The organism is Marinomonas sp. G8-14 (assembly GCF_055808935.1).
The window spans coordinates 3,032,461-3,090,131 of the sequence record NZ_CM147891.1 but is presented as its reverse complement, the minus strand read 5'-3'; the positions used below and the strand labels follow the sequence as shown (position 1 = coordinate 3,090,131).

Sequence of the window (57,671 nt, the reverse complement as noted above, 5' to 3'; positions counted from 1 at the left end):
GTGCCCGAGGAATTCAAGAGGATATTAAGAAAGCCAAGTAGTATTAGCGATTTGCGTTTTTTTTATTGAGAATTCCGCATTTTCTTCTGATGACAGGACAGAAAACCTCATCAATCCTCCTTTTTGTGAGGCTTTTGTATAGTAACCCCCTTAATTTAGTAAAAATCACTGTAATTCTCTGAAAAACATCAATGAACAGTGGAATTTTCTGTTTGGAAAAACTCCAGCCATAGATAATTCTCTAAGTCCGCATTATTTGCCGCTAAACACCCTATAAAAAACGCCAAAATAACATAAAGCAGGCTTGTGCTCGTTTGAGTAGTGCTCGGTGTCAGGGTAGTATGATCGTCCATTTGGGTGGTATTTTGGGTAGATGATAGTCATTCTCGACGTGAGTGAGTTTATACTTGCGATTTTTAACCCAGCCATCTGATCGTCGAATTTATCTAATAATTATTTTTACGTTTTAACTGTGGGAGTTGGTGTATGAATGCAGGCCTTTATCGTCCTGGCGAGTTCAAAGACAACTGTGGCTTTGGCTTAATTGCGCATATGGAAGGCAATACTAGCCACGAATTGCTCAAGACCGCTATTGAGTCTTTGACATGTATGACACACCGTGGCGGCATTGCTGCCGATGGCAAAACGGGTGATGGTTGTGGTCTTCTTATCCAAAAGCCTGATCTATTTTTACGTGGTGAAGCACAGGCTTTATTCAATCACACCTTGTCGGATCTTTACGGTATCGGCATGGTGTTTCTTGACCAAGATGAGGCGCTTGCGAGTGAGCAACGTGAAACGTTAACGAAGAAGCTTACCGATGAAGGTTTGAACGTCGTCGGTTGGCGTGAAGTGCCGATCGATGCGTCTTGTCTTGGTGTTATCGCGATGGATTGCTTGCCGCGTATCGAGCAAGTATTTGTTGATAGCAACCGTATGGATGCTCGTACCTTCGCAACCCGTTTGTTTGTGGCTCGTCGTCAAACTGAGATTGCTTTAGCGCAATACGAAAACTTCTACATCTGTTCTTTGTCCGACAAAGTGTTGGCGTACAAAGGCTTGATGATGCCAGTGGATTTGCCTTTCTTTTATAAAGATTTGGGCAACGAAAAAATGCAAACCGCGATTTGTGTTTTCCACCAACGTTTCTCTACTAATACCTTACCTAAGTGGCCATTGGCGCAACCTTTCCGTATGTTGGCGCACAACGGTGAGATCAATACTATTGAAGGTAACCGTAATTGGGCTTTGGCTCGTAGCAGCAAGCTACGCACGCCGCTGATCCCTGAATTACAAGATCTTCAACCGATTGTGAACTTAACCGGTTCTGACTCGTCTTCCATGGATAACATGTTGGAAGTCTTGGTGACTGGTGGCGTAGATATTTTCCGTGCGGCACGTTTGATCATTCCACCGGCGTGGCAGAACGTAGAAAACATGGATCCAGAGTTGCGTGCTTTTTATCAGTACAACTCTATGCACATGGATCCGTGGGACGGCCCAGCGGGCTTAGTAATGACCGATGGTCGTCACGCTATTTGTATGCTTGACCGTAATGGTCTGCGTCCTGCTCGTTGGGTAGTGACGAAAAACGGCTTTATTACACTGGCTTCTGAAGTGGGCACATATGGCTACAAATCAGAAGATGTTGTGTCGAAAGGCCGTGTAGGTCCTGGCCAAATGCTGGTGATCGATACACAAAATGGCAAAGTATTGCACACGGATGACATCGACAATCGTCTTAAGTCTATGCACCCATATAAAAAATGGTTGAAGCAGGAAGCCATTCGTATCGAATCTTTGTTGGAAGAATCGTCTCTTGAGTTCGTTCCTTTTACCAAAGAAGAAATGCTGACGTATCAGAAAATGTTCCAAGTATCTTATGAAGAGCGTGAGCAAATTTTCCGTCCATTAGCAGAAAGCGGTCATGAAGCCGTTGGCTCTATGGGTGATGACACGCCAATGGCGGTGATGTCCAGTCAGACGCGTCCAGTGACAGATTACTTCCGTCAGAAGTTTGCCCAAGTGACGAACCCACCTATCGATCCGCTGCGTGAATCTGTGGTGATGTCGCTAGAAACGTGTATTGGTGTAGAGCGTAACCTGTTTGAAGAAACACCAAAACACGCAAACCGTATTATCTTGTCTTCGCCTATCTTATCGGCTCGTAAATACAGCCGTTTGTTGGCATTAGATGACCACCGTTTCCGTTTGGTTCGTTTAAACACCAATTACAATCCAGAAGAAGTGTCTCTTGAGCAAGCGATTAAAGACTTGCAATTGAAGGCGGCAGACGTGGTCCGTAATGGCGCTGTGATTGTGGTATTGACCGACCGTGAGATCGTGAAAGGCCATCTACCTATTCCTTCGCCTATGGCCGTTGGTGCGGTGCATCATTATTTGTCTAAGCAAGGTCTACGCTGCGATTCTAACATTATTGCCGACACAGGCTTTGCTCGTGACCCTCATCAATTTGCCGTGTTGTTGGGCTTTGGTGCGACAGCGGTTTATCCGTATCTTTCTTATCGTTTGATTAACGACATGATTGATAAAGGCGAAGTCTTGGGTGACCCAATTGCTTGCCACGTGAAATACCGTAAAGGCATTAACAAAGGTTTGATGAAGATTATCTCTAAAATGGGGATTTCTACCATTGCCTCTTACCGTGGCGCGCAGTTGTTTGAAGCTGTTGGTTTGGACACGAAAGTGGTCGATCTTTGTTTCAAAGGCGTTGCCAGCCGGATTAAAGGCGCTCGCTTTGAAGATTTCCAACAAGATCAACAAACGATTGCCAATAACGCTTGGAAATTGCGCAAACCGATTCAGCAAGGTGGTTATTTAAAATACGTACATGATGCGGAATACCATGCCTTTAACCCTGATGTGGTGCGTAACTTGCAAACGGCGGTGGGTAGTGGTCGTTTCGAGGATTTCACTAAGTACACTGAGCTGGTGAATAATCGTCCTGCCTCTATGTTACGTGATTTGTTTACGTTATCGGATAAAGCAAAGGCGATTCCATTAGACAGCGTTGAGTCCATCGAAGAGATTTTACCTCGCTTCGATTCCGCGGGTATGTCTTTAGGTGCTTTGTCACCAGAAGCCCATGAAGCCCTAGCGCAAGCAATGAATGAATTGGGCTGTCGTTCTAACTCTGGTGAGGGTGGTGAAGATCCAGCTCGTCACGGTACAGAGCGTCGCTCTAAGATCAAGCAAATCGCCTCAGGTCGTTTTGGTGTAACACCAGAATATTTGGTCAACGCAGAAGTGCTACAAATTAAAGTGGCACAAGGGGCGAAACCAGGTGAAGGTGGTCAGTTACCAGGCGGAAAAGTGAACGGCTTAATTGCTCGTCTACGTTATGCCGTACCGGGTGTGACCTTGATTTCACCACCGCCACATCACGATATTTATTCTATCGAGGATTTGGCTCAGCTGATTTTCGACTTGAAACAAGTGAATCCAGATGCGCTAATCTCTGTGAAATTGGTTTCTGAACCGGGTGTGGGTACGATTGCCGCTGGTGTCGCGAAAGCTTACGCGGATTTGATCACCATTTCTGGTTACGACGGTGGTACGGCGGCATCGCCCATTACCTCTATTCGTCATGCGGGCTTCACCATGGGAACTAGGTTTAGCAGAAGCGCAACAAGCGCTTCGTTCTAACGACCTACGTGGCAAAATTCGCCTGCAAACAGACGGTGGTTTGAAAACGGGTCTAGACGTCGTTAAAGCCGCCATTTTGGGTGCAGAAAGCTTTGGTTTTGGTACCACGCCAATGGTGGCGATGGGCTGTAAATTCCTGCGTATCTGTCACTTGAACAACTGTGCGACGGGTGTGGCAACACAGGACCAAGGTTTGCGTGATGATCATTTTATCGGCACGGTCGAGATGATTAAAAACTTCTTCCGCTTTATGGCTGAAGATACACGCTTATGGTTGGCGAAGCTGGGTGTGGCAAGTCTGCAAGACTTGATTGGCCGCACTGATCTGTTAACCATCCTACCTGGCGAAACAGATAAGCAACGCAATTTAGACTTATCACCTATTTTGAAAAACGATGCGATTCCAGCGGACAAAGCGCAATATTGTGTGACGCCTTTTAACCCACCACACGACAAAGGCCTATTGGCGTTAAAAATGTGGGATACGGTGAAAGACGTCGTTGAAGAAAAAGAAGGCGGTGAGTTCTCTTTTGATGTTACTAACTGTGACCGTTCTATTGGCGCTCGTTTGTCTGGTGAGATTGCGAAACGTTATGGCAACCAAGGTATGTCTGATACGCCTATTACCTTGAAATTGAAAGGCACAGCCGGTCAAAGTTTTGGGGTATGGAACGCGGGTGGTTTGCATATGTACCTAGAAGGTGATGCTAACGATTACGTGGGTAAAGGTATGACGGGCGGCAAGTTGGTGATTCGTTCTCCGAAAGGCTCGATTTTCAAATCGCAACATTCCGCCATTATTGGTAACACTTGTTTGTATGGCGCGACGGGCGGTAAATTGTTTGCCGCGGGTACGGCGGGTGAGCGTTTCGCTGTGCGTAACTCCGGTGCTTATACTGTCATTGAAGGCGCAGGCGATCACTGCTGTGAATACATGACTGGCGGTATGGTAACGGTTCTTGGCAATACAGGTTATAACTTTGGTGCGGGTATGACAGGCGGTTTCGCTTATGTACTCGATTTAGATCGTACCTTCGTAGATAAATACAATCACGAATTGGTGGAAATTCACCGCATTGGTACGGAATTGACGGAAGAGTATCGTTCACACCTTCGTTCTGTGATCGAAGAATACGTCCGAGAAACTGACAGCGAATGGGGCCATGAGATCTTAGAAAACTTCTATGACTACATTGGTAAGTTCTGGCTAGTCAAACCAAAAGCCGCCAGCTTAGGTGCGCTGTTGGCAAACACTCGTCAACGTCCGGAATAAAACACGCTGTTGTGGCGCTTGGCTCGATGGAATAAAACGTCGAGCTAAGCGTTGTGAATGAATCAGTCTGACCCATTTGAGAGAAGTGCCGCTTGTTATCAGGCGGCCAAGGAGATAGCAGCTTATGTCTGAGCGCTTGAACAACGTATTTCAATTCGTCGAAGTGGATCGTAAAGATCCTAAAAAGAAGCCTTTAATTACCCGTAAGGCGCAATTCGTCGAAATTTATAAACCCTTTGAAGAAGCCAGTGCGAAAGACCAAGCGCACCGTTGCTTAGAGTGTGGTAATCCTTATTGTGAATGGAAGTGTCCCGTTCATAACTACATTCCAAACTGGCTCAAGTTAGTCAGTGAAGGCAGTATTTTGGAAGCGGCGGAGTTGAGCCATCAAACCAACTCCTTGCCAGAAGTGTGTGGTCGTGTTTGTCCACAAGATCGTCTTTGTGAGGGTGCTTGTACGCTTGGTGAAGGTGGTTTTGGTGCGGTGACGATCGGTTCTGTAGAAAAATACATTACGGATACCGCGTTTGCTTTGGGCTGGCGTCCTGATATGTCTAACGTAGTACCGGTTAACAAAACGGTTGCCATCGTTGGGGCAGGCCCTGCTGGTTTGGCTTGTGCGGACATCTTGGTACGTAATGGCATCAAACCAGTTGTATTTGATAAGTACCCTGAAATCGGTGGCTTGCTGACCTTTGGTATTCCTGAATTCAAACTGGAAAAAAGCGTCATGACGCGTCGTCGTGAAATTTTTGAAGAAATGGGCGTGGAGTTTGTACTTGGAACGTCTGTTGGTGATGACGTACCATTCGAACACGTATTAGAAGAGTACGATGCTGTGTTTTTAGGCATGGGTACATACAAATACATGAAAGGCGGGTTCCCAGGGGAAGATTTGCCGGGTGTTCACGATGCCTTGGATTACCTGATTTCTAACGTCAATCATTGTTTAGATTTTGAAGAAGATCCAGCCGATTACGTGAATCTAAAAGGCAAGCAAGTTGTTGTCTTGGGTGGTGGTGACACGGCGATGGACTGTAACCGTACCGCCATTCGTCAAGGTGCAAAGAGCGTGACTTGTGCTTACCGTCGTGACCAAGAAAACATGCCCGGTTCTCGTAAAGAAGTGCAAAACGCCAAAGAAGAAGGTGTGCAGTTCCTTTTTAATCGTCAGCCAGTCGAGATCGTAGGTAATGGCAAAGTAGAGGGCGTGAAAGTAGTGGAAACACAACTTGGCGAACCCGATGCTAATGGCCGTCGTAGTCCAGAGATCATCGAAGGCAGTGAGCAGATTATTCCGGCTGATACGGTATTGATCGCCTTCGGCTTCCAAGCAAGTCCGGCGCCTTGGTTTGAAAAGTTCGGTATTGAAACCGATGCTCGCGGTCGTGTTGTTGCGCCAAAAGACGGTAAATTTATGTTCCAGACGACCAACGAAAAAATCTTTGCTGGTGGTGACATGGTGCGTGGTTCCGACTTGGTGGTAACAGCAATCGACGAAGGTCGTAAGGCGGCTGAAGGGATTATGGATTTCCTAGACGTGTAAGCGCGACAGCTTTTATTGCTTTTAGTCAAAACGCCAATCAGAGACATCTGGTTGGCGTTTTTGTTTTGTTGGTTTGTCAGGAAAAAAGGATCTAAATTCCAATTGCCTGCGTATGAATAACATCCATCCACAGCGACAGGCTCATTTATGTTTTCTTTTTGAAATCCGATCCGATTAAAAAGCTCGATAAAGAATATGGCGAGCTGCTAGAAAAAGCCATGCAAGCTCAACGCGGTGGCGACATCAGACTCTATTCAGAACTGACAGAGAAGGCCGAAGCCGTGAAAGTGAAGCTGGATGACATGAAAGCTAACAGTTAAAGCTTTCATTAATAATATTTTGCTATCTTAATCCCGAAGTTATATTAAAAAACCAATTTCCAAACTGTAACCTTTTGGGTTACGGTTTTGTGTATGATTAAAACTTTCAAACACAAAGGCCTTGAACGTTTTTACAAAACGGGAAGCACGGCAGGAATTCAAGCTAAGCACAAGAATCGCTTAAAGTTGATTCTTTCAAACCTTGATCAAGCTGAAAATATTGATGATATGGACCTTCCTGGTTTGAGACTTCATACGCTCTCTGGCAATCGAGATGGAATTTGGTCTGTCATGGTGAATGGCAACTGGCGAGTAACCTTTCGGTTTGATGGCCGAGATGCTGAAATTGTGAACTACGAGGACTATCACTAATGAGTATGCATAGCCCCGCTCATCCGGGCGAGATCTTAAAAGAGCCTCATTATTGAGCCAATGGAGTTAACCATAACGGATGTTTCTGCACATCTTAATGTCAGCAGGAAAACCCTATCTAAGGTGTTAAATGGCAGAGGGGCGATTACACCAGAAATGGCATTGCGACTCGAGCTGGCTTTCAAGAAGCCCTCTGCAGATCATTGGCTTAGGTTGCAAAATGCTTATGATTTGTGGGCTGTTAGAGAGCATAAGATTGCGTTGAATGTTCAGCCTTATGAACTGCAATATGCGTGAGCTAGCGCTAGGTTTGCATAGCTAGATTCAATAAAAAACCGGTGTCATAGGCATGACACCGCGTTTTTATGGTGCGCTCTACTGTTGAACGTTAAGCCGCTGCAGCGCTTTCCTGTGGTCGAATCAATGCCAAGCTTTCTTCCGCAAAACCGGTACCGGCTTCGGTGTAGAAGTTGAAGACGTTGTCTATACCGGAGGCGAGTAGTATTTCTCGTTCGTCTTGGTAGCGGGCAATGGCGGCGATTTGGCCTTGGTAGTTGGCTTTGCGCAGCTGTATGGCGATGTTGGTGCTGTCTTCTGCGATGGGTAAGGCCAACATAATGAGGCGAATGCCTTTGGTGTCTAGGCGTTCCCAAAGATCAGCGTCTTCGCCGTCACCATAGAAGACATTTTCATTGGCTTCTTGCATCATTTTTATACGATTTTGGTCGGCGTCCATCCCCGCGACGTTATGACCAATTAAACCTTTTAGCGACTCAAACGCACCACGTCCTACACGTCCAAGACCCACAATTAACACTTCTGCGCCTTTGGGTTGAGTAAAGATGTCTTCAGGCAAGCATTGGCTGCTTTCGAATTGGCGAATGGTTTCTTTGTTTTTGCGGTAAAGCCTGTGGGATTGTCGGTAAATGATGCTGGTAATCACAAACGAAATCGACACAGCGAGCGCTAAAATGACCAGCCATTCTTTTGCTAGCCAGCCATTCGCTACGCTTAGTGCAACGACAATTAGGCCAAACTCGCTGTAGTTAGAAAGGATAAGGGAAGACAAGAAAGACGTTCGGCCACGCAGTTTCATTTTTGTCATCAGGGCGAAGAAGAGAACAAATTTCAACAGAAGGACTAATGTGATGATAAAACTCATGCCAATCATGCTAAAGGTTGGTAACGCTGTAAAGCCAATCGATAGAAAGAAACCGATGAGGAACAAATCTTTAAAGTTTGTTAACGATTTATTCATTTCCGTCGCTTTAGGATGAGAGGCTAACAAAATACCCATAATCAGCGCGCCTAGATCGCCTTTTACGCCGACAAGATAAAAGAGTTCATAGCCGCCTAAAGCAAGAAATAGCCCGGTTAGCGGTAGCATCTCACCGTGTCCGGATTTGTTAACCATTTTATTGATGAGTGGTCTAATAAGCAGTAAGCCAAATAAGCCTAATGCCCAAATGGAAGGGATTTTCCCTGTGGCTGCAACCAGAAAGATAACGGCTACTATGTCTTGCATAACCAGAATGCCTAACGCGAGTTGGCCATGGCGAGTCTTCAATTCACCATTTTCTTCCAAAAGCTTCATCACACACACCGTACTAGAGAAGCTCAGTGCAAAACCGAGTAAAGCAGCAACTTTGTAATCTAGGGCGCCAAAATAGGGGAGGCTTAACGTCCCCAGTAACAATGCGATAGCAGCGAAAACCACACTCCATAATCCCATATGGCTAAGTGTGCTGACCCACACTTCGGGCTTGAGTAGGTCTTTAACGTGGAGCTTTAATCCAATACTAAACAGCATTAGAGTAATACCAATATTAGCGAGAGAGTCTAATGTGCTGCTTGCTTCCATTCCCAGATAATTGAGCAAAAACCCCGCTAATAAAAAACCAATTAATGGCGGTAAATTGATCATTTTGACCGCCAGCCCGCAGACAAAGGCGAATAATATCCAAATAAATTCCATATAGTCCTTCTGAATGAATGGGATAGGTAAAGGGTAAAATTATCATACGAAATTTGTGCGTGTCCTGCAGTAGCTAATATGTTTATTTGTCTTTTATTACTTCACTCAATTTCATACCAAAAATGATATGAAGAACAACATTTATTCTATTTGATTGGTATGTTCATTTTGCCTACTCTGAGTAGCAGGTTTTTTATAAGACCTGATTGGCTCTAAAAAAATAACGATAACAAACCCTACGGCTAACGCAGTTTGCCCTTTATGGCGCTTACTCGGCTGTAACAGGAGACGCTAATGAACTATCTAAAGAATGCCATTGCTGGTTTAGTATTGGGTGCCACTGCGCTGAGGCTCCGCGAGTGCCTTGGCTGCGAGTGGTTATGTTGGTATTGCCATGCCGACTAAATCGTCTGCCCGCTGGATCACAGATGGTGATTCCATGGTCAAACTCTTCCAAGACGCAGGCTATAAGGTTGATCTGCAATACGCTGAAGATGAAATTCCAAATCAACTTTCTCAAATTGAAAACATGATTGTAAAAGGCGTTGATGTATTAGTCATCGCCGCAATTGATGGTACCACTCTTTCAAACGCACTTGAAAATGCCGACGCAGCGGGTATTAAAGTAATTTCCTATGACCGTTTGATCAAAAACAGCCCTCATGTGAGCTACTACGCCACCTTTGATAACTTTAAGGTCGGTGTATTACAAGCTAAGTCTTTGGTCAGTGGTATGGAACAGCGTGGAGCGGCTACTTACAACGTTGAATTGTTTGGCGGCTCACCAGACGACAATAACGCTTATTTCTTCTACGATGGCGCCATGTCTGTGCTTCAACCTATGATCGACTCGGGTAAAGTGAACGTGGTTTCTGGGCAAATGGGCATGGATAAGGTCGGTACCTTGCGCTGGGACGGTGCAACCGCTCAGGCTCGTATGGATAACTTATTGTCAGCGCATTATACGACAAAACGTGTTGATGGTATTTTGTCTCCTTATGACGGTATTTCTATCGGGATTTTGTCTTCTTTGAAAGGCGTTGGTTATGGTTCTGGTAATTTGCCCATGCCGATTGTGACAGGGCAAGATGCGGAAGTGCCATCCGTTAAATCCATCATTGCCGGCGAACAATATTCCACCATCTTCAAGGACACCCGTGAATTAGCCAGTGTGACAGTGGGCATGGTGCAAGCGGTATTGAATGATGCAAAGCCGCAAATTAATGATACTAAAACCTACAACAATGGTATCAAAATTGTGCCAAGTTATTTGCTTGAGCCGGTCACGGTGGATAAATCTAACTGGCAAGATGTGCTATTGGGCAGTGGTTATTACACCAAATCTCAAGTCGAATAAGCCTTTAATGAGTGAGCAAAGCCAAGCTTTTGTGAGTACAAAATTGGCTTCGCTCGTGACATCGTGAAAATTTTTAATTGATCCTAATTCAACAATAATAAACCAGCGAGAGCGCTATTCACCGTGTGTTAATGCGGTAGTAGCGCCTTGCTAATGGGATGTTTTATGGAAAATATTATTTTGGAAATGCGCAGCATTACCAAGACATTTCCTGGAGTAAAAGCCCTCGACTCAGTGAACCTTAAAGTTCGTTCAGGGGAGATCCACGCTTTGGTGGGGGAAAACGGCGCGGGAAAATCCACTCTCATGAAGGTATTGAGTGGGGTTTATCCACATGGCAGTTACGATGGCGATATTCTTTTTAATAACGAGACTGTTGCCTTTTCCGGTATTAGGGACAGCGAAGCAAAAGGCATCATTATTATTCACCAAGAGTTGGCATTAGTGTCACTTTTATCCATCGCTGAGAATTTATTTTTAGGCAACGAGAATGTGGAAGGTGGCGTCATTAACTGGCCGAAGACCTTCTCGCGTACCCAAGACTTGTTAGCCAAAGTAGGTTTGAAAGAATCGCCGTCGACGTTAGTCGGTCAACTGGGGGTCGGTAAACAGCAACTGGTTGAGATTGCTAAAGCCCTTGCTAAAGACGTGAAGTTATTGATTTTGGATGAGCCAACCGCCGCTTTGCAAGAAAACGACAGCGCCAAATTGCTTGATTTGCTACTGGAATTAAAAGCACAAGGCATCTCTTCTATCCTGATCACCCACAAATTGAATGAAATCAGCCGAGTAGCAGACAGCATTACCGTGATTCGTGACGGCGCGTCAGTGTCAACGCTGGATTGTCATGCACAAAACATCAGTGAAGAAGACATTATTCGTGACATGGTTGGTCGTGATATGGCGCACCGCTATCCAGCGAGAGAGAGTCAATTAGGCAAAATACTAATGGAAGTCAGCGGTTGGAACGTATGGCATGCCGATGCGTTGGATCGCCAGATGCTGCACGACATTGAATTTACTGTTCGTGCTGGCGAAGTCATCGGGATCGCAGGACTAATGGGGTCTGGACGAACGGAATTGGCCATGAGTCTGTTTGGTCAAAGCTACGGCAAAAATGTGCAAGGTGAGGTGCGTTTGCGCGGTGAACTCGCCGATTTATCGACGGTGCCAAAAGCGATTAAAAGCGGTTTGGCCTACGTTACTGAAGATCGTAAAGAACTGGGCTTGATCCTAGAAGAAACCATTCAAACCAATACCACGCTAGCGAATTTGCTTAGGGTTTCGTCTTTTGGGGTCATCGATGAAAACATCGAACGTCAAGTGTCTGAAGATTATCGACAAGCTCTAAATATTCGTACCCCAAGCGTGTTTCAAAAGGTGATGAACTTATCCGGTGGTAACCAGCAGAAAGTCGTATTAAGCAAATGGCTGTATTCACAACCAGATGTGTTGATTTTGGATGAGCCTACTCGTGGTATCGATGTAGGTGCCAAGTTTGAAATTTACAGCATCATCAATCAGCTTGCTGATGACGGTAAAGGCGTGGTGATGATTTCTTCAGAGATGCCAGAGTTGCTTGGCATGTGTGATCGTATTTATGTGATGAACGAAGGCCGTTTGGTTGGCGAATTAGACAAAGCTGATGCGAGCCAAGAGAAAATCATGTCAATGATAGTGAAAGCCTAGCGATAGCAATAATAACGGCGAGAAGAATAATAGCGGAGCAATAATAATGACAACCAAAGAAACCTCTACAGCGGTCCAATCGGCACCTTCTGTTACTGACTATTTAAAGTCACACGTACGTGATTACGGCATGCTGATTGCGCTTGTGGTCATCATGGGGATGTTTCAGTTTTTGACCGATGGCATATTGATGCGCCCGGTTAACCTGACCAATTTATTTTTACAAAACAGCTACATCATTATCATGGCGATTGGTATGTTGCTGGTGATCGTTGCGGGGCATATTGATTTATCAGTTGGCTCAGTGGCGGGGTTTATTGGGGCATTGGCGGCGGTGATGGCGGTAAATTATAACTTACCCACTATTATTGTTGTGCCGGTTTGCCTGCTGGTTGGCTTAATTATTGGCGGCTTGCAGGGCTACTGGATCGCTTATTGGAAGATTCCGGCTTTTATCGTTACCTTGGCCGGCATGTTGGTATTTCGTGGTTTGACGTTGACCTTGCTGGAAGGGCAATCCATCGGACCGTTTCCAGAAAGCTTTCAGCTATTAAGTACTGGCTTTATTCCAGATGTGTTTGGGGCAGGACGTCCAAATATTACGGCATTAGTATTGGGTGTGTTAGCCGCCAGTGCCATTGTATTCTTAGCAGCTCGTAGCCGTGCTAGAGCGTTGAAGTATGGTATTCAAGATGAGCCTTTTGCTTTCTTTATCGTGAAGAATGCTTTGATCGCAGTTGCCATTATCTACCTATCTTACATGTTGAGTACGTATCGTGGTTTACCAAACGTATTGATCACCATGGCGGTACTGATCGCTATCTATACCTTTATTACAAACAGCACGACGATTGGTCGTCGTATCTATGCCTTGGGTGGCAACGTAAAAGCGGCGAAATTATCGGGTATCAATACCGAGCGTTTGACCTTTTTGACCTTCGCCAACATGGGCATGTTGGCTGCTTTGGCAGGATTAATCTTTGCCGCCCGCTTGAACACAGCTACGCCAAAAGCCGGTTTTGCTTTTGAGTTGGATGTTATTGCGGCCGTCTTTATCGGCGGCGCCTCCATGACGGGCGGCGTTGGTAAAGTCATCGGTGCGGTGATTGGTGCTTTCATCATGGGCGTTATGAACAACGGGATGTCGATATTGGGTATAGGGATTGATTGGCAGCAAGTTATCAAGGGCTTGGTATTGCTCGCTGCGGTTATTTTCGACGTCTACAACAAACAAAAAGCGCGCTAAGAACGCGGGTTAAGGAGCGATTTATGTTGTTTTTATCTCAAATTAAACAAGGTGGTGTGGTGTGCCGTGAAGGCAGCGAAGCACACCTTGTTCTTCATGCATCGAGTGTTTACGAACTCGCAACAGAAGCCGTTAAAAATGGCGTGCCGCTGAAGTCTATTATTGCAAAGTATGGTTTGGGGGAGTCTGTGAATTTGGCAGAGCTGGCAAAAAATAATCAGTTAGATTGCCCAGTTCGACATCCTGATCCAGCGCATATGTATCTGACTGGTACAGGCTTAACGCATTTAGGCTCTGCAGCAACACGTAATGCTATGCATGCGAAAAGTGAAGAACTGACCGATTCCATGAAAATTTTCCAAATGGGCGTGGAAGGTGGCAAGCCAAAAGACGGACAAGAAGGCGTTCAGCCAGAGTGGTTTTACAAAGGCAATGGTGCTGGTGTAATCGCACCAGGTGAGGCCTTGCCTTCACCATCTTTTGCTTTAGATGGCGGTGAAGAGCCAGAAATCGCGGGTTTTTACTTGGTGGGCGAAGACGGCAAAGTGCATCGTCTTGGTTACACCTTGGCGAATGAATTTTCAGATCACGTAACAGAGCGTCAAAACTATTTGTATCTAGCGCATTCAAAATTGCGTCCTGCGTCGTTTGGTCCTGAATTGTTGGTGGGCGAATTGCCCATGCACATTGATGGTCATTCACGCATCGAACGTGGCGAAAAAACGCTCTGGGAAAAAGGCTTTTTATCCGGTGAAGACAATATGTCGCATACCTTTAAAAACTTAGAGCACCATCATTTCAAATATGCGATTTTCCGCCAGCCGGGCGATCTACATGTACACATGTTTGGCACAGCAACCTTGTCTTTTGCTGATGGCATTCAGGCTCAAGAAGGCGATGTCTTTGAAATTTCCTCACCTACCTTTGGTTTGCCATTGCGCAATACATTAGCGAAAGCGGATGAACTTGATACCGAGGTAGCGCCGCTATGAATAAATCAAAGAGTGCCGTTTATCCAGATTTAAAAGATCGCTCAGTCTTTATCTCTGGCGGTGCGACGGGTATAGGTGCGGCCATCGTTGAAGCATATGCCAAGCAAGGTGCGAAAACGGCTTTTGTCGACTTGGATGAAAAAGCTGGTACGGCACTGGCTAAACGTCTGAAAAAAGATGGTTATGAGGTGCGTTTTGAGGTCTGTGACATTACTAACATCCAAGATTACCAGAGCAAAATTCGTGCGGCAGCAGACGCGTTCGGTCCTATTTCCGTGTTGTTGAATAACGCCGCTAACGACGTGCGTCATTCTTTAGAATCGCTGACAGAAGAGCGTTTTGATGAGCTGGTTGGTGTGAACATCAAACACGCTATGTTTGCCGCTCAAGCCGTCGCGCCGATGATGCGCAAACTCGGTGGCGGTTCGATCATCAATTTTGGCTCAGTGGGCTGGATGATGGCGACAGCCGGTTATCCAACTTACGGCACGAGCAAAGCGGCGACTCATGGTTTAACTCGATCTCTGGCCCGTGATTTAGGTGGCTCTGGTATTCGTGTGAATACCTTGGTACCGGGCTGGGTGATGACGGAAAAGCAACTGCGCCTGTGGGTCGATGATGCGGCAGAAGAGAAAATTAAACAGAGCCAATGCCTAACAGGCAAGGTACTGCCTGAACACATCGCCAATATGGCACTGTTTTTAGGGTCCGATGCGGCGGCTATGTGTTCGGCGCAGAACTTTATTGTTGATGGAGGTTGGGTATGAGTGATTCTGAAAAAAACAAGTTCGTACCAAAAACATGGCCCCGCAAATTACGTTCAACCGAATGGTTTGGCGGTACCTCACGTGATCATATTTACCACCGCAGCTGGATGAAAAACCAAGGCCTGCCGGCGGATTTATTTGATGGTCGCCCCGTTATTGGCATTTGTAATACCTGGTCGCAGCTTACACCTTGTAACGCCCATCTTCGAGATCTTGCCGATCGAGTGAAACACGGTATTTATGAAGCGGGTGGTTTGCCACTAGAGTTTCCTGTGTTCTCTGTGGGTGAAAGCTCACTGCGTCCGACGGCTATGATGTATCGCAACATGGCGGCGATGGACGTGGAGGAGGCTTTGCGTGCCAACCCGCTTGATGGCGTTGTTTTGTTAGCAGGTTGTGACAAAACCACACCGGCGCTGCTTATGGGCGCGTGTAGTGTCGATATCCCTGCGATTGTGGTATCTGGTGGCCCAATGTTGAATGGCTACTTCAGAGGCGAGCGTGTGGGCTCTGGTACAGCCTTGTGGCAAATGTCGGAAGACATTAAAGCGGGCAAGATGACACAAGAAGACTTCCTTGAAGCCGAGCAATCTATGTCTCGCTCTGCGGGTTCTTGTAACACCATGGGCACCGCTAGCACCATGGCCTCGATGGCTGAAGCCTTGGGCATGGCGTTATCGGGTAACGCAGCGATTCCTGCAGTAGATAGCCGTCGTCGCGTTATGGCGCATCTAACTGGTCGTCGTATCGTTGATATGGTGAAAGACGATTTAAAGCCGTCTGATATTTTGACTCGCCAAGCTTTTGAAAACGCGATTCGCGTCAACGGCGCGATTGGTGGCTCGACCAATGCGGTGATTCATTTATTGGCTATTGCTGGTCGTGTGGGTGTGGATTTAACCCTAGATGACTGGGATAAATTGGGCCAAGAAATTGCCACTATTGTGAACCTGATGCCATCGGGCAAATACCTGATGGAAGAATTCTTCTACGCGGGTGGTTTGCCTGTGGTAATTAAGCATCTGGCAGAAGCTGGAAAACTACACAAAAACGCCATTACCGTGTCTGGTGAATCCATTTGGGAAGAAGTAAAAGAGGTTCGTAATTGGAACCCAGACGTCATTTTGCCAGTGGAAAAAGCACTGACACAAAAAGGCGGTATTGTTGTATTAAAAGGTAACCTTGCGCCACAAGGTGCAGTACTGAAACCTTCTGCGGCATCGGCGCATTTATTACAACACCGTGGCCGCGCTGTGGTATTCGAAGACATTGATGACTACAAAGCTAAGATCAATGATGAAGCCTTGGATATCGATGAAAACTGCGTCATGGTGCTAAAAAACTGTGGACCGAAAGGTTATCCAGGTATGGCGGAGGTTGGCAACATGGGCTTGCCACCAAAAGTGCTGCGCAAGGGTATTAAAGACATGGTGCGCATTTCTGATGCGCGTATGTCGGGTACGGCGTATGGCACTGTGGTATTGCATACGACACCAGAAGCCGCAGCGGGTGGGCCATTGGCCGTGATACAAAATGGCGACATGATTGAGCTGGATGTCGAAAAACGACGCTTACATGTGGACATTTCAGATGAAGAAATGGCCAGTCGATTGGCGAACTGGAAGAGCCATTTAGAGCCACCCAAAAGCGGCTATATCAAGCTGTTCCATGACCATGTGCAAGGAGCGGATACGGGGGCTGATTTTGACTTCCTAAAAGGTTGTCGTGGTGCGGCCGTACCAAAAGACAGTCATTAATTAAAAAGCAGAGAGGAGTGAGTATGTTAACGGGACAGCATTTTATTGCCGGCAAATGGGTAAAGGGCGACGCAACATTTTCTTCCGAGCCTTCTTCTGGGTCTTCTCATGAGTTTGCCGTGGGGCGTGTTGCTGATGTAAATGCGGCAGTAGAAGCGGCAGAAGCGGCCTTTGAAACGTTTGGGTATTCTTCTCGCGAAGAGCGTGCCGCGTTTCTGAATGCGATTGCTGACGAAATCGATGTGCTAGGCGATCAAATTACTGAAATCGGCGTGCAGGAAACGGGCTTACCAGCGGCACGGTTACAGGGCGAACGTGGCCGTACTACGGGTCAGTTACGCTTGTTTGCTGAGCGCATCTTATCGGGCGAATATTTAGATCGTCGTTATGATGAAGCCTTGCCAGATCGCGCACCGTTGCCGCGTCCAGATATGTACATGATCCAGCGTCCAATCGGCCCCGTTGCCGTATTTGGTGCGTCTAATTTTCCATTGGCGTTTTCAACGGCGGGTGGCGATACCGCCGCCGCGTTGGCGGCAGGTTGCCCTGTGGTGGTCAAAGGCCATTCGGCACACCCGGAACGGGCGAGTTAGTGGCACAAGCCATTGATAAGGCCATTAAGCGTTGCAACATGCCAGACGGTGTTTTCTCTTTGATTCAAGGGGGCAATCGTCAGGTAGGGCAAGCCTTGGTGCAACATCCACTGATCAAGGCGGTTGGCTTTACTGGCAGCTTGGCGGGTGGCCGTGCCTTGTTTGATTTGTGTGCGGCACGTCCAGAGCCGATTCCGTTTTTTGGTGAACTGGGTTCTGTAAACCCAATGTTTGTGATGCCAGAAGCCGTTAAAAATCGTGCGGAGGCATTGGGTAAAGGTTGGGCTGGCTCATTAACCATGGGTGCTGGACAGTTTTGTACTAACCCTGGAATTGCGGTCATGTTGGACAATGAAGATGCCCAGAAGATGATCGCAGCCGCCAGTGCCGCTTTATCGGAAACATCAGCACAAACTATGCTCACAGATGGCATTGCCGATGCGTACCGTTCTGGTGTCGCAGCGATGGAAAAAACGGGCATTCAGGCGGTTGTTCGTTCAGCGGATACAGATGATCGTACGGCTCGACCAAACTTATTCACGGTAACGGGTCAAGTGTGGTTGGATAACCCAACCTTGCATCAAGAGGTCTTTGGGCCACTTGGATTGATTGTTTTAGCGAACAGTGTTGAGCAAATGGTCGAGTTAGCTCGTCATTTGGAAGGTCAGCTGACTTGTACTATTCATCTTGATGAAGGCGATCATGCGGCGTGTCAGAAACTCTTGCCTGTGCTGGAGCGTAAAGCGGGTCGTTTGCTGGCAAATGGTTTTCCAACCGGTGTGGAAGTAAACGATACCATGGTGCATGGCGGTCCATATCCAGCGTCGACAAACTTCGGTGCCACTTCAGTGGGCACTTTGTCGATACGTCGTTTCTTGCGCCCTGTGTGTTATCAAAACATTCCAAAGGCTTTGTTACCAAAAGATCTTGTTGGCTAATTTTTGTTGAGATACCCAAGGCGGGGTTTGAGCGAGTGGTCTGTGAAGCAGGCGACTCGCTTTTTTTATATATCACTCTTTATCGGTTTCTGTTCCAGTTCGGCTAATACTAAACGCTTGAGCTGATTGGCAAGAGGGGATAATTGGCGACCACGCATTTGCAACAAATAATAGGGGCTCATGACAATTTTTCTATCCAATTTTAGTGTTTTTAAGTCGGCTTTGACTTTATGACCCACTAACAAATCACTGACTTCTCTCGCCATCGGCGCAATGGCGTTGGAAGACACCAAGATAGCGATTAATGCCAATAAAGAGGTGCTGTTGGTAATGCTTAACGGCAGTTCAGCGCGTTCTTCCATAAAGGCCGCTTCGACCGCTTCACGTATGGGCGCACGGTGGGACTGCATGACCCATTCAAAATGAGCGAGGTCTTTGACGCGCACTTTATCAAGATTAGCTAATGGGTGATCTTTTCGCACCACGAGTGTGACCGATTCAGTACGGGCTGGATAAATTTCAAATTCGTTGGCGTCGTATTGTTTGGGGATACGCGCGAGCACGAAGTCATTGTGTCCAGCGATTAAATCACGCACCAAAATATCACTGGTGTCCACATTGATGTCTATTTCGGCTTTGGGGGCGATGGCACGCAATTGTTGAATGGCTGGAATGACAAACCCCACTGCGGCCCCGGTAACCGCGCCAATTGAGGTGGTGCCTCCGCCACCTTCTTTTAGTTCGCCTACTTCACGGGCAAGATCTCGTAGCTCAACCAATAAATTGTGTGCCCGACGTGCCACAGCTTGACCAACCAAGGTTGGTTCCATGCCTTTGGCGTGACGAATGAATAAACGCGTGCCAATAGTTTGTTCGATTTCACTCAACATACGTGACGCGGCAGGTTGTGTCATTGCCATCTCATCGGCCGCAATACCGAGCTGACCATGCTCTGCTATGACCGAAATTAAGCGCAGTTGAGTCAGTTTTAAATGCTTGGCCAGACCTATGTCCATATCGACCTCTATTATTGTTTTTAATGAAGATATCTTACTCTAAATAGAAGCGATTTGCGTCTAATAGCAAGAAAAAAGCCCAAATAAATGGGCTTTTGAAAGGTTTTTTATCTAACTGAATATGATGGTTTATTCAGGTATAAATTGACGGTTTATAGCTGATTCTGGATCAAAGCTGTCGACGGCAATATTTTGCGCTTTGGCGGTCCATTGCCATGTGGTGGCGAGTCGTTCTTTGGTAAATGCGCCGTAACCGTCTTGATCGCTGACAGCGTTATACACTAACGATTTAATCGAATTAATGGTGTCTGTGGCGGTGCTAGCGTCGACTTCGGGTACCATCTCATGAACGATTTGTCCGCTTTCCTCGGGGTGTGCCCAGGTGTATTCAATGGCTTTTTTATACGCTGCGACAAAGCGTTTTGTTACATCAGGATGTTCATTAATAAAGCGATTAGAGGCAATAACTGAGGTGGAATAAAATTCTAAACCGGCATCGTACCAAGGTAGTATTTGCAGTGTTTTGCCCGCGCTTTGAGCTTGTTGTTGATAAATTACGGTGTCAGTTACCCAGAAAATTAGGATATTGAAAACTATGAAAAATAGTATTGATTATACCTTTTAGATTTGTTAGATTTTTGTTATTGGATTGTCATGGAAGTTAAAGGAATGAGACGACTATATATATTTGACATGGATGGAACAATTCTACCTGAATCTACAGGTTTACTAGAATTGGCCAAAAAGCTTGGAACTGAGACACAGCTTTTTGAGCTAGAAAAACAATTTTCTGAACGTAGAATCACTACTTATCAATTCACTGATCTTATATCAAAACTTTGGGGGGAAATAGACAAAAATGTGTCGTTTTCTGCCTTCCAAGATGCAAAAAAAATCGATCATATTTCAGAGTGCCTTGCAGAAATAAAGGGTCGAGGAAGTCTGAGCTGTTTAATTACAATGTCTCAGGATGTATTTGCAAGTCATTTTAGTATTTATGGTTTTGATCATATCTTTAGTTCAACATATCCTCCTCATTCAGATGAATATTTTAAGATTTTGTCTCCTGAAGATAAACCATTAATTGCTATGGATTTATGTAATAAATATAATCTTGATTTTGATGAATGTATTGCATTTGGTGATTCATTAAGTGATGAGCCATTATTTTCTAAGCTTACAGAAACTATTGCGGTAAATGCGAGTCCTGAGTTAAAGAAAATAAGCAAATATAATTATTCTGGAAACTCGATATTAGAAGCATACAGAATGATTTCTTTTTAAGGATTAAATTTCACAAGGAGTGTTTTTTATGGTAGATATTATTAACCCTGGTCGATTGAAGGTTTCAGATGCATTAACAAAAGTAGTTAGTCACTATTTCGGTAAAAATAATATATCCGAAGCTTTATTAAAACAGTCTTGGATTGAGGAGATAGCATCTTATCCTAATTTAACCGAAAATGGTTGGTACAATCCCCCTCATTTAGGTGCTGCAATTTTAGCATGTAATAGTAATGATGTTACGCGTAGCCATTTTAAATCATTTAGAGACTCTCAGTTTTTTTCAAATAATCAAGCTATTAATTGGAAAGATCTTATTCTTGTGGCGTATGCGTCTAATGTTGATAATGAATCTGGCGTTCCTGCCGATTTTGCTACTACTGCATATTTTGGTGAGTCGCCTAAAATACGCGCATATTTTAGGAAATGCTTTAATGTTTGTAATGAATTTTTTTCTAATTTTGAGGCGAACTCAACAAGTGGGCAAGCATATTTGTTGATAGATCGTATTGCATCCGAAAATGGGTTAGAAGGAAAAACATGGAGCCTCTACAGATAATGATTATAATTTTGGTCATACCCTTCCTTCTTTATATGATCTAATGCCAGATTTGAATAATACATCAAAAGAATTAAGTGATATTAGTGCTCAAAAAATGAGAAAGTCAAGGCAGTTTTTAAGTGGCTCCTCTGACTGGAATTTATCTGATTCAGGTCAGTTTACTATTGACCCCCAGTTTATAGTACCTTCGGATATATCAATGCCCAAAGTAATGATACATTATGTTGTAGATGCATCATCTAAAAAGATAAAGGTTTGTAATAGCTGTGAGCATTTACCGCGAATGTTGGGGTTATTATGAGTTCTATTGTGGCAATTAAAAGTATCGAGTTAGAAAAAACACAATGGATAGATGTTTTTATTCTATGGATTGTTGGTGTTTTCGCAGCAATGCAGTTTGCAAAATTTTCGGTTTCCTATGATCTTCTTCTTACCGCTTATGATGTCGGTGCTTCTTCTATTGGTGCGTTGTTATCGATAGTCGGTTTTATCGGATTATTATTTGGTGTTGTTGCTGGGGTACTGTCTGGATATTTAGGCTATCAAAAGGTTCTTATTGGATCTCTAGTCATTGGGGGAGGGTTGTCATTTATTCAATCAGTGCTTCCTTCGTATTCTGTGTTACTAATTACTAGAATTATAGAAGGAATATCACATCTTGGTATAGTGGTTGCCGCACCAACACTTATGCTACGGAGTGCTGCAAAACAGCATTATTCTCTAGTAATGGGGTTGTGGGGAACTTTTTTGGTGTGGCTTTTGCTATTGCTGGGTGGTTAGGAAGCAAGATTATTTTAAATTATGGAATCTCTGGTGTTTTTCTTGCTCATGCTTTTTTGTCTGTTCCTCTCGTGCTTTATTTCCTGCTGCCAGCACGTAAAACGCTTAATACTCCACCAAACATTAACAAATTAACCTTTGCTAGCTTTTTTACTCAAACCATTCAGGTTTATTTGAATCCAAGAACATTTTTGCCAGGATTAGTATTTCTGTTTCATACAACTATGTTTGTGGCTCTTTTGACATTTGTTCCTAGATTATCTCCTGATGACACAACAAAAAGCTTACTTTTAATATTGCTGCCATTATGTAGTATCGGGGGGACTTTTTTATCTGGTGCTTTGTCTCAATATTGTTTACGTCCTCAAAATTTGGTGTTTCTTGCGTATGTAGGCGTTGCTCTGATTACCTATTTTGTTACTCAGTTTGAAGACTCACCGCGATACTTCTTATTGACTGCTTTATTATTGTTACTGGTATCTGGAATTGTGCAGGGTACGGCTTTTGCTTTAATACCTGCATTATCAACAACAGAATCAGAGCAAGCAATGGGGAATGGTGCAATAGCGCAGCTAGGAAATTTAGGGGTAACTGTTGGTCCACCTATCTTTGCTTATGCAATTGATTTGAATGGTAGCCAAGGGTTGTTTTTCGTACTAACAGGCTTGTGTGTCGCAGGCTGTCTTGTGGCCTTTATTTCTCGTCGATACTGAGATCTTTTCAATCTAGAACGTGATGGAATTACCTGTACCAGAACTAAGAAAAGCCCAAATAATGAAGTGACCCCCAATAGTTGGACAAACAACATTGGGGGTCACTTCATAAATGGGCTTTTTGAAGAGTTTTTATTTCAGCAAATGAAGGTGTTAATTAAGGCATAAACTGGCGATTTACCGCCGATTCTGGATCAAAGCTGTCGACTGCAATATTTTGTGCTTTGGCGGTCCATTGCCATGTGGTGGCGAGTCGTTTTTTGGTAAATGCACCGTAGCCATCTTGCTCGCTGACGGCGTTATAAACCAAGGATTTGATCGAGTTAATGGTGTCTGTCGCGGTACTTGCATCGACTTCGGGTACCATCTCATGGACGATTTGTCCGCTTTCTTCCGGGTGCTTCCAAGTATATTCGATGGCTTTTTTATACGCTGCGACAAAGCGTTTTGTTACATCAGGATGTTCATTAATAAAGCGATCTGAAGCAATGACGGACGTTGAATAAAATTCTAACCCAGCATCATACCAAGGCAGTACTTGTAAGGTTTTGTTCGCACTTTTGGCTTGTTGTTGGTAAATCACCGTGTCTGTTATCCATGAAATAACGACGTCTGCATTACCGGAAAGTAACATTGGGTTTAAGGCACCAGCGTCGGCTTTGATTAACTTTACGCTGTTTGGATCAACGCCATTCACGTCTAACAGCAAAGGTAAGAAGACATTTGAAGACGTATAAGGCGAGGTGGCGATGCGTTTTCCAGCGACGTCTTTGACACTTTTAACGCCTGATTCAGAGAGAACAAAAAAAGCATGGGGTGCTTTACTAAAAACCGAATAAACCGCAGAAACTGGTACATCGTTTTGAGCTTTTGCCATTAATAGTGCGACCAAGTCGGATAAACCCAAATCGGCATTGCCTGTGGCGAGTTTGCTAATGGCGTCGGTAGAGCCTCGGCCGCTGGCAACGGTTACGTCTAAATCGGCGTCTTTGAAAAAGCCTTTTTTGATACCAACATAAACAGGCGCTTTGTCGCCACCCGGTAGCCAATCAAGCTGAAATTTCACTTTGTCTATTGCAAATGCGGTGCTGCCATTTAAAGCCGTAAATGCCACGGCCCCAGCTAGGCATAGCTTACCAAATAGGGATGTTTTTAGTGGGTTGTTCATTGTGTTCTCCATGCTTCATCATAGATTCGGCTTTGCTTTTTTTAAGCAAAACAAACTCATTCACAGAAACAACCACAAAGAAAACCAGATGAGGAAAGAGCGAGAGGGCTGGGTACACAGTCGAGTTTGTTGGAAACGGCTGTCACTTCCCTTTCGACATCCTCTTTGGGTTGTCGATAAGGCAGTGAGCAATGCCCGAACTTGGTTTTATTGATATCAGCTCCAAGTTTGACCGCTTCTACTCATTGCGCCACGCAAACAATTTGCGCTATTCATGACTAAGCAACAAGTAGGCCAAATAGGATGGTCTATAAAATCGACCGTTTTGTATTTTGCGTGCTTTTTTTATGCCCTTGAATTGGGCGATTTAAGGCGTCTCTGCACTATAAATACAAAAATCAGAGGATTTTATGGGCTTTTTTAAAGCGGGTGGCTGTGTACTTGCTGCCGTTGAGCAGACTGGTACAGGGCTTGCTTTGTGATTGCATTGGATAGATCCAATTTAAAATCATTAGTATTAGATCAAAGAGTAGAAGCGGTTAAGCCTTGCGGCCTGGACATTGCTCTTTCCTAGAAGGAGAGTGTTATGACTCAGTATTTAATCCGCCAAGCCAAAGCCGTTGTAGGTTATGAGTTTCCTCAAGAGATCCGTATTAAAGATGGCGTGATTGCCGCCATTGCACCTACTTTGTATCGCGAACCAGACGATGAATTGATCGATGCATCAGACTGTGTCGTTTATCCTGGTTTTGTCAATACTCACCATCACCTTGCTCAATCCATTTTAAAAGGCGTTCCTACTGGCTTAAACCAAGGGTTAGGGGAATGGCTAGCGAGTGTTCCCTATCGTTTTTGGCCACAAATTACGCCAGATTTAATGTATGTTGCAGCAAAATTAGGCCTTTATGAACAACTGCGCTCTGGGGTGACAACCTGCGCGGATCACCATTACTTATATCATGCGAGTACATCCCCAGAGTTGGAAGACGCTGTTTGGCGTGCGGCGGAAGACTTGGGCATTCGCTTAGTTTTATGTCGTGGTGGTGCGACGGTACAGGGCAGCCATAAAGGTATGCAAGACAGCGGCATTGTCCCAGAGTCATTGGTGTTGTCACTAGATCGCCTTGATGCTTCCTATAAACGCTATCATGACGACAGCCCATTCAGCATGCGACGTTTAGTCATCGCGCCTACCAGCTTGGTTCATACCTCACCCGCCGAAGATTTACGTCGTTACGCTCAGTGGGCAAAAGAACGAAAATTACTGCGCCATTCGCATTTATTGGAAGTGTCTTTTGATGAGCAAATGGCGCAACAGAATTTTGGTATGAGTGCCATTGATTACGCACTGGATTGCGATTGGTTAGGGGAGGATGTGTGGTTCGCTCACTTGGTACAAGCGGATGCTCATGCCATTGAATTGCTGGCACAAACTAAGACTCGAATCGCCCATTGTCCCACGTCAAATTGTCGACTTGGTAGCGGCATTGCCCCGATTCTGGCGATGGAAAAGGCGGGCATGTCAATTACCCTTGGTGTGGATGGTTCTGCGTCCAGTGAAAATGCTTCTATGCTGCAAGAGTTGAATTTAGCTTGGCTGCTGCATCGTACTCAGGGTGGCCCAGCCGCCACGAATGTAGCGCAAGTGCTTAAATGGGGCACGCAAAATGGCGCCGAGCTTTTAGGGCTGAAAACAGGTCAAATAGCCGAGGGGTATGCTGCGGATTTAGTCTTGTATTCCCTTGATGCACCCCGTTTTTCTGGTGTACACAGTCTGTTAGAAGCGCCCATCTTATGCGGCGAACCAGCGTTGATTCAACACAGCTTTATTAACGGCAAGCGAGTGGTGGAAAATGGCCAAGTGCTCGGCGTGGATGAAGCCGAATTAATACAGGATGTAAAAGTTGCTGTGTTGGAACTGTTAGCCAGAGCGCCATCTAATTGATTGCAGTATATAAGAAGAGACGAGTAAACTAATGCTCCATTTTTGTTAGACCCTGAGGATACGGATGTCGCTTTCTGATGCCCAAGTAGCGGACAAACCGCAACGGCGCTTAGCCGAAAAAGAGTTCATTGCGCTGTTTGCCTTGATGATGTCACTGACCGCGTTGAGTATGGACGCCATGTTGCCAGCGTTCCCACAAATTGCGGCATCACTTGCTATTGTGGATTATCAACAAACTCAGTGGATTGTCTCAGCGATGATTCTGGGTATGGTGTTTGGTGAGATCGTTTTTGGCCCGCTGTCGGATGCGATTGGCCGTAAAAAAAGCATTTTAATTGGCGTTAGTATTTATCTCTTAGGTTCTGTGATTGCGTTATTGGCGACGTCTATCGAGGTGTTTTTGCTGGGCCGTATGATTCAAGGTTTTGGTGTTGCTGGCCCTAAAATTGCCTCCCGTGCCTTGGTGCGAGATTTGTACAAAGGCGCCGCTATGGCGCGCATTATGTCGTTTGTCATGATGGTGTTTATTCTTGTGCCCATGCTTGCACCGTCATTGGGGCAACTGGTGATTAAAGTGGCTGATTGGCGCTGGATTTTTGCTTTATTGATGATACAAGCCGCTGTTGCCGGTGGTTGGCTTTTGTTACGCCAACCAGAAACCTTGCTAAAAGAGAACCGTGTACCGTTAAACCGAAAACGCTTAATGGCTGACGTGCGCATCATTCTGAGTCGTCGTGATGTGATGGCCTTTACCATTCTGTTAGGTTGTATTTTTGGAGGTTTGATGCTGTATATCAGTACGGCACAATCTATTTTTCAGGATGTGTATGACACGGGTGATCGTTTTCCGTTGTTCTTTGCCATGCTGGCGATAGGTTCTTCTATCATTAACTTTTCAAACGGCAAAATTGTCCTGCGAGTAGGCATGCTGCGCTGCGTGGTTGGCGCGTTAAGTGTTATGTGTTCGACCGCGTTTATCCTGTTAGTTGTGGCTTTTTTCTTTGATGGCGTGCCGCCTTTTGTATTTTTTATGGTGCTGGGTATGGTGATGTTTTCATGTCTCGGTATGGTCTTTGGTAATGTGAATGCCATGGCGATGGAGCCATTAGGGAACATGGCAGGGCTTGGCGCTTCGCTAATCTCGTCTTTATCAAGCTTAATTGCCATTGTCTTAGCAACCATCGCAGGACAGTTCTATAACTTTACTGTTATTCCTTTGGCTAGCGGTTTTGCTATTTTTTCTATGATTGCTTTAGTCATGCTGAACTATGGGCATAAGCAAAGTCAGCGTCATGCTGAAGAATGAGACTTTTCATCGCATAGTTTGTTTGGTGAAGGTGTGTGTCATTCAGTTGTCAGCAAAGTAGGTTAGAATAGAGGTTCAGTTTTTTGTATGAGCAACCTATGTCCTCTCAAGTATCTCCCTCTGCGCCCTTAGCAAAGCAACTTTTCTCCATGACATGGCCGATGATGTTTGGCATTTTGTCGTTGATGAGTTTTCAGTTGGTGGACAGTGCTTTTATTGGTCAGTTGGGGGTTTTACCACTGGCGGCACAGGGTTTTACCTTGCCCATTCAAATGATTGTGATCGGTCTGCAGGTGGGTCTTGGGATTGCGACAACGGCGATTATTTCAAGAGCTTTAGGGGCGGGGAACACCCGTTACGCCAAGCAATTAGGTGGTTTGGTACTGATGATGGGAAGCGTGGGGATTGCTTTTTTTAGCGTGCTTATTTGGTTGTTACGTCATCCGATTTTGGCGTTATTAAGTGCCCCTGATTCTGTCTATCCTATTATTGATGCTTATTGGCCTCATTGGTTGCTGAGTGCGTGGGTTGGGGCATTAATCTATTTTTACTACAGTATTTGTCGTTCCAATGGGAACACCTTGTTACCTGGTATCATGATGATAGTCACCAGCGTACTCAACTTGGTGTTAGACCCTATCTTCATCTTCACGCTAGACCTTGGCTTGAACGGTGCCGCGATGGCAACGACGGTGGCGTTTGGTCTGGGTGTTTTGATGGTTGCGCCGAAAGTGGCTCGAAAGCATTGGATTACCTTTGATTGGCAAGACTTAAATATCGTCAAAAGCTTGGCGTCGATTGGTCATATTATGGGGCCTGCGATGGTCAGTCAGTTGTTGCCGCCTGTGTCTTCTATGTTAGCCACTAAGTTAATTGCTGGGTTTGGTACGGCCGCGGTGGCTTCTTGGGCGCTGGGACTCACGCTTTGAGTTTTTCTCTATTGTTGCTGTGTTGGCGCTGACTATGTCTATGCCTCCCATGGTAGGGCGATTGTTAGGCGAAGGTCGCTTGGATGATGTGCGTTACGTGGTGCGTTTGGCGTGTCGTTTTGTCTTGTCGTTTCAGTTAGTGATCGCCGTCATTACTTTTTTTATCTCGGGCGTATTGGCAAACTTAATGACCAGCGATGAAGACGTCTCGATGATTTTGCATTGGCATCTGATGATAGTACCGGTGAGCCTTGGTTTGCTTGGTATCTGTATGTTGATGGTGTCTATCTCTAATGCGTTAGGAAAATCCTACACAGCTCTAACAATATCGGCATTGCGCTTGTTTGCTTTCTTTCTGCCTTGCCTATGGATTGGTTCTGAACTAGCGGGGCTTAAAGGGCTGTTCTTCGGTGTTTTGGTCGGCAATATCCTCGCGGGTATTTGTGCTGGGCGTATGTACCTAAGAGCATTAGCTCAAGTAGAGAGAAAACAAACTATTTAACAGCTTCATGCTCTGGTAGAAATTTATTCTTTAATTGAGTGGTTAACCTTGTAGCCACTTATTTATTGATTTGTACCATATTGATATAGATATTAAGCGTCGACTTTTAACGCTTGAACTATTTGCTCGTAAATCACATCCACGGCTGCCGATTTTTGTGATCGTTTACTGCGAAAGACAGCCACTTCCATTGCCGCTAGTTTAGGTAAATCATATTCAGCGGGTAAATTTTGTAAAATTTGCAATTCGGCAGGAACACTGCAACGAGTCAGTGCTGCCACCGCTAATCCACTTTCCACCGCAGCAAGCTGACCAGCTAGCCCCGAGCTTTTATAAACAATGCGATAATCTTTGTTGAACTTATTTAAGGCCGACAATGTTTCAATTTGAGCCATACTACCCGCTTCATAGACAGCGATAGGTAGAGGATTGCGCCGCCACACTTCGTATTTTGACGCTCCCACCCAAACCATTGGCTCCTGAAAAAGCAACTCCCCATTTTCTGGTTTGTCGCGAGAGATTAGCGCTATATCCAGTTCGTTGCTATTGATACGTGGAATAAGAGAGGTTGATTGTTCGCAGGTTAATTCGATTTCTACACCCATATAGCGACTAACAAAGCTTCGTAAAACGGGGGCCAAGTACATGGCATAGTCATCAGGAACACCGATGCGAATTAGGCCGGTCAATTGCGTGCCAAACAGGGCCTCATAGGCCTCAGACTGTAATTCGAGGATTCGTCGTGAGTAGGCAAGTAATTCAATGCCTTTTGATGTGACCTCTAAATGACGGGGTCCTCTAGATAAAATAGCTGTACCAATAATGTCTTCTAACTTTTTGATGTGCATGCTGACGGCAGATTGAGAGCGATGCACCAATGGCGCGGCGGCGGATAAAGACCCAGTATCGACCACTGCCACAAAGGTTCGTAACCAGCTTATTTGTAAGTCAGGGTAATTCATTGGTATTACCTATTCGTTTTTCGAATGATTGTTTAGTGAATTATGCGTTTTACTCTTATATATAACTAAGCGACGCTTGCTGCAAGAACAGAAGGTATTCATTTTAAACTGAGGGTTAAACATGGTTTCTGAAGCAGCTGGTGTAAAGGAGATTTCTTCCACTTTATCGGTTAGCCGTGGCTTGCTCTATGTGTCCTTTGCTGCCATTGCGTGGGGCACGGGAGGGGCTGTCGCTGCTGTTCTCTATCGCAGTGGTCTTGGGCCGATTGCGGTCTCGTTTTGGCGCTTCGCCATCGGTATGTTGGTTCTTGCTATTGTGGCACTCATCATGAGTTCGAAAGACAAAAGAAGCGCCATGCGAGACTTTATCCGCGAGCGCTGGGCACGAGTTATTATCATTGGTATGGGATTCGCGATTTACCAGACCGCCTATTTCGCAGCGGTGCAATATAGCGGCTTAGCAGTGGCTACCATAGTGACGTTAGGGTTGGGACCAATTTTGATGGCTATCGGTTCTTATCTGACAATGGGTGAACGAATCGGCTGGTCGGGTGCACTGATCATCGCCTTTGCTATTTTTGGTCTTGCTTTGTTGACGGGTGGCGGAGATGTTGGGTCTAATTCATTGCTAGGGCTGGCTTTCGCTTCCCTATCTTCTGTCTGTTATGTCAGTGTCACTCTTATTACTAGAGCGATGGGTCGGCGTGATCGTACTGATCAATTTAATGTTACCTTTTTTGGCATAATAGTCGGAACCGTTTGTCTATTGCCATTCGCCTTACTTGAAGGCTTGCTGCCTCTTTCAGGAAATTTGTATCATAGCCTTGTTCTTCTCAGTTACCTTGGTTTGGTGCCGACCGCTGTTGCCTACATACTGTTCAATACAGGCCTTGCTTCTGTCCGCGCTACAACGGCATCGGTTATCGTGCTCGTCGAACCCGTGACGGCGGCGGCTATTGCTGTGCTATTTTTGGGAGAAAAACTGACGCCTTTGGCTATGTTTGGTGTGATTATTTTAATGGCATCGGTTGTTGTTCTGGCGCTTACTGAACGCCATAGTGCAGGATTCGTTGCTAAACAAAATTGTTAGTCAAGACAGTTCATTGAGCAATATTGTCCAATCTTTTCTGTTTGTTATTGGTTAGTCTATGGTTATTGATTGGGCGAGTTGAGAGAGGGTGTGATGTCGGCAGAAAATCGTTTTCAGTTTGCGAAAAGCGCTGTGCTTGATGAAGTCATGTTGCTGGAAGCCTCTATGAGCGATTTTTCTTATGGTACTCATGCCCATGAAGAGTTTTCTTTCGGCGTGACCTTATCCGGTCGTCAGGATTTCTTCGCTTTAGGTGAACATCACAAAAGCTATGCTGGCAATGTGATTGTGTTTAATCCTGAAGACGCTCACGACGGTCATTCTGGTGGTGACGATACGCTGCACTACAAAATGCTCTATGTTCATCCTGATCAACTAAGCCCTATGCTTGCCAGTGCTGGCGTTCGACGAGCACAAGACTTTCGTATCGAACATACTGTGCAACACGATGCTGTGCTCAAAACGCATATTCTGCGTTTGGCCGCTTTAGTGGAAAGTACGTCAACCTCGGCATTGGAGTACTCGTCTGCGTTGTTTGAATTTGCTGAATATTTAGCGCGCCAAAAGGGAATTCAGCGCTCTGTTAGTCTAGACAAGTCCAAACGCCGCGCGAAAGACCCTGTTTTTGAGCGAGTGCGCGATTATTTACATGCTCATGTCGGGGAAGAAGTGTCTCTCGACGAGTTAAGTCAAGTGGCGCATATGTCTAAGTATCATTTGTTGCGTTGTTTCCGTGATTATTTCGGTATGACGCCCCATCAGTATTGGCAAAACTATCGTATTAACCGTGCCAAAGAAGCGCTTGAGCTTGGTATGCCGTTAGCGGATGTGGCTTTTACCTTTGGCTTCAGCGATCTGAGTTACTTTAACCGACGATTCAAACCCATGTTTGGCCTCACGCCTTATCAATTTAGGCGCACTTTGCTGCGTAGTTAGTCGTACTACTCACTACTTTACATACCGAATGTTACTGACGTCTTTTTATCAATATCCATTTGAGGAATACCCATGCTCGAAATACTCATTTATGCCTTTGGTGTTATGTACAGTCCAGGACCTGCCAATATGCTGGCGTTGTTTGCCGGAATAAATGGGCAAGGTTGGCGGGCGTTCTTGTATTGCGTTGGTGTTGGGGCCGCCATGCTGATCTTGTTTCTATTGATTGGCTATTTAGGTGGCGAGATTATTCCCCAAGACTATCAATCCTTTATTGCTGTATTGGGTGGCCTGTATATCGCCTACCTTGGGCTGAAAATCTTATGGGCGAGCTTTCAGCAAAGTACGTTGAAAGCCAAAGATACAGAAGTGAGCTTTAAAACCGGATTGATATTACAACTTTGTAATCCTAAAGCCTTGGTCGCCATTGTGCCTATTGTGACCGTGCAATTTCCACGAGCACAGATCGAGGGTTGGCATATTGCTCTCTGGTCACTCGGGCTTGCCGCTATGGCCTGCGGTGCGCCAAGTGTGTATTTACTCGCAGGCTCTCGTCTTAAAAAAGCCGCAATGAATCCTATCATCATGGCGTGGGTGAATCGCATTATGGCGCTGTTATTACTCTATGTGGCGTATCGATTTATCTTCGCTTAGTAAAAGCATACAGAACAAAGAGAAAGTGACAATACAGAGGGGTTGTATTGGATTCTGTGTGTTTTTTTAATGATCTGTCTGCGTCTGTTGGGCTGGTACTAAGGCGTTTATTATTGCTTGCTCAGACGTTTCACGACATTAGGAGGTTGGTATGATCATCATTGCATTGCTACAGCACATTTCGGTTTGTTTTCAACGTTACCACTCTCGTAAGAAGCTTGCGTCTTTGTCCCATGAACTGCGCAAAGACATGGGCATCATGCAAGACAGTTTTGAGGCGGAAGTTGCTAAAGGTAATCTATTTACCTTGATCAAAGAGATGAGTGATTATCCAAAAAAATAGAGAACGGCAAAATAGATTCGTGCAGAAATGGATTGATTCTGTTTCGATGTGTTTGTTGTGTCGGCATTTGCAGAGTATGCTATTCGAATATATTTATTTGTAGGTTTAATGGTGTGCTAAAAGTACCTCGTATTGTCTTGATTATGATGTGTCTGCTGGCGGGAGGAGGGTTGCTTTTATCGGCTTTAATCCAAGTGACTCCTTATCACGACATGGCACATCATAGCTTGCCGATATCGGTGGACGTACATGCAGCACATTCGGTAAATGCTTCAATGCAGGAGTCGAATTTAGCGTCTTTTGCTTCTCACCATCATGCTTCGGACATGAGTTATCTTGACTGTGTTGATCACTGTACTTTGGCGGTTTTATCACCGTTCTTTGAACCGTTTTCAGCATTGACACATTATTGGCCATTGTTAGCGTCGCGCCAGCAATGGCCCCATCATTTTTTAGAACCTGTCACACCGCCACCTCGATTATCAATGTTTACTGTGAGTTAAAACACGCGTTATCAAACGCGATATTGTCACCATCCGTACGAATGTGTTCATTATTGGTATAGATTCTAGGGATGACTAAACACTCCATAATGTGAGATGAAATTATGATAGGTATTAAAAAATACAGTGTTGCGGCGATGTTAGCCAGCAGCATAGCTCTGTCTGGCTGCACCAATGTGGTGAATGACACAACCCCTCATAAAGGGCACGACACGATGTCGTCTTCTGTAAGCCGTGATGTGCCTTTGTTTGTGCAATCCAACCAAAAAATGATGATGGATATGCATGCCACAGAGTTGACCGGAGATGCGGACTACGACTTTGTAAAGGGCATGATTCCACACCACCAAGGGGCGATTGATATGGCGAAACAGTTGCTTGCCTCCGCGCAGATGTCTGACAAGTTGAAGCCTTTGGCCGAAGACGTTGTGGCGGCTCAATCGAGTGAGATCGCCTTTATGCAAGACTGGTTGGTCAGCTATGGAGAAGCGCGACCATCGGCAGAAGCAGAGCAAATTAAAGCTGCCTACGCTGCGATTAATGCGACCATGATGGCGGAGATGCATGGATTATCCGCCAGTGGCGATGTGAATAGTGACTTTATAGACGGCATGATTCCACATCATGAGGCCGCGGTAGCCATGGCAAAAGTGCTGCTGCAGTTTAGTCGTGACCCAGCACTCATCAAAATGGCGCAAATGGTGATCAGCGAACAAACTCGTGAAATTAACGTAATGCGACAGTATTAAGCTAAAAACCCTACCGATCCAATGATCGGTAGGGTTTATCAGCTAGGCGTTTATTCTTCAAATGTCCCTTTGATTTGGACTACGCCATTGTTTATATGACAAATACCTTGAGCGAAAGTGTGTTGAATATCGAGATTATGATCCAAGACCAAAAAGTCAGCGTCTTTTCCTACTGATATTTTGCCTTTGTTGTTCGCTAATCCTAGGCATTGGGCTGGAGCCTGAGTGAAAGGAATAATCGCCTCAGTGATCGACATATTTTCGACCTGAATCATTTCTTTTAGCTGGTAGAGTAAAGAGCTAAAACCTGCCACTTTTAAACCAATAAGCTCGCGTTTTTCATTAAATACTGGAATAGAGCCATTACCATCAGAGCTAATGCAAACTCGACTAGTATCGATGTTTTGTTCTTTACAGCGAGCTAAAAAGCGAGACGCTTTGACACTGCCTTTTGCGCCTTTGTCTGGGTTTATGCCTGCGGTCAAATCAACAAAACCACCTAGTTTTAACCATTCCATACCTTGATCTGCCAGTAACTCGGTGCGATTGACGTGAGTCGGTATGAACTGAGAAATTGGAATGTCTGAGCGTTCAACTACCTCAAACAGCGGTCCAAAACCTTTTGGGGAATTGCCAAGATGTACGACAACTCGACCGCATTTTCCAGAAATAAGACCTGCAACACGTGCTTCTGAAGCCATGCGTGATAGCTCTTCTATGGTTGGTTGCGAAGACCTATGGTCGGAAAGGGCGGTTTTTAAACCAATGACTCGGTCGATAAAGACAATATCTCGTTGAATTGATTGAGTAATGGTCTCGGTTGGAACCTTATAACCACCAGTAAACATATACGCACTAACGCCCTCTGTGGTGAGCGCTTTTGTTTTAGCGTAAAGACTTTCATTATGGCGTGTTGCGTTGTCTGTTCCTAATAAGCCAACTACCGTGGTAATGCCTGCTTTGGTTAAATGACTGAGCAACACTTCGGGTGTACGAGTGTGATAGCCGCCTTCGCCACCGCCACCAATCAAGTGCACATGACCATCGACAAAACCTGGGATGAGTGTTTGTCCTTGTGCATCAATAACCTGAGTATCAGTGATATTTGTGATATCGATCTTGCTGTCTATCTTTAAAATTTTGCCAGCAGCGATCAAAATATCGTTGATACCAAGTGCCTCTGGAGCGTACACATTTGCATTTTTGACGAGAGTGAACATATATAAAACCATAATGGATACATTTTGCTGTTGTTTTTATATTAAATGAATACATTAATCAAGTTCCTATTGCTTGTATTTCTATCGTCTACTGTCGCAGATAAGATGACTCTATGCTAAAATCTTGTTCATATTTTATGCGGTTTTATTTAGAAACCTCATTAAACTCAATTAGATAGGCTTTCATGAGCGAAAATAACAAACAAAAAGCAGTACTGTCGGTTACGGAAGACATACGAGCTAAAATCTTGGATGGTACTTATCCTGAAGGAATGGCGCTTTCGCAAGTGGATATTGCCAGTGCTTATCAAGTTAGCCGCACGCCAGTGCGAGAAGCTTTGCAGATATTAGCTGGAGAAGAGTTAGTTGAAATTCGCGATACAGGCAGAGCAACGGTCACGACCATTTCGCCAGAAAGTTTTCTTGAAAAGTGTGAGCTTAGAGCGTTAATTGAAGTGAAGTTACTTGAATTAGCTATTCCGTTGATGGGGCCAGAGGACATTGCGAAAGCCCGTGAAATCAATGAAAGCCTAAAAAAATGTGCTCCTGAGGAATGGACGCCATTAAACTATCAGTTCCATGAAGTCTTATATAAACCTGCCAATCGTCCTTTGATGCAAAACGTGATCAAAGACCTACATCATCGCCATTATGCGCGTTTGAAGTCTTTTATTTTGAGTCACCGTAATACGCCTCGCTCCTTACGTGAGCACGATGAATTGATTGATCGCTGCGAACGTCAGGACATAGAAGGCGCTTGCTATGCGTTGGAAAGTCATATCATGATGAGCGCTTATGCACTGGCTGAACAATTGAAATCTCAGCAATTAAAACGCCGTCAAGCTACCAAGTTGTAACCTTCTGTATTACCTAATTAACACACCTTCTTAAGGTTTTTTCCTGAGAAGGTGGTGATCCCCATGTCTGTTTTTCTCCTATAGATGTTTTTTAAACGTGCCGATTTTCTCTCATTTGGATGGCGTGTGTTCTAAATCATGCAATCAAATTGAATTTTATGTATCCATTTTTTCATTATTGACTATTAATATGTATCCAAAGTATTCTTTGTTTGTCACATCGGAACTCAATATAGGAATTACAACAATGAAAAAACTAATTGCGACTGCGATCATTGGTGCTGGAGTTTTATCTACTAGTGCTTCTGTCTACGCAGCGGACAAGCTAGAAGAAGTAAAAGCACGCGGTGTTATGAAGTGTGGTATCCATCCTGGTAAAGCGGGTTTTTCAACGCCTGATACAAAAGGCAATTGGACTGGACTAGATGTTGAGCTTTGCAAAGCCGTTGCTGCAGCGGTATTTGGCGATGCATCTAAAGTTGAGTTCATTACCATGAACTCTCGTAACCGTCTAACGGCGTTAGTGACAGATGAAATTGATATGTTGGCGCGTTCTACTACCTTCACTGCTACGCGTGATGGTTTGAATGGTGTGGATGTCACCACGCCTTGGTTTTATGACGGCCAAGCTTTGATGGTGAAAAAAGAGCTGGGTGTGAATTCGATTGAAGAATTAGACGGTGCGACTATTTGTACTTACCCAGGTACGACAAGCGAGAAAAACATTAACGACTATTTTGAGTCGCGAGGTTTAAGTTATAAAGCGCTCATCGTAGAAGGAAGTGCTGAATCTACGGCCGCTTATCTAGCGAATCGTTGTGATGCTGTGACCAATGATGCCTCTGCTTTAGCGGCTGATCGTCAAGGTATGCCAGATCCATCGGCAAACGTGATTTTGCCTGAACGTATTTCCAAAGAGCCATTGGGTGCTTATGTAAAACAAGGCAATGACGAATGGCGTCAAGTCGTTACTTGGACAGCAATGGCCTTGATTGAGGCAGAAGAGCAGGGGATCACTCAAGATAACGTTGATGAAAAACTAAACAGTACCAAACCTGACGTGATGCGCTTACTTGGCACAGAAGGCAGTTTGGGCAAGAACTTTGGCTTAGATGATAAATGGGCTTACAACGCCATTAAAGCGGTGGGTAACTACGGCGAAATCTTTGATCGTAACCTCGGTAAGGATTCTTCGCTTAAGTTCGATCGCGGTTTAAATAACCTTTATACCAAGGGCGGTCTGTTATACGCCTATCCGTTCCGTTAATGACCATATCTGCCAGTTTATTCATGAATAAACTGGCTTTTATTATGATCAATACTTTTTAGTTAGCTTAATGGCAGTGGTTTATGCATTCTTTTTTATATAACCGAAAAGTGCGAGATACTCTGATACAGCTCGTATTTTTTGTAGTCATTTGTTTTGGCGCCATGTATTTAGCATTCAATGCTGCGACCAATATGCGTGATGCTGGTTTGACAAGCGGTTTTGATTTTCTTTTTCAGCGCGCAGGCTACGATATTAGCTACAGCTTAATTCATTATGATCCAAAAACCTCTTCGCACCTTATGGCGTGGGCGGCTGGAATGGTCAATACGATTGCGTTTGCTGTCATAGCTATCTTGTTAACGACGGTGCTGGCTTTGTGTTTGGCTATTATGCGTTTGTCACAGAATTTTTTACTGTCTAAGGTCTCTCTTTGCATCGTTGAATATGTTCGCAATGTGCCGATTTTGGTGCATATCTCGGTTTGGTATACCTTATCTTTGACATTACCTGGAGTCCGTCAGGCGTTTAATTTTGGTGATGTATCGTTTCTTTCAAATCGTGGTTTATCCATTCCTAGTGTGGTGTGGAATTATGGCATATTGGCATCATTAGTGTTTGTCACACTATGGGGAATACTGTTTTTTGCTATTAAAAAAAGGATGACGACAACAGGACGCCAATGTCTCTCTATTTTGCTGATGACGATTATTTTGGCTGTGTCGGCAAGCTTAGTTTTTTCGCCTGTTATTAGTTTTAATACACCAAGACTGGTTGGTTTTAACTTCCAACAGGGTTGGACGCTTCCTCCAGAATTTATAATGCTCATTATCGCAGTAAGTACTTACTCTGCAGCACATGGTTCAGAAGTCATTAGAGGAAGTATCTTGGCGATTTCTAAGGGGCAAATGGAAGCCGGTCTAGCGCTTGGTGTAAAGCCCAATATTGTGATGAATAAAGTGATAATCCCTCAAGCCTTGCATTCTATTATTCCACCAATGACGTCTATTTATATCAACGTACTAAAAGCCGCTGCATTGGGTTCGGTGGTTGGCTTTATGGACATTATGGGCACCATGGGTGGCAGTAGTTTAAACATTACCGGTCAAGCCATCGAGTGCATCGTGATTGTTATGGCGAGTTATGGTTTTTTGAACCTGATATTGGCAGCCATTATGGGACGTTTCAACAAAGCTATGCAGTTGAAAGGACGATAAGATGAATCATCAAACAAACATAGAACAAATAATCGGTAAGCCTGTTGAGGCGAGAGCGAAAAAAGCGACGCCTCTCAGCTTTAGCCGAGTTGTTGTGTGGATAAAACGTAATCTTTTCAACACTTGGTTGGACAGTGTGGTGACTTTGTCCATTATTGCACTCTTGTGTTTACTGTTGCCAAAAGCTTTAGATTGGCTGTTTTTCTCCGCCACCTTTAGTGGAACCAGCCGCGCAGATTGTGCACCGAGCGCTGCGTGTTGGATTCCGATCCGGCAATACATGGATTATTACATCTACGGACCTTTTCCTGAGTCTGAGCAATGGCGAGTGAATTCGGCGTTTGCCGTAGGGCTTTTTGCTTTTCCCTTGTTGTTTAGTCAACGAATTCCACAAAAATGGATTGTAGCTTATATCCTTGTTTTGCCAGTTGTACTTTGGTTGTTGCTTAAAGGTGGGTTCATCTTTGAAGATATTTCAACCAGTGCGTTAGGCGGCTTAACGCTGACCTTTTTCTTGGGCATTATTGCTATGTGTTTGTCGTTGCCTGTCTCTATTCTTTTGGCATTAGGTCGACAATCTCAGTTACCCATTTTGCGTTGGGCTTGTACCGGCTATATCGAGCTGATTCGCTCGGTGCCTGTGATTACTTTCTTATTTATGGCGTCTTTAGTGTTGCAGCTTTTTTTGCCAAGTGGTGTGTCTATCGACGTATTGTTCCGAGTCTTGTTTGTGCTGATTTTCGTTTCGGCTGTGTACAAAGCAGAGATCATTCGTGGAGCGATCCAAGCCGTACCAAAAGGCCAAATTGAAGCCTCTTATGCGATGGGCTGTGGCTATTGGAAAACGATGGCGTATGTGGTGATGCCGCAAGCACTACGTAACTCAGTCCCTGCGTTAATCACTAACTTTATCGGTTTATTTAAAGAAACCACCTTGGTGATGATTTTAGGATTATTGGAAGTGATGGGTGCGATTAATGCGACGTTTCATAACGCGGAATGGCTTGGGCTTCATGCAGAAGGTCCGATTGTTATTTCAGCGTTTTTCTTTATCGCTTGTTTCTCTATTGCCCAATATGGCGCGCATCTAGAGCGCCGTATTAAACGCACAAAACATTAATGGGAATACATTATGTCTGAACAAACAGTAGTAAAGCTGGATCAAGTTAACAAATGGTACGGTAAATATCATGCGCTACGTGATATTGATTTAGCGGTCGCCAAAGGCGAAACCATCGTGATTTGCGGACCTTCTGGTTCAGGGAAATCCACCTTGATTCGTTGCCTTAATAATTTAGAGCAACACGACGAAGGCGATATTACTATTTGCGATATCACCATCAGTGACAATGTTAAAGACATCGAGAAAATTCGTCGTCATACGGGGATGGTGTTTCAGCACTTTAATCTTTTCCCCCATATGACGGTGCTAGATAACTGCACCTTTGGCTTACGTCATGTGCTGGGGATGCCTGTGGCACAAGCGAACGATATCGCGCGTGATTTACTTAGTAAGGTGAAAATTGGCGATCAAGAGCAAAAGTATCCTGGTCAATTGTCAGGTGGTCAGCAGCAGCGTGTTGCCATCACCAGAGCGCTAACCATGTCTCCAGACATTATGTTATTTGATGAACCAACCTCCGCACTTGATCCTGAAATGATTTCTGAAGTGCTGGAAATTATGCGCTCATTGTCGAAAGACGGTATGACAATGATTTGTGTGACTCATGAGATGGGCTTTGCCAAAGAATTTGCGGATCGTATTGTCTTTATGGAAGCGGGCAGCGTGATTGAAATATCGCCGCCAAAAGAGTTTTTTGTGAAACCAAAAACAGAACGCGCCAAAGCTTTTCTGGACCAAATATTAGCGCACTGATGGCTTTTGTTATGACATTTTAAAGTTTCTTATCCAACTCGATAAGAAGACAGACCATCTCCTCCCAGGGAACGGTCTTTTTTTGAGGCAATGCGGCTTGGTCTGTATTGCCTCTTTTTTTGTCCTGCAGTTTCTCTCAGACGTGAGATACAATAAGCACTCTTGCAACCACACAAACCTATTTCAACGTCATAAAACACACATCTCTAGTGTCTATTCTATAGGTTGTAAGCTGTGCCAGATTACGTGATTAGGCTGAAATAAAATGCCCAGTATATCGAGGAAAGAAGATGTTAAGATTTTTTAAAATCTCTAATGGACTGATTCAAGAGATTTCCAAAGAAGATGAGAATTTTGCCACGTTGCAAAAGGAGGCCAATTGGATCGATGCGGCGGAACCTGATGACGATGAGCGATTACAGCTGAAGGACTTATTAAGAACGGATCTTCCTGAGTCTGATGATGTTGAAGAGATTGAAGCGTCTGCTCGTTGTTTTGTTGATCAAGCGGGCATTCATGTTCACTCGCTATTTTTGAATCAAACGGAAGGTCGCCATAAGACGTCCACCGTCGCTTGTATTTTGCAGCAAGATAGGCTGATTACCATTCGTGAAACAGAATTGGCTGACTTTAGGTTGTTGCGTATGCGTGCGCGCCGAGGCCAAATCATTGTTGATTCAGCGGCGCATTTATTGGTTACCTTGCTTGAGAATAAAGTAGAGAACCACGCTGATACGCTAGAAGACTCTCATCGTCAGTTGGAAGGTGTCAGTCATTTGGTGCTGGAAGATGACGAAACCGAATTGGATACGATTATCGAGAAGCTAGCGCGGCTGGAAGACAGCAATGGAAAAATTCGTCTTTGTTTGATGGATACGCAACGTAATATTTCTTTTCTGCTACGACATTTACCGAATCGCCAAGACTATTCAGAAACACTGCGCGAGGTGATGCGTGACGTTGAAACCTTGATGTCCCATACCACGTTTTTGTTCGATAAAATCAACTTCTTGATGGATTCGACGCAAGGTTTTATTAACATCGAACAGAACAAAATCATCAAGATTTTCTCGATTGCTTCCGTGGTATTTTTGCCGCCAACATTGGTGGCTAGCATTTATGGGATGAACTTTAATATTATGCCCGAGGCTCGGCTGGGATTTTGGTTATCCTGCCGCGTTAGGCTTGATGGTGTTTTCAGCTTTTGCGCCTTATTGGTATTTTAAGCATCGTGGTTGGCTCTAGCGCAACGGCCTTCACTGCATTTATCACGCATAATCATGGTGAACGTCCATGATTATGCGCCTTTCTTGAATGATCAGACTTTTCTCCCCTGTTAATACGCCTTGAGCAGCATCTATTTTTTGTATTTGGTAATTACATATTGAAAATGTGGTTGAGAATGACTACCATTTGTCCAATATGTTTTATTCAGCGGAGAGTCTTGTGGAAAATTCAATACAGCAGAAAATAATCGATTTTTTGCAGGTCGGTGGGCCTGTCGTGTGGATTCTGATGGTGTTTTCTATCGTGGCTCTGACCATCGTTTTTTTGAAGCTTTGGCAGCTATCATCATTGCGTGCTGAAAGTCTCAAAACAACCAATGTGGCTTTGGATGCTTGGCGTAACCAAGGCGCGGAAAGTGCGCTTGAAAAGTTAGATGAAAAACGCCCGATTGATGCGCTTGTTGGTTATACCATGCGTGCCTTATTAGCAGCGAACACCAGCGCGGATTTGATTCGTGAAGAAGTGGAGCGTCGAGCGATGAGTCGACTCAATCAGCTTCGTTCCTATCTACGTCCATTGGAAATCATTGCTACCTTGAGTCCCATTGTTAGGGTTACTCGGTACAGTATTGGGTATGATTACCGCTTTCCAGCAAATGGAAGGGGCTGGGAATCAAGTGGATCCTTCTGTGTTATCTGGCGGTATTTGGCAGGCACTGTTAACGACTGCTGTGGGTTTGGCGGTAGCGATTCCTGTGGTGACATTACAAAGCTGGTTGGAGCGCAAGGTTGAGCGCATTGCTCACAACATGAACGATGCCGTGACTCAAGTTTTCACTAGCAAAGAAGCGAAGCATTTGGTGGCAAAAGCTACCAAAGAGATGCTGCATGCCGCTTAATCTTTCCCAACCTAAACGTAAGAATGCCATTAGCTTAACGCCACTGATCGATGTGGTGTTCATTCTTTTGCTGTTTTTTATGTTGACCTCGAGCTTTGTGCCTTGGCGTATTGTGGATACTCCTTTGTCTATGACGCCTGACACACAAAAGCCTGTCGAAGAAAAAGACAATCTTATTCTTACCTTGAAGCAAAACGATGATCAGGTTTGGGTGGAGGGGCAAGCCGTTAGTTTTTCCGATCAATCTCGCTTGCAGACACTTGTGGCAGACCATAATGGTGGCATTTTTGTCATCAAGGCGGAAGAGGGCGTTACCTTGCAGACCTTGATGCATCTTGCTGACCGTCTGAAGTTTAATGGTGCAAAAACCGTATCCATTGCGAATGCTTTTGCTATGCCGGAGACGAAATGAAAATAGGCGAAAAATACGCCACAAGAAACGCCGCCAATGATGACAACATGGTGCCGTTGATCAACGTGGTGTTTTTGATGTTGGTGTTCTTTATGGTGGCTGGCCAAATTCAAAAAGCCGATCCTATCGCTGTGATGCCGCCCCATTCTATCAATGACAATCGAGCGGTCACTGACCCCAGTATTGAAATCGTGTTAGGCACAGATGGCAGCTTGTATGTCGATGATGCCTTATTTTCTATTGATGATGTGCAAGCTTATTTGGAGCAGCAATTTGCTTCAGCACCGGACAAAGAAGCTTTTTGGGTACAAATTAAAGCAGATGGCAGTATTTCATTAGAGAAGTTACGTCCAGTGTTTAATCAAGTTCGGTTAGCAGGATTGACTAAGGTGAGTTTGGCAACACAATTAGAGCGAGGAAAAGAATGATTTCCACGCGACACTGGGTGATTGCAGGTAGTTTAGCAATATCACTCCATGCAGGGGCTTTTTATGCGGTTTTTTATAGCCCGACAGAGGGTAGTCAAGCGATTGGTTCTCAGGGTATTGAGTTTGATCTTGGTATGCTAGGCGATCTCGGTGCTGCAGCGCAAACAACGGCTGCGCAAGAAGAAGTCAAAGAAACCGAAGACGTTATGGAAGAGCCTATTGAAGAAGTTCAGCCAGAAGTCGAACCTGAGGTCGTTGAAGAGCCGGAGGTTATTGAAGAGCCGGTGATTGAGCCTGAGCCTGAAGTGATTGAAGAGCCTGTGGTAGAACCAGAAGTGATTCAGGAGCCAGAGCCTGTAGTGGTCAAGCAAAAATCGCCTATTGAAGTAAAAAAACCTGAGCCTAAGCCAAAACCAAAACCTGAGCCTAAACCAGAACCGAAACCAGAACCGAAACCAGAACCGAAACCAGAACCAAAACCTAAGCCAGAACCAAAACCTGAGCCAAAACCGCAGCCTGAATCGAACAAACAAGAGCAATCTGTGGTGAAGGCCGCTTCTCCGCAAGTTGCCCCACCTTCTATGGCGAACCGAAAGGTCACAACAGGTAGTGGTAATGCGGCGAGTAGTGGTGGTAACCCGGGCGCTAAGGCAAGTTATTTTACTCAGCTAAAATCGGTATTGGCACAAAATAAACGTTACCCAAGAGCCTCTCGTCGCCGCAATGAAGAGGGCGTGGTTTCCTTATCGTTTGTGGCCCATGCCGATGGCTCGGTGTCGGATGTGATGATTACAGAAAGCTCAGGACACAAACGCTTAGATGATGCGGTGTTAGATATGATTAAACGTTCAACACCATTACCGAAATTTCCTAAAGACATGACGGAAACCGAACTCAAGATAAACCTTCCCGTTTCCTTTAAGTTAAGTGACCTTATGTGATGGTTTTTAGTGAAACCTAGCCAAATGGAAAACGCCGTACTGGGTGATGACAGTACGGCGTTTTGTTATTGAAAGGATGTGTTTATTTAGCAATCAACTTTTCGGGTATCGGATTCTTCGGTAGCAGCAACCAAACCTTGCCAAAGTGTTTTAGCTGGCCTGCATGGAAGTGGGCTTCTTCGCCTATGCCCTGATACCAATCAATATGTCCTGGTCCTTTAATAGCACCGCCTTTGTCTTGTGCGAGTAATAGACGAAAATCATGCCCTATTAAGTTACCATAATGGTCTAGTTTAGGGACTTGAGCCAATAAAATGGACCCAAGCGGGATGACATTTGGATCAACCGCCGCAGAATAAAGCGGAGTTAATGGCACGTTTGCGGCGCCAACAGGGTTTTGTGGACCTTCGCTAAAAAACAAATAGCTTGGGTTAGTCGATAAAATCTCCCTATTGCGCTCAGGATGGTCGCTTAGCCATTGGCGAATACTTTGCGCTGAAATATCGGCCTTATCAATCTCACCTTTTTCAATGAGCACTTTTCCTAAACTACGATAAGCGTGGCCGTTCACTCCACCCCAAGATAAGAGTTTACGCTCGCCATTTTCATATTCAATAACGCCAGAGCCTTGTACATGTAGGAAAAAATTGTCGACCAAACTTGCGGTGTAAGCGATCTCTAAACCTTGTCCAGCGAGGGCGTTTTCAAAGTCGATTTCTTCACGGGAAGGAAATCTTCCTTCTGCATTTCGTTGGGTCGGCTTACGATAAAGTGGATAACGGTATACGTCATCTGGTTGATGACGCACTGGCAAAATGGGAACGTAATAGCCGGTGATCTGTACATTGCCTCTTTTATCTTGTCCTGCTAACTGGTGAGCTATCAATTTCGGTTGCTGGGTTGGATTGCGCAGCCAGTTGTCTATTTCTTGGGCAACGAGTCTTAAGTCGGCGACACTGGTTTGGGTGTTTTCTAGTAAATAATCTTTGTCTTTTATGCGATTTAAATACTTGATTTGCTGTGCTAAGCCACTTTGAAAGCTTTTGTCTGGATAAGGTAATCCTGGTGGAAGGCTTTCTTTTAGATATAGGGTGTCACGTTTCAATGCGGTGACGTCTCGACCATTATTCTCAAAGTCATTGGAGTGGTCAATCTCCGTTAAACTGCAGCTAGCCAGTAAGGTGAATGACGCTAGACAAAGAGGACGAAGGTTTAAAGAGAGTAATCGAGAAGGTTGAAGAGACTGAAAAAAAGAGGAAAAAGTCATAGGCCTGTTTCTATAAAATGAATCAATGAAGTAATAAAAGGTCGTGTTTTGACCACAAATGATGAGCGAGGTTCATCTTGAATTTTTATAGAAATGAAAGCAATCACAGAAAGAGAGCTTTACACTTAAAAGACGGGTTTTGTTCTACTGGGGAACCTTTTAGAACATCAGGTACTCATAGGCCTGTCTTAGACCGATGAAAACATCTTGGTCGCCGCCTCGATCTGGGTGGTGCTTTTGGGCCAACTTTCGGTAGTGTTGTTTAATGGTCGCTTTGGTTGGATTAGTGCTGTCGATTTGCAGTGTTTTAAGAGCCGAGTCTCGGTTGCCAGGTAAACTAATACCCTTATAGAAACTGTTAAGAAGACGAGAGACCTCATCAGCATCGGTTTTTTCGTATTCACTCCAATCTAGATAGTAGGCCGCCAGTTTTGCATCTGCGCTGTCGCTTAACGTGGTATTCTGCGAGAGATTGATGTGCGTGGCACTGAGTAACTGAATGCGCATCGCATTGATGCTAAGGGTTAAGCTTTCCTCTTGCCAGAGGCTACTTTGTAATTGATATAAGGCATTCATGATAAGAAAGTGTTGGCGAAAAAGTTGCAAGTTCGCATCGTCGGCCAACTGACGAAATTCGGGTAACTGATCTTTCAGTGTCTTGAGAATATCAAATTCACTGATGCCGCTAGGATGCGTTTTTAAAATCGCGAGAATAGGACCAACTAAGGGATTTTTCATATTAAGCTCTTATTGGTTTAGTGTTATTTCATACAGTGTATGTGATGACAGCAAAAAGGGTCAAAGTTGAGCGGAATATTTTTTGTTAACTTGGGTAGTTAAAAGACTTATTTATGTTGTGGATTATCGGAATTGTCATCGCACTTTTACTCTTGGTTGGACCAAGTGCTTGGGTAAAATACACCTTGAAGCGCTATTCTACCGAGCGTAACGACCTGCCTGGAACGGGCGGAGAACTGGCAACGCACTTGGTGAAACGCTTTGAGCTTAATGAGGTCAAAGTGGAAGCAACGCAAGAAGGCCATGACCATTTCGATTTTGGTCAACATGTTGTTCGTCTAAGTCCTAGTGTATTAAATGGTCGCTCGCTCACCGCTGTTGCGGTAGCGGCTCACGAAGTCGGTCACGCCATTGCCCACGAAAAGAAACAAAAAATCTCCCACCTTAGCACGCGTTATTTACCTTTAGCGCACATGGCGAGACGCATCACCGCAGGTTTATTGTTAGGCTGGCCAGCTATCACGCTGTTGCTGCATTTGCCTTACGCTGTGCCGCTGCACGCGTTGGTGGTTGGGTTATCTGGTCTGTTGGCCGTATTAGTGCAAGTCGCCATTCTGCCCGAAGAATGGGACGCCAGCTTTAACAAAGCCTTACCCATCCTTGCCGAAGGTAACTACATCCCACAGGAAGACCTACCCAAAGTGAAGAAGATCCTCACGGCCTGCGCCATGACCTACGTCGCCGCTGCACTCATCAAAGTCCTCTTCGTTTGGCGCTGGTTTAAGCGTTAGCACTTTGAGTTTCTATTTGAATCGAACCAAACGGCGTTTTTCCTCACTTGCTAACTCAAGAAAAGTACGCCTGTCTCATCAAAACGCCGTTTGGTTCTTACTGAGTTTAAGCCTATGGCGCGTAGGTCGGATGAGGGAGGTACGACCGTGATCCGACATATCCGGTCCTTTACACGCTCAAAGTGGATAAACAACTGTCACAAAAAAGGCATGAACTTCGCATAAAATCGTCTTACTATGAAAACTGACTTTTTGGTTAGTATTTTTTGATACGCAAGATGACTGTATGAATGGAGTATTTTCATGACGTTTTTTGTTCCTAAGGGCGCGACATTTTTCGCCTCTTCTTTGCTTTTTGCGGCGATGGCGCAGGCTTCTACTATTGACTTGCGGGTCATGGAAACTACGGATATTCACATGAATTTGGTGGATTACGATTACTACGGCGATAAGCAAAGTGACGCGGTGGGTTTGTCCCGTGTGGCGACCTTGATCAAGGCGGCCCGTGCAGAGGTTGCAAACTCTGTGTTGGTGGATAATGGTGACTTATTACAGGGCACGCCGCTGGGCGATTATGTGGCAAAAGGTCGCGTGTTGCGCTTCGGTGAAACTCACCCAGCTTTTAAAGCCATGAACCTCATGGATTACGATGTGGGTAACGTTGGTAACCATGAATTTAACTACGGTTTAGACTTTTTAATGAAAAGTTTGAGTGGCGCGAACTTCCCTTACGTTAACTCGAATGTCTACGTGGACGATGGCGACAACGATGCGTCTAATGACCAGCCTTACTTCCAGCCTTACATTATCAAAGACAAAACCTTCGTCGATTCTGACGGCAATAAACAATCGGTCAAAATAGGTTATATTGGCTTTGTGCCACCTCAAATTATGACGTGGGATAAAGACAACTTAACCCATAAAGTCATTGCCAAGGACATCATCGAAACCGCCAATAAATATGTACCAGAAATGAAGGCTAAGGGCGCGGATGTGATCATCGCGATCCCACACAGTGGCATGATGAACTCCCCTTATTTAAAAGGCGAAGAAAACGCCACATACCATTTGGCGAAAGTAGACGGCATCGACGCTATTTTGTTTGGTCATTCCCACCGTATCTTCCCTGGCGACAAGGCATTAGCTGAGTTTGAAGGCGTGGATGGTGACAAAGGCACCGTATTTGGCAAGCCTGCGACTATGCCGGGTTTTTGGGGTTCTCACCTTGGGGTGATTGATTTAACGCTTGAACCTGCGGGTAATGGTTGGAAAGTTGCCGATGGCAAAGCGGAAGTGCGTGCTATTGCACGTCGCGAAGGCCGTGACACGGTGGCTTTAGTGGAAGCCGACGCGAGTATTAATGACGCAGTGAAAACCGAACACGAAGGTACTTTGGAGTATATGCGTCGTAAAGTGGGTGAATCTACCGCTGACATCAATAGCTTCTTTGCACTGGTGCAAGATGATCCTTCTATTCAAATCGTCAATAATGCGCAGATTTGGTACGTGGAGAATATTGTTCGTGGTACGTCTTATGAAGGCTTGCCTATCTTGTCTGCGGCAGCGCCTTTTAAAGCCGGTGGTCGTGGTGGCCCAGAGTATTACACCGATGTGCCAAAAGGTGACATCGCATTGAAAAACGTCAGTGACTTGTACATTTACCCTAACGATTTAAAAGTGGTGAAACTGACGGGTGCGCAAGTAGTGGAGTGGCTAGAAGCGGCGGCGGGTCAATTTAATCAGATCGATCCCTATTCAACCGAGCCACAACAGTTGGTGAATGCGTCTTTCCCAACTTATAACTTTGATGTGATTGACGGCATTTCCTATAAGATAGATGTCACCCAACCGGCACGCTATAACAGCGATGGGGAAGTAATCAATCAAGATGCCCACCGCATCACTCATGTTATGTTTAATGGCGAAGCGCTTCGTCCGAAAGATGAGTTTTTAGTGGCAACCAACAATTATCGCGCAGGCGGTGGCGGTCACTTCCCGAACTTGAATGGCGACACCATTGTCATTGACGCACCCGATAAGAACCGTGACGTCGTTGCGAACTACTTGCTAAGCCAGGCGGTTATTAACCCAGCAGCAGATGGGAACTGGTCCTTTACGGGATTTGGTAAAGCAAACGTTTTGTTTACTACGGCGCCAAAAGCAAAAGAAGCTGCGGCTAAAAATATGATGTATAAGTCTTTAGACGAAAATGGCTTTGCTATCTTTGAGTTGAAATAGTTCAGTTGCAATAGTCTACAAATCCATACTTGGTTTTTCTTTAGCTAGAGCGTTAAATGCTTACATGGAAGTAAGCGTTTGACATTAATACGTTACTTTGGACCAAGGTGTGAAATGACGTTCAGGATTGTTTGACCTGTATCGATAGCTATACCTACACCGCAAAAGTGTATGAATTGTTACCTAATCGTAATGGAATTGACTTATGACGTTTAAAAAGAAAATATTAGCAATTCTACTTTTAGTGGGTTTTCTTCCTGTTTTAATTTCTTCGGCAGTGGCGGTTTATTTCTCATCAGACGCTTTAATCAAAATGGGCAATAATCAATTAATGTCGTTAAGAGAAACCAAAAAACAATCTGTCGTAGCGTATCTTGAGACCTTATCAAATGGGCTTTCTTTGTTAGCGGAAAACCCTTCTGTCGTGCGTATGTTGCCTATTTTGGAAAATACTTATAATCGGCTAAAAGCCATTCCCGTTGATGATAATAAACTTGGTGAGTTAAATCGTTTTTATCAAACAGAATTCGCCTCAAGGCTGCCGGAAAACGAGACGGCGAGCTTTCAATCTAGCTCTCTAACGTCTCAGATGTCGCCTGCCGCCATTGCTTTGCAATATGCCTACATAGCGAATAACCCTCACTCTGTAGGAGAAAAAGATAAAGCGTTAACATCGGACGATATTCCAGCTTACGACGGTTTCCATCAAAGTATTCACCCCTATTTGCAAAAAGTGCAGCAAGAGTTTGGTTTCTATGATGTTTTTTTGGTGTCGTTAGACGGTGATGTTATTTACACCGTGTTTAAAGAGGTGGATTTTGGCACCTCTTTAAAAACTGGCCCTTTTAAAAGTTCTGGTCTAGCAATGGCTTATCAAAAGGCGTTGTCATCAGATGGTGTCACGTTTACCGATTTTTCTTTGTATTTGCCGTCTTACCAAGCACCAGCAGGCTTTTTATCAACACCGGTTTATCGAGAAGGAAAGCAGATAGGGATTGTGATCGCACAATTTCCAATTGATGCGTTGAATCAGATCATGTCACAGAATATTGGTCTGAGCATGACGGGTGAAACCTATTTAATGGGTGAGGATGGAAAGATGCGTTCAGATTCTATCCTTGATCCAGAATCTCACTCTGTTCTGGCATCGTTTCGTTATCCAGATCGAGGCCGAGTTGATACCCTTGCTTTGACTGAAGGTAGTCAAGGCATTTCAAATACGCAACTTAGTAAAAACTATAAGGGCGACGCGGTGCTGTCTTCTTATGCACCATTTGAATATAAGGACTTGAAATGGATTTTGACAGCAGAAATGAGTGAAGCGGAAGCGTTAGCCAGTGTAAACAAGCTCAATTATGCTTTTCTAATATTGGCGATTGTTATCGGTATCTGTGTGGTGTTCATCGCTTTGTGGGTAGCGCGAGCGGTATTGGCCCCTCTTGGAGCAGAGCCTAAAGAAATGCAGCGAATTGCAGAAAAAATTGCCGCTGGAGATCTATCACTTCATTTTAGTGATACCGCATCAGCATCTAGCGTGTATGGTGCGATGCGAAGCATGTCGAATAATCTTAATGAGTTGATTCAACAAGTAAAAAATAGCGCTGTATCTCAATCTGCTTCTTCTCGTGAACTCGCTACTATCTCTGAGCAGGCTAGTGCTAACGTGCAGTCTCAGCACACGAGCACAACAGAAATTGGTAACTCGATGCAGCAGATGGCCATTTCTGTGACAGATGTTGCGCGTAATATTCAAGAGGCAGCCAGTGCAGCAGAAGACGCCAAACAGCGGGTGAGCGAGAGTCAGCAAGAGCTATTAAATGCTGTTAACGATATGACGCAAGTGACGGAGGAAGTGCACAAAGCACGTGTTACCGTAGATACACTAAATCAACGTACGGAAGACATCTCTAAAGTCGTGGTGACTATTCAGGGGATTTCTGATCAGACCAATTTACTTGCTTTGAATGCCGCGATTGAAGCTGCCCGTGCCGGTGAGTCTGGTCGTGGTTTCGCGGTAGTTGCCGATGAAGTGAGGAGTTTGGCATCAAACACTCAAAAAGAAACTGAGCAAATTGCGGACATCATTCGCCGCTTACAAACAGAGGCATTAGCCGCTCAAAAGATGCTGCATGCTTGTGTGGATTACGTACAAAAAGTATCGGGTGCAGCCAGTCATACAGCACAGTCGCTTGAGGATGCGGTCCATTATGTCGATAACGTCAGTAATATGATGGAACAAATCGCCAGTGCTTCGGAAGAGCAGGGCGTGGTTGCCAATGAGATAAGCGGGAACGTTGAAATTGTCACCAAAGCTTCCTCACAGAATGAGAAGACCATCGCTGAAATATCAAAATCGAGCGATGATATGGCAAAACTATCGGCGAATCTTGAACGTATTATTAGTCGCTTTAAGCTCGGTTGAATAAATACTGGTGATTTTAGTTCGCTAAAAAGTTCATAAAAAGCCAAGTTGAGAAAGACGTCAACTTGGCTTTTTTTATCTCATAATCTCTTAGGTGATTACCGCTGTTTGGTTGCGTATTCAGGGTGAATCCAAACTGGCGCGTCGAGTTTTGGTAGTGGTGCTTTGCCAAGGATCATGTCGGCGGCTTTTTCGGCCACCATGATGGTGGGAGCGTTCAAGTTACCATTGGTGATGGTAGGGAACACGGAGGAATCCACCACACGTAGGTTCTGCAAACCACGCACTTGGCATTGCTCGTTAAGTACGGCCATCGGGTCGTTGTCGTCGCCCATCTTACAAGTACAAGAAGGGTGGTAAGCGCTTTCCACGTTTTTCTTTACCCATTGGTCGATCTGCTCGTCGCTTTGGATATCCATACCCGGTTGAATTTCTTCACCGCGGTATTCGTCCAAGGCAGACTGTTGCAGCACTTCACGGGTTAAGCGAATGGTATCGCGCCAATCCTGTTTGTCTTGTTCAGTGGTGATGTAGTTGAACAAGATACGAGGTTTGGCTGCTGGATCAGACGACTCAATCCATAATTTACCACGGCTTTCTGGTTTGTTTGGGCCAACGTGTACTTGGAAACCGTGACCTTTAACCGCGGCTTTGCCATCGTAGCGCATGGCCGCTGGCAAGAAGTGGTACTGAATATTTGGCCACTTGAGTCCAGCACGAGAGCGGATGAAACCACAGGATTCAAAATGGTTAGTCGCACCTAAGCCCGTTTTGAACAAGATCCAGCGCGTGCCGATTAGGCCTTTGCTGATCAAATCCAACTTGCTGTTTAAGCTTACAGGTTGCTTGCAGTAGTATTGGAAGTAGACTTCCAAATGGTCTTGCAAGTTTTCGCCCACGCCAGGCAGCTCATGCAGTACAGGCACGCCTGCTTTTTCCAACACCTCTTTTGGGCCACGCCAGACAGTTGCAATAGTTGTGGTGAACCCACAGAACCTGCCGAAAGGATCACTTCCTTATTGGCGCTCACTTGTTGCACTTGTCCGTTTTTACTGAACTCAACACCCGTCGCGACTTTGCCGTCAAATAAAACTTTATGGCTAAGCACGCCTGTTTTTACGGTGAGGTTCGGACGTGACATGGCTCGACGCAAGTAGGCATTAGAGGTTGATGCACGTACACCATTTTTGACCGTCATGTGCATGGGGCCAAAGCCTTCTTGGCGGAAACCGTTGTAGTCATCGGTTTGACCGTAGCCTGCTTGTTCGCCTGCTTTGATGAAGGCGTTATAAAGCGGGTTGTACGTCATGTCGTTGCCGTTATTGGTCGACAATGGGCCTTCGCCGCCACGGTAGAGTGTTGCGCCGTCTTTCCATGTTTCGGCTTTTTTGAAGTAGGGGAGGCAAGACTGGTAATTCCAACCTTTGGCGCCTTTTTCTTCCCATTCATCAAAGTCGCAGGCATGACCACGAACATACACCATGCCGTTGATGGAAGACGAACCACCCAGTACTTTACCGCGTGGACAATGCATTTCACGATCATCCAGCCCGGGTTCTTTTTCCGTGTGGAATTGCCACGCGTACTTGTCGGTATTCATTGGGTAAGATAACGCCGTTGGCATTTGGATAAAGATGCTCTTATCCGAGCCACCCATTTCCAGCAACAGAACCTTGTTCTCACCGCTTTCTGTCAGTCGGTCCGCCAGCACACAGCCTGCGGAGCCAGCACCAACGATAATGTAATCGTATGTTTCGTTTGCCATGTCTACTCCTGTCTCTTCTGTGAGCCGCTTAGTAAGGGCTTTCGATGTCGTTTAGATCAACAAAAACGCTCTTGTTTTGCGTGTAGTGGTACAGGGTCTCGATGCCATTTTCGCGACCAATGCCAGACTCTTTGTAGCCGCCCACAGGCATTTCTGCCGGAGACGCACCCCAAGAGTTGATCCAGCAAATACCTGCTTGCAACTGATTGATTACACGGTGAGCGCGAGCGAAGTCTTTGGTGAATACGCCAGCGGCTAGGCCAAGTTTGGTATCATTGGCACGGGCAATTACTTCGTCTTCGTCGGTGAAGCTCAGTACTGACATCACAGGGCCAAAAATTTCATCGCGTACTTGCGGCATATCATCAGTGCAGTCGGTGAAGACAGTCGGAGCCACAAACGCGCCTTTGTCTAAGCCCTTTTCCGTGACTTGGTAACCGCCACATAACAAGGTCGCCCCAGCGTCTTTAGCGGCTTGAATGTAGCCTAAGACTTTTTGCATGTGATCTTTAGAAATGAGTGCGCCAACTTGTGTTGCCATGTCCATTGGGTCGCCAATGATCATGGCTTCGGTGCGTGCTTTGAGTTCTTTGGTGAAGGCATCCATCATGTCGGCATGGACAAACACACGGGTGCCGTTGGTGCATACTTCGCCTTGGGTGTAGAAGTTTGCCAGCATAGCGGCAGAAACGGCTTGATCCACTGGCATGTCAGGGAAGATGATCATCGGCGATTTACCGCCAAGCTCCATGGTGACTTGTTTCAAAGACTGTGAAGACGCGGCCATCACTTTCTTGCCTGTGCCAACCTCACCGGTGAAAGACACTTTGTCGATGTCTGGGTGGTTGGTGATCATTTGGCCTGTGCGTGCATCCCCTTGGATAACGTTGAAGACGCCATCAGGCAAGCCTGCTTCGGTGAAGATTTCTGCCAGTTTAAGCGCCGTGAGTGGTGTTTCTTCAGATGGTTTGAAGATCATCGCGTTGCCTGCTGCCAAAGCAGGGCCTGATTTCCACATGGCGATTTGAATAGGGTAGTTCCACGCGCCAATGCCTGCGCAAATGCCAAGCGGTTCACGGCGAGTATAGAAGAAATTACCATTGCCAAGATCTTGGTAATCGCCTTGGATTTTGTCCGTAAGGCCTGCGTAATATTCGATAACATCGGCACCAGTTTGGATGTCGACGACAATGGCTTCTTGCAGAGGTTTGCCTGTGTCGAGCACTTCTAGGCGTGCTAATTCTTCGTTGCGCTCACGCAATAGATCGGCGGCTTTTTTCAAAATGCGGCCGCGTTCAACAGGCTTCATCGCTGCCCAGACTTTTTGGCCTTGTTTGGCAGATTCAACAGCAGCATCGAGTTCAGCTTGTCCTGCGTGCTCTACTGTTGCAATCACTTCGCCTGTGGCTGGGTTGATTGTCTCGAAGTGTTCTCCGCTGGTGGATGCATGGTAGCGGCCATGAATGTATTGCTGCTGATGTGCCATGTTGTGCCTCTTTTTGTCTGTTTCAATGTTCTGTTTAGGATCATTGAAGTATTTGAATTTTTATTAAACGCGCGTTTAATAAAAACAATTGTACATATTTTGACTATAAATTGCAGCTTGAAACCATGAATTAGTGTTTTTAGGGCAAAAAAATGGCGTTTTAGAGCGACAGGAAAGAGAGGTCATGAGATGCCTCAGAATGAACAAAATACGCGGTGAACGCGTATTTGGTCTCGACTCAAATGTTGAGCCGAGACGGGCTTTTTAATCGTATTACGAAGGTCTAAGAAGGGGATTACAGGCGAATAACACCATTCGTATCAGGGCTTATTGGACTTGGAACATAGGCATCTGCCATGTCATCGTTGAGCCATTCGGTACCATCTAATACATAACGAAATTGGTACGAGGTATCGATCTCCAAACTGATTGTCGATGCAAATACACCAGATTTCTGTTTTTTCATTGGATTGGCTTCGCTGTCCCAGTTATTAAAATCACCAACAACAGCAACGCTTTTGGCCTCGCCAATCTTGTCGGCTGGTAGGGCAAATTTCACTTTGCATTCGGGTTTGGTTTTTAAGTAGGTTTTCTCAATCATTTCCAGCTCCATGGTCTAGTGATAGACAAAATAAGGTAAGGCTACTGCAAAAGCCTGAGTGCAACAAAATGTGCTTTTGAAGCGAGCTTCTAGTGCAAATAGCAAGCAAAGCTTACGCCACATTTTATAACTAATTAATTTATAATAATAAAATTCTTAATGAGCGTTTTCTGCTATCTGGTTAAAGCATATTCCTAGCTTTAATTGTTCCCCATTGCGCTATTCTGGGGCTTACGGCACTCATACACAATTGAAACGAAAATTCACAATATAAACGGATTTATGTCCTATAGTTAAATGACACCAACAAAAATAACGAGGTGTTGTGATGGACATTCAAATGGTCGTTCTTATTGCGTTAAGTGTGATGCTGGTCATTAAGATTATTTATCTGGTTGTCTTTAAACGCCCTGAACAAGAGGATGACCATTCCCATGGTCACCATTCTCATTCACGAGGGCATCACCACGATTCACGCTAGGACATTCTAGGGTATTAAGCCTGAGTGCCGCTGTTGTGCCCTCGGTAACGTTTATTTTTCGCTTCTTTGACTGTATTTAGGTCTACTAGGACCAAACCGTCTACACAGTAGCCAAAGTCGGCATCGACGCCAAAGTCTAAGAAGCGAACCCCACCGGGTTCACATAATTCGCTGTACTGCTTGAACAAGGTTGGCACACTCGCACCAAAGTGGCTGAGTTGTTCTTTTAATAGCCTGAAATCTTCTTCATAGTCCTCTCCGCTGAAAATATCGGAAATAATGTCCGCATGTTCGGCGTTGATTTGGTAAGGCGTAAAAGAGCGTGCTAAATGCTCTTTGTCGGCAAAATACAGTTTGTAAAAAGAGACAATAAAATCTTTTGCCACTTGCGGATAACTGTTGCTTAGACTCACTGGACCAAACATATAACGTATTTCAGGGTGTTTATCCAAATAGGCACCGATGCCGTACCATAAATAATCCAGACTGCGTTTGCCCCAATATTTGGGTTGAATAAAACTGCGCCCTAATTCGATCCCTTGTTCGAAGTAAGGCTCCATATCGCAAGAGTATTGAAATAACTCGGCACTGTAGATGCGATTTGGAGTGTCTGACTTCATGTAACGCGCCACTTCACCAATTCGATAAGCGCCAACGATTTCCAGTTCTTCTTCATCCCATAGAATTAAATGGCGATAGTATTGATCAAACTTATCCAGATCAGAACGCTCTCCTGTGCCTTCACCGACTTTACGAAAGGCAATCTCGCGCAAGCGCCCAATTTCTTTCATCGTCACTGACATAGGGTCGTAATCAAACAGATAAATTTGTTTGTTGTCCTTGGTACTGCCAAGGTGTTCTGCCAGTTTTAACTCTTGTTTGATCAGTTGTCGGTTTTGCGGGTGCTCGACGGTTTTTTCTGTTTTTAACAGCGGTTTTCTGCCTTTGGCAATACGGTACAAATGGCGTTTGACCAGTTTGTTTTTTTCTTTATCGCTTAACGGTAATTGTGCCAATTCTTGAATCGGAATGGCTTGGCCTACTTGCATGGGTATTTTGCGATTTCGCTGACGAAACATTTCGTTCGCAAGCTGCAGCGTAGACAATGGGCGATACAAAATAGAACTGGTATAAAACAACATAGAGTTACGTCCGCCGATGTGAACGGGCAACAATGGGCTGTTGGTTTTCTGCGCCAATTTAAGATAGTTCTGATTCCATTGTTGGTCTTTTACACCACTTGGTGACATCCGCGACACTTCTCCGGCTGGGAAAATAATCACGGCTTCTTCATTATGTAAGCAGCTCATGATGGCTTTGAGTTGCTGGCGCCCTGTTTTGCCACCTAGATTATCGACCGGTAAGACCAGTTTTTTTAAACCGTCAAAGCCCATCAATAAATCATTGGCGACGATTTTTACATCTGGACGGATCTCACCAATTAATCGAAGTAACGCAAGACCATCCAAAGCACCAAGTGGGTGGTTGGCGATAATCATAACGCGGCCACTGGCAGGAATGTTGCGTCGATCAACTTGGCTCACTTGGTAACTAAAGTTGAAGTGATCCAGTACACGGTCAATAAATTCGAAGCCGACACAGCCGT

51 protein-coding genes and 5 pseudogenes (2 of these 56 only partly in view) are annotated in these 57,671 nt (G+C 45.0%); 43 read left to right on the top strand and 13 right to left on the bottom strand.

Features of this window, described 5'->3' with window-relative positions; genetic code table 11:
* The 6 genes and pseudogenes from AC0L6V_RS15820 to AC0L6V_RS15795 all read left to right on the top strand — a co-directional run.
* On the top strand, positions 1–41 hold the 3' portion of the coding sequence (locus AC0L6V_RS15820; RefSeq protein ID WP_265218113.1) for an SPOR domain-containing protein. Its footprint begins 1,504 nt before the window's first position; 41 of the gene's 1,545 nt are visible here — the last part of the coding sequence; the start codon falls outside the window, past its left edge; it ends in the stop codon at positions 39–41.
* Positions 42–486: 445 nt separating this feature from the next.
* Positions 487–4,939, top strand: a pseudogene (gltB, locus tag AC0L6V_RS15815) (glutamate synthase large subunit).
* A gap of 124 nt (positions 4,940–5,063) precedes the next feature.
* A complete protein-coding gene (locus tag AC0L6V_RS15810; protein ID WP_265218112.1) occupies positions 5,064–6,485 on the top strand; it encodes an FAD-dependent oxidoreductase in 1,422 nt (473 codons plus the stop codon).
* Positions 6,486–6,643: 158 nt separating this feature from the next.
* Positions 6,644–6,805 (top strand): DUF6435 family protein, encoded by a 162-nt coding sequence (locus tag AC0L6V_RS15805; RefSeq protein ID WP_418138418.1) that lies wholly within the window; start codon positions 6,644–6,646, stop codon positions 6,803–6,805.
* Between the two features lie 93 nt (positions 6,806–6,898).
* Positions 6,899–7,177, top strand: coding sequence for a type II toxin-antitoxin system RelE/ParE family toxin (locus AC0L6V_RS15800; RefSeq protein ID WP_111609010.1), 279 nt, complete (start codon positions 6,899–6,901; stop codon positions 7,175–7,177).
* 60 nt (positions 7,178–7,237) lie between these two features.
* On the top strand, positions 7,238–7,474 hold the full coding sequence (locus tag AC0L6V_RS15795) for a HigA family addiction module antitoxin (protein WP_265218111.1): 237 nt from the start codon (positions 7,238–7,240) through the stop codon (positions 7,472–7,474).
* 91 nt (positions 7,475–7,565) lie between these two features.
* Here the strand turns inward: AC0L6V_RS15795 and AC0L6V_RS15790 are convergent, their stop codons facing one another.
* Entirely contained in the window at positions 7,566–9,152 is a 1,587-nt protein-coding gene (locus tag AC0L6V_RS15790; protein ID WP_265218110.1) for a cation:proton antiporter family protein, read from the bottom strand.
* Between the two features lie 394 nt (positions 9,153–9,546).
* Here AC0L6V_RS15790 and chvE point away from each other — a divergent pair, with 394 nt between their 5' ends.
* The 8 genes from chvE (at position 9,547) to AC0L6V_RS15750 (ending at position 18,491) form a co-directional block, all read left to right on the top strand.
* Complete coding sequence (gene chvE, locus AC0L6V_RS15785) at positions 9,547–10,509, top strand: multiple monosaccharide ABC transporter substrate-binding protein (protein ID WP_418138417.1); 963 nt, start codon at positions 9,547–9,549, stop codon at positions 10,507–10,509.
* A 165-nt stretch (positions 10,510–10,674) separates the two neighbouring features.
* Positions 10,675–12,198 carry a multiple monosaccharide ABC transporter ATP-binding protein gene (gene mmsA, locus AC0L6V_RS15780; protein ID WP_265218109.1) on the top strand — a complete coding sequence of 508 codons (1,524 nt, stop codon included), beginning with the start codon at positions 10,675–10,677 and terminating at the stop codon, positions 12,196–12,198.
* A 46-nt stretch (positions 12,199–12,244) separates the two neighbouring features.
* The gene (mmsB, locus tag AC0L6V_RS15775; RefSeq protein ID WP_265218108.1) at positions 12,245–13,444 is read left to right on the top strand and encodes a multiple monosaccharide ABC transporter permease; all 1,200 of its coding nucleotides are present in this window, start codon (positions 12,245–12,247) and stop codon (positions 13,442–13,444) included.
* 23 nt (positions 13,445–13,467) lie between these two features.
* A complete protein-coding gene (gene araD1 / locus AC0L6V_RS15770) occupies positions 13,468–14,436 on the top strand; it encodes an AraD1 family protein (RefSeq protein WP_265218107.1) in 969 nt (322 codons plus the stop codon).
* The gene (locus AC0L6V_RS15765) at positions 14,433–15,203 is read left to right on the top strand and encodes an SDR family NAD(P)-dependent oxidoreductase (RefSeq protein WP_409418768.1); all 771 of its coding nucleotides are present in this window, start codon (positions 14,433–14,435) and stop codon (positions 15,201–15,203) included. Before araD1 ends, AC0L6V_RS15765 begins: the two co-directional genes overlap by 4 nt.
* On the top strand, positions 15,200–16,960 hold the full coding sequence (araD, locus tag AC0L6V_RS15760; RefSeq protein ID WP_409418767.1) for an L-arabinonate dehydratase: 1,761 nt from the start codon (positions 15,200–15,202) through the stop codon (positions 16,958–16,960). Before AC0L6V_RS15765 ends, araD begins: the two co-directional genes overlap by 4 nt.
* Positions 16,961–16,983: 23 nt before the next feature.
* On the top strand, positions 16,984–17,553 hold the full coding sequence (locus tag AC0L6V_RS15755; RefSeq protein WP_265218103.1) for an aldehyde dehydrogenase family protein: 570 nt from the start codon (positions 16,984–16,986) through the stop codon (positions 17,551–17,553).
* Complete coding sequence (locus AC0L6V_RS15750; protein WP_418138416.1) at positions 17,553–18,491, top strand: aldehyde dehydrogenase family protein; 939 nt, start codon at positions 17,553–17,555, stop codon at positions 18,489–18,491. Before AC0L6V_RS15755 ends, AC0L6V_RS15750 begins: the two co-directional genes overlap by 1 nt.
* 65 nt (positions 18,492–18,556) lie before the next feature.
* Here AC0L6V_RS15750 and AC0L6V_RS15745 read toward each other — a convergent pair whose 3' ends face one another.
* From AC0L6V_RS15745 to AC0L6V_RS15735, 3 genes and pseudogenes are all read right to left on the bottom strand, one after another.
* Entirely contained in the window at positions 18,557–19,507 is a 951-nt protein-coding gene (locus AC0L6V_RS15745) for a LysR family transcriptional regulator (RefSeq protein WP_409418765.1), read from the bottom strand.
* 129 nt (positions 19,508–19,636) lie between these two features.
* A complete protein-coding gene (locus tag AC0L6V_RS15740) occupies positions 19,637–19,849 on the bottom strand; it encodes a hypothetical protein (RefSeq protein ID WP_265218099.1) in 213 nt (70 codons plus the stop codon).
* 33 nt (positions 19,850–19,882) lie between these two features.
* Positions 19,883–20,062 (bottom strand): annotated as a pseudogene (locus tag AC0L6V_RS15735) (ABC transporter substrate-binding protein); the annotation flags it as partial.
* A 99-nt stretch (positions 20,063–20,161) separates the two neighbouring features.
* Between AC0L6V_RS15735 and AC0L6V_RS15730 the strand changes: the two are divergent.
* From AC0L6V_RS15730 to AC0L6V_RS15715, 4 genes and pseudogenes are all read left to right on the top strand, one after another.
* Positions 20,162–20,791: an HAD family hydrolase gene (locus AC0L6V_RS15730; RefSeq protein ID WP_265218098.1), complete on the top strand. Its 630-nt coding sequence runs from the start codon at positions 20,162–20,164 to the stop codon at positions 20,789–20,791.
* 28 nt (positions 20,792–20,819) lie between these two features.
* The gene (locus tag AC0L6V_RS15725; RefSeq protein ID WP_418138415.1) at positions 20,820–21,350 is read left to right on the top strand and encodes a hypothetical protein; all 531 of its coding nucleotides are present in this window, start codon (positions 20,820–20,822) and stop codon (positions 21,348–21,350) included.
* Between the two features lie 43 nt (positions 21,351–21,393).
* Positions 21,394–21,654, top strand: a complete 261-nt coding sequence (locus AC0L6V_RS15720; protein WP_418138414.1) for a hypothetical protein — start codon at positions 21,394–21,396, stop codon at positions 21,652–21,654.
* Positions 21,651–22,846, top strand: a pseudogene (locus AC0L6V_RS15715) (MFS transporter). The gene AC0L6V_RS15720 and the pseudogene AC0L6V_RS15715 overlap by 4 nt, the downstream one beginning before the upstream one ends.
* A 157-nt stretch (positions 22,847–23,003) precedes the next feature.
* Here the strand turns inward: AC0L6V_RS15715 and AC0L6V_RS15710 are convergent.
* Positions 23,004–24,014, bottom strand: coding sequence for an ABC transporter substrate-binding protein (locus AC0L6V_RS15710; RefSeq protein WP_265218093.1), 1,011 nt, complete (start codon positions 24,012–24,014; stop codon positions 23,004–23,006).
* Positions 24,015–24,600: 586 nt separating this feature from the next.
* Between AC0L6V_RS15710 and AC0L6V_RS15705 the strand changes: the two genes are divergently transcribed.
* The 4 genes from AC0L6V_RS15705 to AC0L6V_RS15690 all read left to right on the top strand — a co-directional run bounded on the left by AC0L6V_RS15705 (position 24,601) and on the right by AC0L6V_RS15690 (position 28,696).
* Positions 24,601–25,959: an amidohydrolase family protein gene (locus AC0L6V_RS15705; RefSeq protein WP_265218092.1), complete on the top strand. Its 1,359-nt coding sequence runs from the start codon at positions 24,601–24,603 to the stop codon at positions 25,957–25,959.
* Between the two features lie 64 nt (positions 25,960–26,023).
* Positions 26,024–27,265, top strand: a complete 1,242-nt coding sequence (locus tag AC0L6V_RS15700; RefSeq protein WP_265218091.1) for a multidrug effflux MFS transporter — start codon at positions 26,024–26,026, stop codon at positions 27,263–27,265.
* Between the two features lie 98 nt (positions 27,266–27,363).
* A complete protein-coding gene (locus tag AC0L6V_RS15695; protein WP_418138413.1) occupies positions 27,364–28,194 on the top strand; it encodes an MATE family efflux transporter in 831 nt (276 codons plus the stop codon).
* Positions 28,195–28,228: 34 nt separating this feature from the next.
* Entirely contained in the window at positions 28,229–28,696 is a 468-nt protein-coding gene (locus AC0L6V_RS15690; protein WP_418138412.1) for an MATE family efflux transporter, read from the top strand.
* A 92-nt stretch (positions 28,697–28,788) separates the two neighbouring features.
* Here the strand turns inward: AC0L6V_RS15690 and AC0L6V_RS15685 are convergent, their stop codons facing one another.
* The gene (locus AC0L6V_RS15685; protein ID WP_265218088.1) at positions 28,789–29,658 is read right to left on the bottom strand and encodes a LysR family transcriptional regulator; all 870 of its coding nucleotides are present in this window, start codon (positions 29,656–29,658) and stop codon (positions 28,789–28,791) included.
* A 121-nt stretch (positions 29,659–29,779) separates the two neighbouring features.
* Between AC0L6V_RS15685 and AC0L6V_RS15680 the strand changes: the two genes are divergently transcribed.
* The 6 genes from AC0L6V_RS15680 (at position 29,780) to AC0L6V_RS15655 (ending at position 33,933) form a co-directional block, all read left to right on the top strand.
* Positions 29,780–30,748 carry a DMT family transporter gene (locus tag AC0L6V_RS15680; protein ID WP_265218087.1) on the top strand — a complete coding sequence of 323 codons (969 nt, stop codon included), beginning with the start codon at positions 29,780–29,782 and terminating at the stop codon, positions 30,746–30,748.
* A gap of 93 nt (positions 30,749–30,841) precedes the next feature.
* Positions 30,842–31,684 (top strand): AraC family transcriptional regulator, encoded by an 843-nt coding sequence (locus AC0L6V_RS15675; protein WP_265218086.1) that lies wholly within the window; start codon positions 30,842–30,844, stop codon positions 31,682–31,684.
* A gap of 72 nt (positions 31,685–31,756) precedes the next feature.
* Positions 31,757–32,338, top strand: coding sequence for a LysE family translocator (locus AC0L6V_RS15670; protein ID WP_265218085.1), 582 nt, complete (start codon positions 31,757–31,759; stop codon positions 32,336–32,338).
* A 151-nt stretch (positions 32,339–32,489) separates the two neighbouring features.
* The gene (locus AC0L6V_RS15665; protein WP_265218084.1) at positions 32,490–32,681 is read left to right on the top strand and encodes a hypothetical protein; all 192 of its coding nucleotides are present in this window, start codon (positions 32,490–32,492) and stop codon (positions 32,679–32,681) included.
* Positions 32,682–32,794: 113 nt separating this feature from the next.
* Positions 32,795–33,184, top strand: coding sequence for a hypothetical protein (locus tag AC0L6V_RS15660; protein WP_265218083.1), 390 nt, complete (start codon positions 32,795–32,797; stop codon positions 33,182–33,184).
* A gap of 104 nt (positions 33,185–33,288) precedes the next feature.
* Positions 33,289–33,933 carry a DUF305 domain-containing protein gene (locus tag AC0L6V_RS15655; RefSeq protein ID WP_265218082.1) on the top strand — a complete coding sequence of 215 codons (645 nt, stop codon included), beginning with the start codon at positions 33,289–33,291 and terminating at the stop codon, positions 33,931–33,933.
* A 50-nt stretch (positions 33,934–33,983) separates the two neighbouring features.
* Here AC0L6V_RS15655 and iadA read toward each other — a convergent pair whose 3' ends face one another.
* Positions 33,984–35,153 (bottom strand): beta-aspartyl-peptidase, encoded by a 1,170-nt coding sequence (gene iadA, locus AC0L6V_RS15650; RefSeq protein WP_265218081.1) that lies wholly within the window; start codon positions 35,151–35,153, stop codon positions 33,984–33,986.
* A gap of 185 nt (positions 35,154–35,338) precedes the next feature.
* Here iadA and AC0L6V_RS15645 point away from each other — a divergent pair, with 185 nt between their 5' ends.
* From AC0L6V_RS15645 to AC0L6V_RS15595, 11 genes and pseudogenes are all read left to right on the top strand, one after another.
* Positions 35,339–36,010: a GntR family transcriptional regulator gene (locus AC0L6V_RS15645; RefSeq protein ID WP_265218080.1), complete on the top strand. Its 672-nt coding sequence runs from the start codon at positions 35,339–35,341 to the stop codon at positions 36,008–36,010.
* Between the two features lie 247 nt (positions 36,011–36,257).
* Positions 36,258–37,277, top strand: a complete 1,020-nt coding sequence (locus tag AC0L6V_RS15640; protein WP_265218079.1) for an amino acid ABC transporter substrate-binding protein — start codon at positions 36,258–36,260, stop codon at positions 37,275–37,277.
* Between the two features lie 83 nt (positions 37,278–37,360).
* Entirely contained in the window at positions 37,361–38,494 is a 1,134-nt protein-coding gene (locus AC0L6V_RS15635; RefSeq protein ID WP_265218078.1) for an amino acid ABC transporter permease, read from the top strand.
* 1 nt (position 38,495) lies between these two features.
* Positions 38,496–39,614, top strand: a complete 1,119-nt coding sequence (locus tag AC0L6V_RS15630; protein ID WP_265218077.1) for an amino acid ABC transporter permease — start codon at positions 38,496–38,498, stop codon at positions 39,612–39,614.
* 12 nt (positions 39,615–39,626) lie between these two features.
* Complete coding sequence (locus AC0L6V_RS15625) at positions 39,627–40,370, top strand: amino acid ABC transporter ATP-binding protein (RefSeq protein WP_265218076.1); 744 nt, start codon at positions 39,627–39,629, stop codon at positions 40,368–40,370.
* Between the two features lie 290 nt (positions 40,371–40,660).
* Positions 40,661–41,596: a magnesium/cobalt transporter CorA gene (corA, locus tag AC0L6V_RS15620; protein ID WP_473481863.1), complete on the top strand. Its 936-nt coding sequence runs from the start codon at positions 40,661–40,663 to the stop codon at positions 41,594–41,596.
* A 635-nt stretch (positions 41,597–42,231) separates the two neighbouring features.
* Positions 42,232–42,351 (top strand): annotated as a pseudogene (locus AC0L6V_RS15615) (MotA/TolQ/ExbB proton channel family protein); the annotation flags it as partial.
* Positions 42,352–42,495, top strand: coding sequence for a hypothetical protein (locus AC0L6V_RS15610; protein WP_265218195.1), 144 nt, complete (start codon positions 42,352–42,354; stop codon positions 42,493–42,495).
* On the top strand, positions 42,485–42,907 hold the full coding sequence (locus AC0L6V_RS15605; RefSeq protein ID WP_265218074.1) for an ExbD/TolR family protein: 423 nt from the start codon (positions 42,485–42,487) through the stop codon (positions 42,905–42,907). The genes AC0L6V_RS15610 and AC0L6V_RS15605 overlap by 11 nt, the downstream gene beginning before the upstream one ends.
* The gene (locus tag AC0L6V_RS15600) at positions 42,904–43,335 is read left to right on the top strand and encodes an ExbD/TolR family protein (RefSeq protein ID WP_265218073.1); all 432 of its coding nucleotides are present in this window, start codon (positions 42,904–42,906) and stop codon (positions 43,333–43,335) included. Before AC0L6V_RS15605 ends, AC0L6V_RS15600 begins: the two co-directional genes overlap by 4 nt.
* On the top strand, positions 43,332–44,276 hold the full coding sequence (locus tag AC0L6V_RS15595; RefSeq protein ID WP_409418760.1) for an energy transducer TonB: 945 nt from the start codon (positions 43,332–43,334) through the stop codon (positions 44,274–44,276). Before AC0L6V_RS15600 ends, AC0L6V_RS15595 begins: the two co-directional genes overlap by 4 nt.
* Before the next feature lie 82 nt (positions 44,277–44,358).
* Here AC0L6V_RS15595 and mltA read toward each other — a convergent pair whose 3' ends face one another.
* On the bottom strand, positions 44,359–45,543 hold the full coding sequence (gene mltA / locus AC0L6V_RS15590) for a murein transglycosylase A (RefSeq protein WP_265218070.1): 1,185 nt from the start codon (positions 45,541–45,543) through the stop codon (positions 44,359–44,361).
* Between the two features lie 159 nt (positions 45,544–45,702).
* Positions 45,703–46,281 carry a DNA-J related domain-containing protein gene (locus tag AC0L6V_RS15585; RefSeq protein ID WP_265218069.1) on the bottom strand — a complete coding sequence of 193 codons (579 nt, stop codon included), beginning with the start codon at positions 46,279–46,281 and terminating at the stop codon, positions 45,703–45,705.
* 113 nt (positions 46,282–46,394) lie between these two features.
* Between AC0L6V_RS15585 and AC0L6V_RS15580 the strand changes: the two genes are divergently transcribed.
* The 3 genes from AC0L6V_RS15580 (at position 46,395) to AC0L6V_RS15570 (ending at position 51,732) form a co-directional block, all read left to right on the top strand.
* Entirely contained in the window at positions 46,395–47,072 is a 678-nt protein-coding gene (locus AC0L6V_RS15580) for a zinc metallopeptidase (protein ID WP_265218068.1), read from the top strand.
* A 303-nt stretch (positions 47,073–47,375) separates the two neighbouring features.
* Complete coding sequence (locus tag AC0L6V_RS15575) at positions 47,376–49,310, top strand: bifunctional 2',3'-cyclic-nucleotide 2'-phosphodiesterase/3'-nucleotidase (protein ID WP_265218067.1); 1,935 nt, start codon at positions 47,376–47,378, stop codon at positions 49,308–49,310.
* Between the two features lie 205 nt (positions 49,311–49,515).
* Complete coding sequence (locus AC0L6V_RS15570; protein ID WP_265218066.1) at positions 49,516–51,732, top strand: methyl-accepting chemotaxis protein; 2,217 nt, start codon at positions 49,516–49,518, stop codon at positions 51,730–51,732.
* 98 nt (positions 51,733–51,830) lie between these two features.
* Here the strand turns inward: AC0L6V_RS15570 and betA are convergent.
* The 3 genes and pseudogenes from betA to AC0L6V_RS15555 all read right to left on the bottom strand — a co-directional run bounded on the left by betA (position 51,831) and on the right by AC0L6V_RS15555 (position 55,584).
* Positions 51,831–53,497, bottom strand: a pseudogene (gene betA / locus AC0L6V_RS15565) (choline dehydrogenase).
* Between the two features lie 28 nt (positions 53,498–53,525).
* Positions 53,526–54,983 (bottom strand): betaine-aldehyde dehydrogenase, encoded by a 1,458-nt coding sequence (betB, locus tag AC0L6V_RS15560; RefSeq protein WP_418138411.1) that lies wholly within the window; start codon positions 54,981–54,983, stop codon positions 53,526–53,528.
* Between the two features lie 295 nt (positions 54,984–55,278).
* Positions 55,279–55,584, bottom strand: a complete 306-nt coding sequence (locus tag AC0L6V_RS15555; RefSeq protein WP_265218065.1) for an isoamylase early set domain-containing protein — start codon at positions 55,582–55,584, stop codon at positions 55,279–55,281.
* Positions 55,585–55,912: 328 nt separating this feature from the next.
* On the opposite strand from AC0L6V_RS15555, the gene AC0L6V_RS15550 reads away from it, so the two are divergent.
* Positions 55,913–56,065, top strand: a complete 153-nt coding sequence (locus tag AC0L6V_RS15550; RefSeq protein WP_157959187.1) for a hypothetical protein — start codon at positions 55,913–55,915, stop codon at positions 56,063–56,065.
* A 14-nt stretch (positions 56,066–56,079) separates the two neighbouring features.
* Here AC0L6V_RS15550 and olsF read toward each other — a convergent pair whose 3' ends face one another.
* Positions 56,080–57,671, bottom strand: partial view of a bifunctional ornithine lipid synthase OlsF gene (gene olsF, locus AC0L6V_RS15545; RefSeq protein ID WP_409418757.1) — the 3' portion only. Its footprint extends 139 nt past the window's final position; 1,592 of the gene's 1,731 nt are visible here — the last part of the coding sequence; the start codon falls outside the window, past its right edge; the stop codon is at positions 56,080–56,082.

Excerpts from the sequence above, each read along its gene's own strand:
- AC0L6V_RS15550 (WP_157959187.1), top strand. The coding sequence starts at position 55,913 with ATGGACATTCAAATGGTCGTTCTTATTGCGTTAAGTGTGATGCTGGTC.
- AC0L6V_RS15570 (WP_265218066.1), top strand. The coding sequence starts at position 49,516 with ATGACGTTTAAAAAGAAAATATTAGCAATTCTACTTTTAGTGGGTTTT.
- AC0L6V_RS15745 (WP_409418765.1), bottom strand. The coding sequence starts at position 19,507 with ATGGACATAGGTCTGGCCAAGCATTTAAAACTGACTCAACTGCGCTTA.
- corA (WP_473481863.1), top strand. The coding sequence starts at position 40,661 with ATGTTAAGATTTTTTAAAATCTCTAATGGACTGATTCAAGAGATTTCC.
- iadA (WP_265218081.1), bottom strand. The coding sequence starts at position 35,153 with ATGTTCACTCTCGTCAAAAATGCAAATGTGTACGCTCCAGAGGCACTT.
- AC0L6V_RS15600 (WP_265218073.1), top strand. The coding sequence starts at position 42,904 with ATGAAAATAGGCGAAAAATACGCCACAAGAAACGCCGCCAATGATGAC.
- AC0L6V_RS15725 (WP_418138415.1), top strand. The coding sequence starts at position 20,820 with ATGGTAGATATTATTAACCCTGGTCGATTGAAGGTTTCAGATGCATTA.
- AC0L6V_RS15585 (WP_265218069.1), bottom strand. The coding sequence starts at position 46,281 with ATGAAAAATCCCTTAGTTGGTCCTATTCTCGCGATTTTAAAAACGCAT.
- AC0L6V_RS15625 (WP_265218076.1), top strand. The coding sequence starts at position 39,627 with ATGTCTGAACAAACAGTAGTAAAGCTGGATCAAGTTAACAAATGGTAC.
- AC0L6V_RS15705 (WP_265218092.1), top strand. The coding sequence starts at position 24,601 with ATGACTCAGTATTTAATCCGCCAAGCCAAAGCCGTTGTAGGTTATGAG.
- AC0L6V_RS15640 (WP_265218079.1), top strand. The coding sequence starts at position 36,258 with ATGAAAAAACTAATTGCGACTGCGATCATTGGTGCTGGAGTTTTATCT.
- AC0L6V_RS15690 (WP_418138412.1), top strand. The coding sequence starts at position 28,229 with ATGTCTATGCCTCCCATGGTAGGGCGATTGTTAGGCGAAGGTCGCTTG.
- mmsA (WP_265218109.1), top strand. The coding sequence starts at position 10,675 with ATGGAAAATATTATTTTGGAAATGCGCAGCATTACCAAGACATTTCCT.
- AC0L6V_RS15740 (WP_265218099.1), bottom strand. The coding sequence starts at position 19,849 with ATGGTACCCGAAGTCGACGCTAGCACCGCCACAGACACCATTAATTCG.
- AC0L6V_RS15700 (WP_265218091.1), top strand. The coding sequence starts at position 26,024 with ATGTCGCTTTCTGATGCCCAAGTAGCGGACAAACCGCAACGGCGCTTA.
- AC0L6V_RS15595 (WP_409418760.1), top strand. The coding sequence starts at position 43,332 with ATGATTTCCACGCGACACTGGGTGATTGCAGGTAGTTTAGCAATATCA.
- mltA (WP_265218070.1), bottom strand. The coding sequence starts at position 45,543 with ATGACTTTTTCCTCTTTTTTTCAGTCTCTTCAACCTTCTCGATTACTC.
- AC0L6V_RS15810 (WP_265218112.1), top strand. The coding sequence starts at position 5,064 with ATGTCTGAGCGCTTGAACAACGTATTTCAATTCGTCGAAGTGGATCGT.
- AC0L6V_RS15580 (WP_265218068.1), top strand. The coding sequence starts at position 46,395 with ATGTTGTGGATTATCGGAATTGTCATCGCACTTTTACTCTTGGTTGGA.
- AC0L6V_RS15685 (WP_265218088.1), bottom strand. The coding sequence starts at position 29,658 with ATGAATTACCCTGACTTACAAATAAGCTGGTTACGAACCTTTGTGGCA.
- AC0L6V_RS15680 (WP_265218087.1), top strand. The coding sequence starts at position 29,780 with ATGGTTTCTGAAGCAGCTGGTGTAAAGGAGATTTCTTCCACTTTATCG.
- AC0L6V_RS15630 (WP_265218077.1), top strand. The coding sequence starts at position 38,496 with ATGAATCATCAAACAAACATAGAACAAATAATCGGTAAGCCTGTTGAG.
- AC0L6V_RS15765 (WP_409418768.1), top strand. The coding sequence starts at position 14,433 with ATGAATAAATCAAAGAGTGCCGTTTATCCAGATTTAAAAGATCGCTCA.
- AC0L6V_RS15710 (WP_265218093.1), bottom strand. The coding sequence starts at position 24,014 with ATGAACAACCCACTAAAAACATCCCTATTTGGTAAGCTATGCCTAGCT.
- AC0L6V_RS15635 (WP_265218078.1), top strand. The coding sequence starts at position 37,361 with ATGCATTCTTTTTTATATAACCGAAAAGTGCGAGATACTCTGATACAG.
- AC0L6V_RS15645 (WP_265218080.1), top strand. The coding sequence starts at position 35,339 with ATGAGCGAAAATAACAAACAAAAAGCAGTACTGTCGGTTACGGAAGAC.
- betB (WP_418138411.1), bottom strand. The coding sequence starts at position 54,983 with ATGGCACATCAGCAGCAATACATTCATGGCCGCTACCATGCATCCACC.
- chvE (WP_418138417.1), top strand. The coding sequence starts at position 9,547 with ATGCCGACTAAATCGTCTGCCCGCTGGATCACAGATGGTGATTCCATG.
- AC0L6V_RS15800 (WP_111609010.1), top strand. The coding sequence starts at position 6,899 with ATGATTAAAACTTTCAAACACAAAGGCCTTGAACGTTTTTACAAAACG.
- AC0L6V_RS15730 (WP_265218098.1), top strand. The coding sequence starts at position 20,162 with ATGGAAGTTAAAGGAATGAGACGACTATATATATTTGACATGGATGGA.
- AC0L6V_RS15575 (WP_265218067.1), top strand. The coding sequence starts at position 47,376 with ATGACGTTTTTTGTTCCTAAGGGCGCGACATTTTTCGCCTCTTCTTTG.
- AC0L6V_RS15695 (WP_418138413.1), top strand. The coding sequence starts at position 27,364 with ATGTCCTCTCAAGTATCTCCCTCTGCGCCCTTAGCAAAGCAACTTTTC.
- AC0L6V_RS15755 (WP_265218103.1), top strand. The coding sequence starts at position 16,984 with ATGTTAACGGGACAGCATTTTATTGCCGGCAAATGGGTAAAGGGCGAC.
- AC0L6V_RS15790 (WP_265218110.1), bottom strand. The coding sequence starts at position 9,152 with ATGGAATTTATTTGGATATTATTCGCCTTTGTCTGCGGGCTGGCGGTC.
- araD1 (WP_265218107.1), top strand. The coding sequence starts at position 13,468 with ATGTTGTTTTTATCTCAAATTAAACAAGGTGGTGTGGTGTGCCGTGAA.
- AC0L6V_RS15605 (WP_265218074.1), top strand. The coding sequence starts at position 42,485 with ATGCCGCTTAATCTTTCCCAACCTAAACGTAAGAATGCCATTAGCTTA.
- AC0L6V_RS15655 (WP_265218082.1), top strand. The coding sequence starts at position 33,289 with ATGATAGGTATTAAAAAATACAGTGTTGCGGCGATGTTAGCCAGCAGC.
- AC0L6V_RS15555 (WP_265218065.1), bottom strand. The coding sequence starts at position 55,584 with ATGATTGAGAAAACCTACTTAAAAACCAAACCCGAATGCAAAGTGAAA.
- AC0L6V_RS15670 (WP_265218085.1), top strand. The coding sequence starts at position 31,757 with ATGCTCGAAATACTCATTTATGCCTTTGGTGTTATGTACAGTCCAGGA.
- AC0L6V_RS15675 (WP_265218086.1), top strand. The coding sequence starts at position 30,842 with ATGTCGGCAGAAAATCGTTTTCAGTTTGCGAAAAGCGCTGTGCTTGAT.
- AC0L6V_RS15665 (WP_265218084.1), top strand. The coding sequence starts at position 32,490 with ATGATCATCATTGCATTGCTACAGCACATTTCGGTTTGTTTTCAACGT.
- araD (WP_409418767.1), top strand. The coding sequence starts at position 15,200 with ATGAGTGATTCTGAAAAAAACAAGTTCGTACCAAAAACATGGCCCCGC.
- AC0L6V_RS15720 (WP_418138414.1), top strand. The coding sequence starts at position 21,394 with ATGCCAGATTTGAATAATACATCAAAAGAATTAAGTGATATTAGTGCT.
- AC0L6V_RS15795 (WP_265218111.1), top strand. The coding sequence starts at position 7,238 with ATGGAGTTAACCATAACGGATGTTTCTGCACATCTTAATGTCAGCAGG.
- mmsB (WP_265218108.1), top strand. The coding sequence starts at position 12,245 with ATGACAACCAAAGAAACCTCTACAGCGGTCCAATCGGCACCTTCTGTT.